The organism is Rathayibacter sp. VKM Ac-2857, assembly GCF_013205025.1.
GTDB lineage: Bacteria > Actinomycetota > Actinomycetes > Actinomycetales > Microbacteriaceae > Rathayibacter.
In genome coordinates this window covers 452,718-508,655 of sequence record NZ_JABMLE010000003.1, presented here as the reverse complement: position 1 = coordinate 508,655, position 55,938 = coordinate 452,718, and the positions used below count along the sequence as shown (strand labels likewise).

Below are 55,938 nucleotides of genomic sequence, written 5' to 3'. Positions count from 1 at the left end.
CGCGCTGGTCGCCGCCCTCGTGATCGTCGCCGCGTGCGCGCCGCTCCTGGCGCCGTTCGGCTACGACCAGCTGTCCGAAGGCGGCCGCAACTTCGGCGCGCAGCAGCCGCCCGGTGGTCAGCACCTGCTGGGCACCACGGTCGGCGGCTACGACGTCCTCTCCCGTACCCTGTGGGGCGCGCGGACGGCGGTCCAGGTGATCGCCCTGTCGCTGCTGACCTCGGTCGCGGCGGGCGTGCTGCTCGGCGCCGTCTCGGGCTACGTCGGCGGCTGGCTCGACAAGATCCTCGTGGTGCTCGCCGACGCCGTCTACGCGTTCCCGAGCCTGCTGCTCGCGATCGTCCTGTCGATCGTGATCTCCGGCGGCCAGTCGAGTCTCTGGGGCGGAGTCGTCGCCGCGGCGATGTCCATCACCGTGGTGTTCGTCCCGCAGTACTTCCGGGTGGTCCGGGCCGAGGTGCTCCGGGTGGTCTCGGAGTCGTTCGTGGAGTCGGCCCGGGTGATGGGCGCGCGCGACCGGCGGATCCTGCTGCGGCACGTGCTCCGCAACTCCACCCGCACGCTGCCCGTCATCATCACGCTCAACGCCTCCGAGGCGATCATGACCCTCGCCGGGCTCGGCTTCCTCGGCTTCGGCATCGAGCCGACCTCGGCCGCCGAGTGGGGCTACGACCTCAACCGCTCGGTGCAGGACGTCACGAGCGGGGTCTGGTGGACCTGCGTCGCTCCCGGCGTCGCGATCATGATCGTCGTGCTCGGGATCACCCTCGTCGGCGAGAGCCTCAACGACCTGTCCGACCCCCGCCTGCGCGTCCGCCGCCGCAGCCAGAGAAAGGCCCGGCGATGACCGCCGTACTGAGCATCCGCGACCTCCGCGTCGTCTTCGACACCGATCACGGCCCCGTCGCGGCGCTCGAGGGCGTCGATCTCGACGTCGCGCCCGGGGAGATCGTCGCGCTCGTGGGCGAGTCGGGCTCGGGCAAGACCGTGACCGGCAAGGCGGTCCTCGGGCTGCTGCCGGAGTCGGCGATCGTCTCGGGCAGCATCCGGCTGCGGGACGGCGACGGCGACGTCGAGATCGTCGGCGCCCCCGAGAGGACGATGCGGCGGCTGCGAGGCGCGGCGGCCGCGATGGTGTTCCAGGAGCCGTCGACCGCCCTGAACCCCGTCTTCACCGTGGGCTGGCAGATCGTCGAGGGGATCCGCGCGCACACCTCGCTCGGCCGGCGGGCGGCGCGGGCCGAGGCGGTCCGCGTGCTCCGGACGGTCGGCATCCCCGACCCCGAGAAGCGGATCGACGACTACCCGCACCAGTTCTCCGGCGGCCAGAAGCAGCGCATCGTGATCGCGATGGCGCTGATCCAGGGCGCGCCGCTGATCGTCGCCGACGAGCCGACGACCGCGCTCGACGTGACCGTGCAGGCCGAGATCCTCCAGCTGCTGCGCACGCTGCGGCACGACCTCGGCGGCTCGATGCTGCTGATCACGCACAACATGGGCGTGGTGGCCGATCTCGCCGACCGGGTGATCGTCATGAACGGCGGCCGGATCGTCGAGAGCGCCGACGTGCAGTCGCTGTTCGCGGACCCGCAGCACGAGTACACCCGCTCGCTCCTGGCCGCGGTGCCGCGCATCGGGGCGGGCGACGCCGGGGAGCCGGCGGCCGTGCCGGAGCCCTCGGCCGAGGCGCCGCTCGTCGCCGCGGAGCAGCTCGAGATCGTCTACCCCGGGCGGATGGGCCGCCCCTCCTTCACCGCGATCGCGGACCTGTCGCTGTCCCTCGCGCCCGGCGAGGTGCTGGGCCTGGTCGGCGAGTCCGGCTCGGGCAAGACGACGCTCGCCCGGGCCATCGCCGGGCTGGTCCCCGCCACCGGAGGATCGCTGTCGGTCCTCGGCGCGGAGCTCGTCGGCCGCCGCGCGGGTCTCGGCGCCGCGGCGCGCGCGGACCTCGGCTTCGTCTTCCAGGACCCGGCGACCAGCTTCAACCCGTTCCTGACCATCGGCGAGTGCATCGCCGAGCCGTTCGTCATCCACAGGCGCGCCGAGTCGACCGCCGCCGTGCGAGCCGAGGTGCACGAGCTGCTCGACGCCGTGCGTCTGCCCCGCGGCTTCGCCGACCGGTTCCCGCACGAGCTCTCGGGCGGGCAGCGGCAGCGGGCCTCGCTCGCCCGGGCGATCGCCCTCCGCCCGCGACTGCTCATCGCCGACGAGCCCACCAGCGCGCTCGACGTCTCGGTGCAGGCGACCGTGCTCGATCTGTTCGCCGAGCTGCAGAGCGCCCTCGGCTTCGGCTGCCTCTTCGTCAGCCACGACCTCGCCGTCGTCGATCGGATCGCCGGCCGGGTCGTCGTGCTGCGGCAGGGCGCGATCGTCGAGCAGGGCCCGACCCGCGAGGTGCTGCGCGCGCCACGCGAGGCGTACACGCGGAAGCTGCTCGCGTCGCTCCCCGTGCCGGACCCGGTGCTGCAGCGGGCCGCCCGCGAGGCGCTGGCGGCCGCGGGCTGAGTCCGCGCGCGGCGGGCCGACTCCGCTGGCCGACTCCGCGCGCTGCGGCGCCGGGCCGCGCCCGCGGGCGGTGCGGCTCGGCGCGGCGCGGCGCGGCTCGGCTCAGGCCGCCGCGAACCGCCGCGGGGCCGCGATGCCCGCCGTCAGATCCGCGAGCACCCGGCCGATCGCCGGGGTGAACTTGAAGCCGTGGCCGGAGAAGCCGGCTCCCACGACGACCGGTCCGCTGCGGTCCAGGACGAAGTCCTCGTTCTCGGTCATCGTGTAGGTGCAGCTGATGACGTCGCAGACCTCGGCGTCCGCGCCGGGGATCCACTCCGCGACGTAGCGGCGCAGGGCGGCGAGCTGCTCGGGCACCGGCCGCCGGGTGCGGCGGTCCGGGTCGACGCTCGCGCCCACGCCGTGCCAGCCGACCTTGAGGCCCTCGCCGGGCGTGAGCATGCCGTAGACGGGGCTGAGGAAGAAGGAGTGGTCGGAGCGGTCCGGGTCCGGCGTGTGGTTGAAGCTCGGCCAGACCGCATCGGGGGTCCGCAGGCGGAAGTGCGCGGGGTGCTCCTCGGAGACCCGGAGCGGGCGCAGCGGCACGGTGCCGGCGAGCAGGGGCCGCGTCCAGGCGCCGGCCGTGACGACGACGCGGCGCGCGTGGTACTCGGTGTCGTCGGTGGTGACGACCACGGAGTCCGGGCCGACGACGTCCAGCCCGCGCACCGGCGAGTCGTAGCGGAACCGCGCACCGCGGCGCTCGGCGCCGGAGCGCAGCGCGGTCAGCGCATCGGCCGCGCGGATGCGCCCGCTGCTGGGGACGTGCAGCACCTCGCTCTCGAAGCGGAGCGCGGGCCAGCGGTCGCGGGCCTCGGCGGCGGAGAGGAAGTCGCTCGCGACGCCGTGGGCCTCGTGCGCACGGCGGACCGCACGGAGCGGCTCGACGGCCCCGTGGTTCACGAGGCCCACCCGGTCCAGCAGCGTCACGCCCTCCTCCGCGCTCAGGCGCTCCCAGAGCTCGGACGCCTCGTCGAGCAGCGCGAGGTAGTCGTCGGAGGCGTAGGCCTGATTGAAGTTGCGGGTGCGACCGTGCGACGCCCCGTGGGAGTGCCCGGGGGCGAACTGCTCGAGCAGGACCACGTCCGTGCCGCGCTGAGCCAGCTGCCAGGCGGTGGCCGAGCCCATCGCGCCTCCTCCGATGACGACCGTGTCGACGTTCTCGCGCACCGTGACCTCTCTCTCCCGGACCGACCCGCGCGGAACGAGGAGACCTCCACTCTGGCGGCCGGCGCCGACCGCGGCCATGGACAGCTGGCGAGCCCGGGGGCCCCGCGACTCAGCAGACGTCGAACCCGGCCGGACGCGAGCGGGCGCCGGGCGCGAGCGCGGTCCGACAGATGTCGCAACTCGGCCCCGCAGTCCCCGACGACTACTCGACGCCGGACGCACGCTCCCTCGCCACCATGGAGCCAGCGCCCCGACGCGCTCCTCCCTCCCCCGCCTCCCCGGCCGACCCGCAAGGAGTTCCCATGAGACCTCGACCACTGGCTCCCCTCGTCGTCGCCGGCGCGGCGGTGGCCCTCGCCCTCTCCGCCTGCTCCCCCGGCACGAGCAGCCCGCAGGCCGCCCCCGGGATCCTGCTCGGCACCACCGACAAGGTGACCGCCCTGGACCCGGCCGCCTCCTGGGACCTCGGCTCGGCGACGCTGCAGAACCAGGTCTTCTCCTGGCTGCTGACCTCCGCCCCCGGCTCCACGGACCCCGTGCCGGACCTCGCGGCCTCCGCCGAGTTCACCGACTCCACCCACTACCGCGTGGTGCTGCGCCCGGACGCGACCTTCGCGAACGGCAACGCGATCACCGCCTCCGACGCCGTCTTCTCCTTCCAGCGCCAGCAGGCGATCGCCGCTCCGAACGGGCCCTCCTCGCTGCTCTCGGACCTGGTCTCGGTCGAGGCGGAGGACGACTCCACCGTCGTGTTCACGCTGGCCACGCCGGATAACGCGCTCTGGCCGCAGATCCTCACCAGCCCGGCCGGAGCGATCGTCGACGAGGACGTCTTCTCCGCCGACGCGGTCACCACCGACGACGACATCGTCGCCGGCGACGCCTTCAGCGGGCCCTACTCGATCACCAGCTACTCGCTGAACTCGCTCGTGCAGCTGACCCGCAACGACTCCTACGACGGCCTCCTCGGCGCCCCCGCCAACGAGTCGGTGATCGTCCGCTACTACGCCGACGAGAGCAACCTCAAGCTCGACATCCAGCGCGGCGAGATCGCGGTCGCCTACCGCACGCTCAACGCGACCGACATCGAGGACCTCCGCGGCGAGGACTCCCTGACGGTGCACTCCGGCCCCGGTGCCGAGATGCGCTTCCTGGTCTTCAACCCCGAGACCATGCCCTACGGCGCCGCGACCCCCGAGGCCGACGCCGACAAGGCGCTCGCCGTCCGCACCGCCGTCGCCGATCTGATCGACCGCGACGAGCTGTCCGAGCAGGTCTACCGCGGCACCTACGCGCCGGTCTACTCGATCGTCCCGAGCGCGCTGACCGGCTCGACCCCCGCCTACGAGCAGGCCTTCGGCGACGGGAGCGGCGGTCCCAGCCCCGACGAGGCGGCGTCCGTGCTGCAGGCGGCCGGCATCACCGGGCCCGTCGACCTCAAGCTGCAGTACAACACCGACCACTACGGCTCCAGCACCTCGGACGAGTACGCGCTGATCAAGAACCAGCTCGAGCGCACCGGGCTGTTCACGGTCGACCTGCAGTCGACGGAGTGGACGCAGTACGTGAAGGAGAAGGCGACGTCGTACCCGCTGTACCAGCAGGGCTGGTTCGCCGACTACCCGGACTCGGACAACTACCTCAACCTGCTCTACGGGACGGACGAGGCGCCCTCGATCCTCGGCGCGGCCGTCCAGGACGACGCGTACAACGAGGTCGTCCTGCGCGAGCGCAGCCTCGCCGCCGGCGACGAGCGCACCGCTGCCATCGAGGAGGCGCAGCGCCTGGCCGCCGAGAAGGCGATCACCGTGCCGCTGCTCGAGGGCACGGAGACGGTCATCGCCTCGAAGGAGATCTCGGGGATCGACGAGACGCTCGACGGCTCCGGGCGCTTCCGCTTCGGACTGCTGAAGAGCGAGTAGGCGCGCCGGTCCGCGGATCCTCGTCGAGCCGGCCGCCCTCGCCCGTGACCACCGTCACCGGGCCAGGGCGGCCAGCTCGGCCCGGTTGCGCGCGCCGGCCTTGCGCAGCAGGTTCGACACGTGGAACTTCGCCGTGTTGCCGCTGATGCCGAGGTCGTCCGCGATCCGCTGATTCGAGGCGCCGAGCGTGATGAGGTTCAGCACCTCGCGCTCGCGAGCGCTCAGCTCGGCGACGTCGAGTCCGTCCGGCTGAGCCGGCGGGTCGAGCGGCAGGCGGATCGACAGGGTCGAGCCCCAGCCCGCGGTCGACGCGATCGACAGCTCGCCGTCGAGACCGCGCACGCGCTCCGCGATCGGGCGCAGCGCCTCGTCGCGGGTGGTCAGCTCGCCGCGGCCGTCGTCGCGGATCTCGACCAGCAGGTTCAGCCCGTCGCAGTCCCACTGGATCCGCACCCGCCGCGTCTGCTCCGACTCCACGAAGGCCAGCACCGCGCTGCGGACGATCGCACGGGCCGCGTGCGCGACCTCGCCGGGCAGCGCGCGACCGGTCGCCGGCGGCTCGACGAACTGCACGTCGAGGTCGCCGAACCGCACGAGCGGGCGCAGATCGCGCCGCAGCCGGGCGAAGGCGCCGACGACGGGCTCGAGCATCGCACTGCGCTGCTCGTCGGAGGCGGTGCGCAGCTCGACCAGCGCGTTCGCGGCGATGTCGATCGCGACGGTGCGGGCCGCCCGATCGTCCAGGCGCTCGGCGCGCAGGGCGGCGAGCACCGACTCCAGCGCCACCGCGTGCCGGTCGGCCTGCTCGGCGACGGTCCGCGCGTGCTGCTGCAGCAGCGAGCGGGAGGCGGGGGTCTCGGCGGCGGTATCAGCGGGCTCCATCCCTCGAACCTACCCGGCCTACCCGCGCACGGCGCCACCCACCCGATCGGGTAGGCGCAACCGTCCCATCGGGTGGTGGGAGCCGCCGTCCTCCGCGCGCAGGCTGGCCACATGCCCGCATCCACCGACGACACCACCGACCCCGCCCAGGCCCTCGCCGCGATCGTCGCCGAGGTCTCGACAGCGACCGCCGCACTCACGACCGACCGCCTCGAGCCCGTCGCCGAGCTGCTCGCGGGCGCCGAGCGCGTCTACGTGCACGGCGCGGGCCGCTCGGGCCTCGCGCTGCGGATGACCGCCATGCGCCTGATGCACCTCGGTCTCGTCGTGCACGTGGTCGGCGACGTCACCACCCCCGCGATCCGCGAGGGTGACGTGCTGCTCACCGCGAGCGGCTCCGGCACCACCGGCGGCATCGTGCGCGCTGCGCAGTCCGCCGTCGACGCCGGCGCGCGGGTCGCCGCAATCACCACCGCCGCCGGATCCCCGCTGGCCGGGCTGGCCTCCGCCGTCGTGATCGTGCCGGCCGCCGACAAGCTCGACCGGTCGGGCGCCGCGTCGGCGCAGTACTCGGGCGGGCTCTTCGAGCAGGTGGTCGTGCTCACCGGCGACGCCCTGTTCCACGCGCTCTGGAAGCGCGGCGGCGCGAGCGCGGACGAGCTCTGGCCGCGCCACGCGAACCTCGAATGACGACCGGCCCCACCCTCCTCACCACCCCCACCTCGACAGGAAGAAGCACCCCGTGAAGCTCCAGTTCGCCATGGACACCCTCAGCACCGACGCCGCCCTCGAGCTCGCCGCCGCGGCCGCCCCGCACGTCGACATCCTCGAGCTCGGCACCCCGCTGATCAAGAGCGCCGGCCTCTCGGCCATCACCGCCATCAAGGAGGCGCACCCCGACAAGACGGTCTTCGCCGACCTCAAGACCATGGACGCCGGCGAGCTCGAGGCCGACATGGCCTTCAAGGCCGGCGCCGACCTGGTGACCGTCCTCGGCGTCGCCGGCGACAGCACCATCGCCGGCGCGATCGCCGCCGGCAAGAAGCACGGCAAGGGCGTGGTCGTCGACCTGATCGGCGTCCCCGACAAGGCCGCCCGCGCCCGCGAGGTCGTCGCCCTCGGCGCCGAGTTCGTCGAGATGCACGCCGGCCTCGACGAGCAGGCCGAAAAGGGCTTCACCTTCGAGACGCTCCTGCGCGACGGCGAGGCCTCGGGCGTCCCGTTCTCGGTCGCGGGCGGCGTGAGCACCGCCACCATCGAGTCCGTGCAGCGCGCCGGCGCCGTGGTCGCCGTCGCGGGCGGCGCGATCTACGGCGCGCCCGACGTGGGTGCGGCCGCCGCCGCGCTGCGCGCCGCGATCGCCTGATCGCCGCCATCGCCTGATCCCCCCGGGGCGGCGCCGCGCGCAGGTGCGGCGCCGTCCTCCGTCGGTGCCACCGCCCTGCTCCGGCGCGGACGCGGGCTCCGTCCGGCTACTGCTCGCCGGAGGAGGCGAGGCCGGGAAGGAACTCCTCCGGGAGGGTCTCGACAGGGACGAGCACGAGGTCCTGGATCTTCCAGTCGAGTCGGCTGCAGGCCAGCCGGGTCTCCTCGAGCCGTTTCGTGCTCAGGTGATCCGGTTCGCGCGGAACGATGAACGCTTCGACGTGGAAGACGTGGCCCTGGTCGCGGAGGCGGGAGCGGGCGTCGCTGATCCAGTCCTGCTGGCGCAGGAAGTGGTCGATGTCGTCGGCCAGCGGGTGGACGGCGGAGTCGTCGTAGGTGCGGGCTCGGGTGTCGATGAGACCGGAGACGGCGGAGCGGAGATTGCGGATGCCGTCCCAGGTGATGCTGGCCGCGATGAGGATCGCGGCGACGGAGTCCGCCCACCACCAGCCGATGCCGATCCCGAGGATGCCGAGGATCGCGGCCGCCGCGGTCTGCCAGTCGGCCTTGTTCATGTCGGCGTCGGCGTACAGCACTTTGTCGTGCAGGATCTCTGCGCGCGTGAGCTTCGCCCGGCCGAAGAGAACCGGGGGGACGACGGTGAGCGCGAGGACCGCGATCATCAGCCAGCCGAGCCAGATCGTGGTTCCGAACAGCTGAACGCCACCGATGGTGGGGTGCTCGGCGGTCACGAGGGTGAGGGCGGAGTCGACGAGCAGGTAGCCGCCGGTGACCAGGAGGGACACGGCGGCGACGAGGTGGGCGATCGCCGTGGCACGGTGCAGCCCGTACGGGTGCTTCTGGGACGGGGGGCGACGGATCACCTGAGTGGCGATGAGGAAGGCGATCGGCGGGAGGAAGGAGAGGAGGTCCTCGATCCAGGCCGTGCGCATCGCCTGCGAGCTGCCCAGGACGAGGAACACGAGCGTGGTGGTGACGGCGAGGAACGCGAGGGTGCCCCACTCCAGCCGGGTCGCGTCCCGGAGGGCTCGACGCTGCTCGTCCGGGAGCTCGGTGCGACCGAAGCGCGGAGGGTGACCGGCACGTCGCTGACTCATCGTGCGTTCTCCTGGTCGGTGAGGAAGCGGTCGAGTGCGAGCAGCAGCGCGTTCTCGCCCAGAGGCACGAGCAGGACATGCCGGTCCGTGCTGCCGATGGGGCTCCGAGTCTCGGCGTAGGGAAGGGTCGTTCCGGCGTGATCGGTCCAGGGGGTGTCCTCGAGGAACCCGCCGACCGCGATGTCGATGGCGTCGCGGTCGAGGAGATCGACCAGTTCCGCCTCGCTGCCCTCGACGAAGACGACGTCGGCGTCGAGCGTGTCCGCGAACGCCCGCACGAGATCCGGCTCGATCCCGGTCGGCTCCTCGCCTGCGCTGAGCGAGACGCGGTCCCGGGCCGCCGTCGCACCGACCGTCAGCACCTGGCCGCGCACACTCTCCAGAGTCCCGTCCGGATCCGAGGGGATCCCGCAGCCGCTCAGCAGCGCCACCGCGAGCACGACACCCGCACCCTTCCTGCTGCGATCCGCGATGGTCATTCGCGCCCCTCCTCCTGCCGGGCGTCCCGTCGAACGCCTCTTCGCGCTGGAGCGGCACACGCGCCCTGCGCCCTCCAACTGTCGGCCGCGTGTGCCGGACGGACTGTCACCCGGACGCACTGCGGCTCCGGAGACATGCGAGCACGATTCCGGCGCGAGCGGCACCCCCTTGGACGAGAGACGGCCTGGCGGTGACCCTGGGTGGCATGACGTCTCAGAGGAACCTCCGCTCGTCCGGCCGCGCCGACTGCGAAGGAGGACGATGATGACCGTCCTCCGCGACGACTCCCTGTCACTGCTGACGCGCGGCTACGGCTTCGGTGCCCGGATCTGGCGTCGCGCCCGCGCCGACGCTCGAGCGGTGCCCCTTCGTCTGCTGGGACGCGATGCGCTCCTGGTCCGCGGCGCTGAGGCCGTCGACCTGTTCTACGACGACGCCCGCATCGCTCGACACGGCGCGATGCCTGCGATCGTGCAGCAGACCCTGTTCGGGAACGGCTCGGTGCACAGCCTCGATGGTGACGAGCACCGGCACCGCAAGGCCGCCTTCGTCGACGTCGCCTACGAGGACGCGCAGGTCCAGCGGCTGATCCCCCTGCTCGAACGGGAGTGGCGGATCGAGCAGGAGGCGTGGCTGGCGGGCGGAACGCGGAGCGCCTACGACGCGGCGGTCGGCGCGTTCGGCCGGGCGAGCATGAGCTGGGCCGGTCTTCCCGGGACTCGGCGCGCGAAGACCCGGTGGGCCGCACGTCTCGCGCAGATCGTCGACGGGTTCGGTGCGCCCTACTCGCCCGAGTACCTCCTTGCCGCCGCGAACCGGCTGTGGTCCGACCGGCACGCGGAGCGGCTCATCGGAGCGGTGAGAGGCGGCGCCCTGTCCGCCCCACCCGGCACCGCGCTGCACGAGTGGGCGTGGCATCGCGATCTGTTGGGGGAGCTGCTGCCGGACCGCCTCGCGGGCATCGAGCTGCAGAACAGCATCCGGCCGATGATCGCCGTCGCCCGGTTCGTCGCCTTCGCCGCGAAGGAGCTCCACGACCGGCCTGAGTGGCGGCAGAGGATCGCCGGCGAGTCGGAGGAGTCCGGCGCGCCGAGGGCGGGCCGGCTCGCGACCGCTTTCGCGCAGGAGATCCGGCGAACGGCGCCCTTCGTGCCGATGCTGCCCGGCTGGGCGATCACGGACGTCGAACTCGACGGCGCCCGACTGCCCGCCGGAGGACGAGTGCTGCTGGACATCCTGGGCACCGACACGGACGAGCAGTCCTGGCCCCGCGCCGACGTCTTCGACCCCGAGCGCTTCGTCGGTATCGACGACTACGAGTCCGTCTCCGTCTTCATTCCGCACGGCGGAGCGGACGTCGCCACCGGTCATCGCTGCCCCGGGGAGAAGCCGGCCATCGCCGGCCTCGCGACGGCGATCGCCGCGCTCAGCGACCCACGGCTTCGGATCCTGGGCAGCGGGCTGAGCGTGAACCGACGTCGACTGCCGACCAAGCCGGCCTCAGGAGGCGACGTACGAGCCGCCGAAGCTCCCGCACGCTGCCCGTTCCACTGACGAGATCTCGCAGCTAGGGTCAGCCAGCAGTGACAGGCGAGCCGAGGGCGACTTTCCTCCATCGGAACCAGGGGCGACACTTCATGCGATGCGGTTGCGCCCAGGAGATCTCGACGGTCAAGGCCCCTTCGAAGCAACCGCCCGGTCGGCTCGCTTGTGCGTGCAGTTCTCGGCACCTTCGCCCCTCCTCACAGCTGAGGAAAATCCGATAATTGATATTATGTCAGTTTTGGTGAAGGTGCTCCTGGTCCGATCTCGTCGAGGGTGGCGGTGCAAGCTCGTCGAGCTGGGCGAGGAAGCGGTTGCGCTCCGCTTGTGCGGGGTAGCCTGCGACGTCGCGGATACAGACCGGGCACCAGTGCCCGGCGATGAGGACGAGACGGGCGCTTCCGGAGAACTCGTGGCCGAAGGCGCACTGCCAGTGCAGCGGAGTGGCCGCGTCCAAGGGCCGCACGGTGTCCGAGAGGAGTACTCCTCCGCGGAACTCCGCCGCACCCGCGAGCACTCTCTTGTCCCATCGGTCGGCCGGGAGGCTCTCGTCGTAGCCGTGGGCGAGCTGCACCGGGACGCGGCTGGGGCGTGGCGGCCAGAAGGTGCTCCAGTCGCCGATCGCGTCGTGGTCCGCCCGCGATCCGAAGTAGGCGGCGATCGCCTGCTCGTCGCCGTCGCGCAGATAGCCCATGGTGCCCCGGTGCTTCAGGGTGAGCGGCTTCATCACCAGGTTCTTCACGATCCAGGGCGGCACTCGACCAGCGGCTCTGAGGCGGGGGTTCGCGGCGACGGCACGTGCCAGCGCCGCGTCGGGAGTGTCCCGGCGGAAGGGGACGAGCTCGTTCAGACGGTCGGAGTCGGTGTACCACTGGCCGTGGAAGTTGCGGGTGGCGAACCAGTCGCGGTCGTACCAGGCCCGCGGATCGGCGACGCCGAGGGCGGCAGCGATGCGGGTCTGCAGCTGCCAGTTCGTCAGCCGCCACTGCTCGCCGCCGCCGATGTCGAAGATCCCGCCCCACAGCTCGTCGGGGACGTCGGCCTCAGAGACTCCCACCATCAGCCGGGCGGCGTCCTCGGCGGTCACCCACTCCATCACTCCCCCGAGGGTCGAGTGGGTCATGATCGGGTCGCGGATCTCGAGCATCCCGGCGTGGAGGATCCCGGTCTGCCGCAGCCATGTCCAGCGCGGCAGGCCCGAGTCGACGAGCTCCTTCTCGGCGATGACCTTGCTCTGCCCGTACTCGTCGTACCGGGAGACGCGCAGCGGGTCGCCGACTCTGCCCCAGTGCTGCGGAGGAGTGCGGTCACCCGTCTCGGCGACGGTGCCGATACCGACCACCGCGATCGCCGACGGATCCGGCTGCGCCTTCACTGCGCGGATGATGTTCCGGATGCTCCCCACGTTCACCCGGTGAGCGAGCTCCGGGTGGTCGTCGGCGAAGGGCGAGACGATCGCTCCGATGTGCAGCACGACGTCGGCGCCTCGCACGCATCGCCCGACCGCGGAGTAGTCGGTGAGGTCGCCGAACACGACCTCGAGGTTCTCCATGTCCTCGAAGCGCCGGATCGCTGCGGTGTCCTTCGGCGTCGGGAGGACCAGGGCGACGACCTCGAACTCGTCCTCCCGCTCGCGGAACGCCTCCAGCACCGCGCGCCCCCAGTTGCCGGCCGCGCCGGTCAGGAACACGCGGCGCCGTCCGATCATGCGGCCGCCTCCTCCGCGCTCAGGGCCATGAGCTGCTCGAGGGTCTCCATCGGGATGGCGCCGCCGATGAACGCGAGGAACTGCTGCATCGGCATCGACTCGACCATGCGCAGCGCGTCGGTGTTCTCCTCCGCATGAGCCGACTGCTCGGCGCTCATGCCGGCGGCGAGGCCTTGCTGCACGGCGGGCCCGACGGTCGGGTGGGCGAACCAGTCGCCGACGGTGGAGTCCAGCGTCAGCACTCGTCGGATGACGTCGCCCGTGAGCGTGATCGACTCCTCGGCGACGATGTCGGAGGAGTTCTCCCCGATCTGGATCGCGTACTCGCCGCCGGGGACGACCCACGTCGAGAGCTCGATGTCCCAGTACGCGAAGGCACGTCGGTCGAGGTCGAGCTCGACGGTGCGCGACTCGCCGGGCTCGAGCGCGACCTTCGAGAACGCACGTAGCTCGCGCACGGGCCGGCGGACCGGTCCGGTCTGCGTGGCCACGTACACCTGGACGACGTGCTTGCCGGCGACCGTTCCGGTGTTCTCGACCGTGACCGACACTCGGACGGAGTCGTCGCTGGTCGGGACCGCACTCAGCTGCGTCGTGCGGAAGGCGGTGTAGCTGAGGCCGTGCCCGAACGGGTAGCGCACCGCGACCTCGGCGGTCTCGAAGTGGCGGTAGCCGACCATGACGCCTTCGCCGTAGCGGACGTGTCCCTGCTCGCCGGGGAAGTTGCTCCAGCTCGACGTGTCCTGCAGTCGCAGCGGGATCGTCTCGGCGAGGTGGCCGGAGGGGTTCACTGCTCCGAAGAGCACGTCGGCGATCGCTGCTCCGCCGGCCTGGCCGAGCAGCCAGCCCTCGAGGATCGCGTCGACGTCGTCGTGCCAGCCCTCGAGCGAGACCACGCCTCCGTTCGAGAGCACGACGACGCTGCGGGCCGAGGTCGCTGCGACCGCCCGGATGACGTCGATCTGCGCCTGGGGCAGGTCGAGATGGCTGCGGTCGAAGCCCTCCGACTCCTCGCTGTCGCCGAGGCCGGCGAAGACGATCGCGACGTCGGCGCGGGAGGCGGTCTCGACCGCTTCGGCACGGCGCGCGTCCGCTTCCGCGTCGTCGCCGAGCACGAAGCCGGCGGCGTGCTCGATGGCGATGCCCCGTTCGACCGCGAGGTCCCGGATCGCTTCGAGCGGCACGTCGACGCGAGTGGGGTTGAGGTGGGAGCTGCCGCCGCCCTGGAAGCGCGGCTCGACGGCGAAGGCGCCGATCACCGCGATCCGACCCGTCGGAGTGATGGGCAGCACGCCGTCGTCGTTCTTGAGCAGCACGACCGAGTCGCCGGCGAGCGTCCGCGCGAGGGCATGGTGCGCGTCGACGTCGAACTCCCCCGTCGCCTCGCGGACCAGGTCGGTCAGCGCGAGGACGCGGCGGACCGCGGTGTCGACGGCGTCCTCGGAGAGCCGGCCGGAGCGGACGGCGTCGACGATCTGCTGGTCGGTGGCACCGCCACTGCCCGGCATCTCGAGGTCCATCCCCGCGGCGACGCCGGCGACGCGGTCGCTCACCGCCCCCCAGTCGGACACGACGGCGCCCTCGAAGCCCCAGTCCTCGCGCAGCACCTCGGTGAGCAGCCACGGGTTGTGGGAGGCGTAGACGCCGTTGACCTTGTTGTAGGAGACCATCACGGTGGCGGGCGCCGATTCCTTCACCACGCGCTCGAAGGCGGGGAGGTAGATCTCTCGCAGGGTGCGCTCGTCGACGTCGGCGCTGATGCGCATCCGCTCGTGCTCCTGGTTGTTCGCGGCGAAGTGCTTCACCGATGCGCCCGGGCCGACCTCCTGCATCGCGGTGACGTGGGCGGCGCCGAGTACTCCCGAGAGGAGCGGGTCCTCGGAGTAGTACTCGAAGTTCCGGCCGCACAGCGGTGAGCGCTTGATGTTCACGCCCGGGCCGAGCACGACCGAGACGCCGAGCGCGAGGGCCTCGCGGCCGACCGCGGCGCCGAGCTGCGCAGCGACCTCCGGGTCCCAGCTCGAGCCGACGGCGACGGCGGGCGGGAAGCAGGTCGAGGGCAGCGCGTCGTTGATGCCGAGGTGGTCGGCGGCGCCGTCCTGCTTGCGCACGCCGTGCGGTCCGTCGGTGAGCGTGACCGCGGGGATGCCCGCCTCGTCGATCGCCTTCGTCGTCCAGAAGTCGTGGCCTGACAGCAGCGAGGCCTTCTGCTCGAGGGTGAGGGTGCTGATGTCGTGCGTCATGCGGAGGCTCCGGTCGAAGTGAGAGAGGTGGTCAGGTCGGCGCGGAACTCGTCGGAGACGCCGGGGAGGTAGTCGAGCAGGGTGCGGACAGGCATGCCCGCCGCCTCCGGAGCGCGCCCGTCGAGCGGGACGCCCGGGAAGGAGCGCGTGAAGACCTCGGTGAACCGACGCCAGGCCTCGGCGTCTCCGGCGATCTGGCCGAGGGTCGAGTCGAGATCGAACGAGCCGCGGACCTCCGCCGGATCGACGTCGTAGCTCCAGTGGTGCTCCCCTGCCGGGACGTCGATGCTCTGGCGATCAGTGCTCAGCGGGAGCAGCACTTCGGCGGTGGTGCCGTCGGGGACGGTCACGTCGAAGGTGACGGTTCCGCCCTCGAGGCGCCAGGCGACGCGGACCTCTCCCTGCGCGGTCGTGTGCAGCAGGGTGGCCGAGGTGAGTCCTCCCCCGGGCAGCGGAGCGATGCGCATCCGGCGGTACCCGGGCTCGATGGCGGTCACGCCGCCGATGGTGCGGTGCATCCAGTCGACGACGGCGCCGAGCGCGTAGTGGTTGAGCGAGGTCATGCCCGAGGGATTGATCGTGCCGTCGGGGCGGACGGAGTCCCAGCGCTCCCAGATCGTGGTCGCGCCCATCGTCACCGGGTAGAGGAAGGAGGGGCAGCCGGTCTCGAGCAGCAGCAGGTACGCCTCGTCGAGATGGCCGGTGGCGGAGAGTGCGTCCGTGACGAGCGGCGTCCCGGCGAAGCCGGTCGAGATCCGGTAGCCGGCGCGGGCGACGATGTCGGCGAGCCGATCGCCGGCGTGCGCCTTCTGGGCGTCGTCGAGGAGGTCGAAGGTGATCGCGAGGGCGTACGCGGTCGCGGTCTCGTTCACCACGCGCCCGGTCTTCGACACGAACTCGTCGAGGAAGGCCGCGTGCACCCGCTGCGCGAGAGCGCGGAACTCCTCGGCTTCGGCGGTGCGGCCGAGCACGGAGGCGGTGTCCGTCATCTCGCGGGTCGTGCGGCAGAGGTAGGCGGCCGCGACGAGGTAGCGGTCGGTCTTGCCACCGGCGGGATTGTCGTTCGGCGCGTCCGGGTCGAGCCAGTCCCCGTACTGGAAGCCCCTGCTCCACAGCCCGTTCTCGTCGAGGAGACCGGCGACCTGCCGGATGAACGCCGTCATCGAGTCGTAGGCGTCGACCAGGATCCGCTCGTCGCCGTACTCGCGGTACAGCGCCCAGGGCAGGCTCACCGCGACATCGCTCCAGAGCGCCGTCGGCGAGGACGGCATGGAGAGGACGTCCGGGACGACCCACGGCACGAAGCCCTTCTCCTCCTGCTCGACGGCGAGGTCGCGCAGCCACGAGCCGAGCACTCCGCGCACGTCGTAGAGGAACGCGGCCGTCGGCGCGAAGGCGTTGATGTCGCCCGTCCAGCCCAGGCGCTCGTCCCGCTGCGGGCAGTCGGTGGGGACTCCGACGAAGTTGTCGCGCATCGACCAGACGGCGTTGGAGTGCAGCTGGTTCAGCAGCGGCTCCGACGTCTCGAGCCAGCCCGTGCGGGTCATGTCGGAGTGGACCACGACGGCGCGCAGGGCGGACGCGTCGAGCTCCCCCAGCCAGCCGTCGATCTCGACGTAGCGGAAGCCGTGGAACGTGAAGCGCGGCTCCCATGTCTCGGTACCCTCGCCGCGCAGCGTGAACCGGTCGGTCGCGGCGGCGGTGCGGATGGTCTCGAAGTCGGCCTCGCCGCCGATCAGCACCTCGGAGTGGCGGAGGGTGATCGTCGTGCCCTCGGGTCCGCTGACGGACAGGCGGACCCAGCCGGAGATGTTCTGGCCGAAGTCGACGACGGTGCGGCCGGCGGGGGTGGTCAGGATCTCGACCGGGGCCAGTTCCTCGATCCGGCGGATCGGAGGTGCGATCGGCTCGACAAGCGCGTCGAGGGGCCAGTCGACGCGCTCGACGTCGCCCCACGCGGAGTCGTCGAAGCCGGCGCTGTCCCAGCCGATCGGTTCGAGACGGGCGTCGTACTCCTCGCCGTCGTAGATGCTGTTCGCCCGCACGCCGCCGGTCGCCGCGCGGAAGTCCGTCCCGCTGCCGATGATCTCGGTGCGGCCGTCGGAGTACTCGAGCTCGAGCTGCAGCCAGGCGGCCGGCTTGTCCGAGTAATGGCGCCGCTTCTCCTCCCAGCCCAGGCGGCCCACCGCCCAGCCCTCGCCGAGGACGGCGCCGACGGCGTTCCCGCCGATCACGACGAGGGAGGTGACGTCGTGACTGCTGACCACGAGGCGGTGCCGGTACGAGGTCCACCCCGGTGCGAGGACCTCGTCGCCGACGATGTCGCCGTTCAGATGCGGCTCGATCAGCCCGACTGCGGTGCTGCGCAGCGTCGCTCGAACGGGCAGCTCGGCGACGTCGAACTCCTGTCGCAGATACGACGCGGGTTCGTCGGCGTCGCCGGTGGTCGAGAGGGGTGCGATGAAGACGGCGGACGAGGGAACGAGCATCAGAGGAGGACTCCATTGTCGGCAGCAGACGGCGCTAGCGCGGGCTAGTTGTCGAGAGGCTACTTCGGTTCGCTAGCACGCGCAACCGGGGCCGCTCCCCGACAGCTGCCGACGCCGGAGCAGCTCGGGTGGACAGGCCGTAGGCTGCTCATCGACTGGGGACGGAACGGCATGACGAACACGACGGCGACGGAGAAGCGGGTGACCGCGGCCGACATCGCGCGTGCTGTCGGCGTCTCGCGGGCGACCGTCGGCTTCGTCCTGAACGACACCCCCGGTCAGACGATCTCCGAGGCGACCAAGACCCGGGTCCTCGATGCCGCCCGTCGCCTGGGCTACCGCCCGCACCTCGCCGCGCAAGCGCTGGCTCGCGGCCGGAGCCGCATCATCCTCCTGGTGCTGCCCGACTGGCCGATGGAGTACAGCATGCGCCGGCACGTCGACGAGGCGTCGATCGCGCTCGACGAGGCCGGCTACTCCCTGGTCACGATGACACCGCATGCCGGCGGCAAGGCGCGGCCGCTCTGGGAGACGCTGCAGCCGGACGTCGTGATGGGGATGATGCCGTTCACGTCCGAGCGGGTCGAGGAGATCCGCGCAGCCGGGGTGCCCGTCGTGATCCCCGCACCGGAGGACCGCACCGAGCGAGGCGAGCTCTCCTTCACGGGAGGGCCTCGGCTGCAGGTCGAGCACCTTCTTGCGAGGGGGCATCGCCGGATCGTCTTCGCGGCCTCTTCCGACCCGCGCCTCGGCGAGCTCGTCGCGTCGCGGTTCGCGGTCGCGGCGGCGGCGGCGCTTGCGAGCGGGATCCTCGGCCTCGAGCGGGTCGACGTCGACGGTGATCACGTGAAGGAGCTGGTTGCCCAGTGGCACCGTGCCGGGATCACCGGCGTCGTGGCCTACAACGACGACATCGCCGCGCTGGTGGTCGGCGCCGCCGTTCGACTCGGGCTCGCCGTCCCGGCAGACCTCGCCGTCGTCGGTCACGACGACTCGCCGCTGGCGCGCGTGTTCCTGCCGGCGCTCACCTCTGTGCACGTCGATGACGCCGGCTTGGGACGCTACTTCGCACAGCTCGCCCTCGCCGCCGCGAAGGGCGAGTCCGCACCCGCGACGGTCCCCGACCAGCAGGTGTCCCTGATCGAGCGCGAATCCTCCTGACCGGCCGCACCCCGATGGCCGCCGCCTCGCGTCGTTGAGCGAGGCGGAGCGGTCCTGATCGACGCCTGAGAGCTCGCGGGTGTCGGCGACCGAGGTTTCCGCGGCAGATCAGTTGCGCGCGCTAGTCCTCCGCGATACTGTCCTCAGGTAGCGCGCGCTAGCGCTGTCGAATCGACGATGGAGTCTCATGACCAACAGCTTCGAGGGACCCGAGTCCCAGACGCCCCCCGTGCCGTACCCGATCCCGCAGGCGGCGGTCGCGGACGACTTCTCCCTGAAGACAGCGCCGCTGCTCTCTCAGAAGCCCGTCGGCACGAAGTACATCTGGTTCGTCGTGCTCGCTCAGTTCGGCATCTTCGTCGCCTTCATCACGCCGATCGCTATCTCGCTCGCGATCAAGGTGTCCCAGATCGCGCCGGGGCAGGAGGAGGTGCTCGGCTACATCACGGGTCTGGGAGCGCTGGCCGCGGTGATCACCACGCCTCTCTTCGGCATGCTGAGCGACCGGACCCGCTCCCGCTTCGGACGCCGACGGCCGTTCATCCTCGGCGGTGTCGTGGTCGGAACGATCGCCCTGTTCATCATGGCGACGGCGACGTCCATCCCGGTTCTGGCGCTGGGCTGGATCCTGTCCCAGATCGGGTGGGGTGCAGGCGCCCTCTCCGGTGTCACGACGAGCACCGCCGACAGGCTCTCCCCGGCACAGCGGGGCAAGGTCGCGGGCCTGGGTGGATTCGCGACCCAGGTCGCGCCGGCACTGGGTGTGGGCATCGCGGGAGCTCTCGCATACGACAACCTCCTTTTGTTCCTGGTCCCCGGCGCCATCGGCATCGTCCTGACGCTCGCGTTCGTCGGTTTCATCAAGGAGGCCGACAGTCGGGAGATGCCCCTCAACGGACGCCTCAGCCTCCCCGTGATCCTGACCAAGTTCGTCTTCAACCCCCGCAAGCACAAGGACTACGCCTGGAACTGGCTCGGACGCTTCCTCTTCTACTTCGGTCTCGCACTGAGCACGACCTACACGGCGTACTTCTTCGCTCAGCGACTCGGCGTGACCTTGCAGGAGGTCGCCGGCGTGCTCGTGCCCCTGTCCCTCATCGGCCTCGTGGCGACGACCCTCGGCGCGATCGGTGGCGGATTCCTCTCCGACAAGCTCAAGCGCCGACGAGTCTTCGTCCTCGTCTCGGCTCTGATCTACGCGGGAGGCGCGATCGTGACCGGACTCGCCCCCGGCATCGAGATGCTCTACATCGGAGGCGCTCTCACCGCGCTCGGCATCGGCACCTTCTCCGCCGTCGACCAGGCGCTCCTGCTGGACGTGCTCCCCGAGCGCGAGACGGACGCTGGCCGGTACATGGGCATCATCGGATTCGCTGCGACCATCCCCCAGTCCGTCGCCCCCCTCATCGCCCCGATCTTCGTCGGGATCGGAGTCGCCGCCAATGGCGACAAGAACTACTCGATCCTGTTCTTCCTCGCCGCCGCAGTGGTCATCGCGGGTGGCCTCGTCATCCTCCGGATCCGCTCGGTGCGCTGACCGAGCCGACCGCTCGGTCGATACTCCACGGTCGACATCGCTCCCGCTCTCATCGACGGTGAGAATCTCATCGAGATCAACGTCCAGCCGGTGAAAACCAACCGGCGTGCCGGATCGGCCGGGCTGTACATCAGCGATCCGACGGCGTACACGCAGTACCAGGCGTACGTCATTCACGAGGACGGCAAGGTCCTGCAGCCTGCAGGCCTCGTCGGACCCGTCACCCTCAGGAGCGTCACCCAGAGCAGTGCTGACCGTGCCCGCTTCGACACCCGCTGGCAACAGCGCCGCCGCCGCCGTGCGCGCCGACGGCGCTGAGGTCGCTGTCGCCCTCACAGTCACGCCGGCTCCCCCTGCGACGCGAAGCCCGACTCCGAACCCTGGAGCAGCGCCCCAGCCTTCGAGCAGCGCCAGCGCGCCGACGACCGGCGCGCACGGCTCGAATGGCGGGGGTCTCGCGTCGACCGGCTCCGATGGAGGCTGGCTATGGGCAGCCGCAGCGCTCCTCCTCGGCCTGGGTGGGCTGCTGACGCTGGCGCGCCGTGACTCGAGGACGGAGCGCCGTCCTTCGGACCCGCTAGCGGTGCCTGGAGACAGATCAATGTGTACGATCGTACACTTATCGTCATGATGGACATCGACTGGGCCTCCGGCTCCTGGACCACCGCACCCGCCCGCTCCGACATCGCGGAGGACGGGCTGCGGGTCACGGCGAAGCAGGAGAGCGACGCCTGGCGCATCACCTCCTACGGGTTCGTTCACGACACCGAGCACGCCCTCCTCGCGCCGCTCGAGCAGGACACGGCCGTCGAGGTGTCCTTCCGCCTCGACTTCTCCGCCCAGTTCGACCAGGCCGGGATCTTCGTGAAGGTCGACGACGCGACCTGGATCAAGACCGGTGTCGAGCGGAGCGACGGCCAGGACAGCCTCGGTGCGGTCGTCACCCGCGGCGTCTCGGACTGGTCGCTCTCGCCCGTCCCGGACTGGCACGGACGGCTCGTCACGGTGCGCGCCAGCCGGTCCGGCGACGCCCTGACCGTCCGGGCCCGCGCGGACGACGAGCCGTGGCGACTGGTACGAGTCGCGCCCCTCGACCCCGAGGCGGCGGTGTCCGCGGGGCCGTTCTGCTGCGCGCCGTCCAGCGACGACCTCACGGTCCATTTCGCCGCCTGGCGGACCGGGCCTGCCGACACGAGCCTCCACCCTGAGGGCTGACTCGTCGTCGACGGGGGCGGTGAGCCCGATGGGTTGAAGCACGTGGGCATGCCGGTCGTCGTGGAGGGGGCTCGCGGAACAGCCCAGGGGCGAGGTGAGTGACGTCGCCCGCGGACCGGCGCTCGATCGGCCCGTCAGTGCGCAGTCACCCGATCGACCCACGTCGCGCTGACCTTGGCGCTGTCCGTGGGCGGCATGCTCGCCCGGTCGACCTCGACGATGATCCATCCGCCGAATTCCCCGGGCAGGGCGGCCAGCACTCCGTCGAGATCGATGCCGCCGAGGCCGGGCTCGAGGAAGATCCCGCTGTCGGTGGCGCGGTCGTAGGCGGTCGGCGTCGCCCGGCTGGCCTCCGCGATGCCGAGATCGAGGTCCTTGATGTGCAGATCCACGAGCCGGTCGGAGTAGCGCCGCAGGATCGCGATCGGGTCGATCCCCGCCCAGACCAGGTGGCCGACGTCGAACGAGGCGCCGAGCAGGTCGGCGTCGATCGCGCCGAGCACGCGGTCGATCTCGTGCTCCGTCTCGACCCAGGTCCCGACGTGGTTGTGCAGTCCGGCGCGGACGCCCTCAGCGCGCAGCACCTCCGCCGCATCGCCCAGGAGCTCGATCACGCGGTCGAGCCGCGCCTCGTCGAACAGGGCACCGACCGCCACGGCCTCGCGCGTGCGGACCACTCCCGGCTCGAAGCTCACCTCCGGTGCGAGGAACACCGTGTCGAGACCGACGTAGTTCGATTCCTCCGCTTTGCGGCGCACGCCGTCGAACCAGTGGATCCACTCGGCCGAGCCGCGCTGGAAGCTGCGGCCGTGGTCCTCGGGGAGGGCGATCGAGGCGTAGCCGGGGGCGAGCGCGAGGCCGGAGTCCTCGATCATCCGGGCGTAGTCCTGCAGGGTCTGCGTCGCGAGGACTTCCAGCATCGTGGCGCCGAAGCCGGACTCGCGGATCTCGCGGAGCACGTCCGGGTAGTCGTCCCGGAAGTCCGGGTCGGCGAAGCGCCAGAGCGATTCGCTCGTCGGGTCGGCGGGGTCGGCCTTCACGTTGATCCACTGGATGGCGTTGAGGGCGAACTGGGAGCGGCGGAGCATGGCGGGCCTTTCGAGTCGAGTGGAGCGGAGACGGGAGCGGCGACGGCTCAGTCGGCGGCGCGGGCGTTGTAGACGAGCACCTCGCCCGCGTCCACGTGCGCGCGGTAGGCGCGGAAGACCTCCAGCGCCTCGTCGCGGAGCACGCCGTCGACGACCTCGATGCCGCGCGCCTCGAACTGCGCGGCCCAGTCCTCGCGCATCGGACCCTCGTCGAACGTGGAGATCTCCTCCAGCTCCGGACCCGACCCCGCGACCACCAGGCGCCGCACACCCGACCACAGCGTCGCTCCGTAGCACTGCACGCACGGCCGCCAGTTCACGACCAGCTCGTGCGCCGGCAGCCCCTCGCCGCCCAGGTCCCACGAGCCGAGGGCGGTCTGCGCGAGACCCAGCGCGGTGACCTCCGCGTGCCCGGAGGAGACCCCGCTGCCCAGCACCACGTTCACGCCCACCGAGACCACGCGGCCGGAGTCGCGCTCCACGACGATCGCGGCGAACGGACCGCCGTTGCCCTCGCGGAAGTTGCGGTCGGCGAGCGCGTGCACGAGGGCCATGCGGTCCTCGCGCTCGGGCAGGACCTCCGGGACGTCGCGCACGGCGTCCTCGATCCAGGCGGGCAGGGCGATCTCGTAGCGGGTGGCGAGGCGGTCGATGTTCACGGGGTCCTCCTGGGGAGCAGCGGATGGAAGAGGGTCAGACTCGCGCGGCCGCGAGTTCGGCTAGCACGGCTCGGGTCGCCCGGACGGCGGTGATCGTGCCGGTCAGCGTCGCGTTGCAGACGATCGGCGTCGGGATCACGCCGTTGCCGGCGAGATAGAGGCCCTCGACGCCCCAGACCCGGCCGGTCGGGTCGCAGACGCTCGCACCGTCATCGGTGTCTCCGGACCGGACGGTCCCGGTCAGGTGCAGGGAGGATCCCGGCGCGAGGACGGCGCATTCGGTCGACGGGTCGAAGGCGCCGAAGCGTTCGGCGATCTCGCGGACGCGCTCCTGGGCCGCCGCGATCAGCTCGCGGTCGCGATCGCTGTACTCGAAGTCGACCCGGAGCCGGGGCAGGCCGGTGACGTCCACCTCGTCCTCGGAGAACACAAGCCGGTTCTCCGGCCGCGACTCGACGGGGGTGTAGAAGGAGAGACCGACGGAGTAGGCGAACGGCTCGTGCTGCTCGTCGATGAAGACGGTGTTCATGATCTGACCGTGGAAGGGCTGAGCGCCGCCGTTCTGAGGCAGCCAGAGCGAGTCGGTCGCGAACTCGCCCTCGCGCAGACGCGGCAGCGACCCCCCGGCGAGGGCGAAGCGCTCGAGGTCCATCACCACGCGAGCGGTGACGAAGGCGTGCTCGTTCAGGTACTGGCCGAGCGCGGCCGGGCGGATGCCCGAGGCGAAGAGGAGCTGCGGCGTCCGGACCGCATCGGCGCAGACCACGGTCGTGCGCGCGTCGATGTCGTACTCGCGACCGGTGGCGATCTCGCGCGCCCGGACCCCGACGGCGCGGTCGCCGTCGCGGCGGATCGCGACCGCGAGGGTCCCCGGCCGCAGCTCGAACGCGTCGTCGCCGCCGTGCGCGATCGGCGGGAAGATCCGGCTCGGCCCGGTGCGCAGGAGCGGCCCAGTGGGGTTGCCCGCGACGGCCATCGGCATCGGCTGCGGGCCCCGTCCCGGCGCGCTCACCTCGCCGAAGGCGTCCTCGAGGACGTCGAGGACGACCTGTCCCGGGGCGGTGGGTCCGAGCGGGGACGGGTGGACGTCGAGCAGCCGGCGCGCCCGATCGAGGTCCTGCTCCCACTGCGCGGCGTCGCCGCCGTCGAAGACCTCGTCGCCCGCCGGCCAGGGGGTCGCTGCGGTCCAGTGCACGCCCATCCCGCCGACGTTCCAAGAAACCGCGCCTGCGGGCATCGCCGCGGCGTCCTCGCCCAGTGCCGAGAGGTTGTACATCCCGGGCGCGACCGAGCGCAGCTCGTCGGTGATGTCGGGGGTCACATCCGCCCCGGTGTACATGCCCTGCACGCCGGTGGCCACCCGCTGGTTGTAGCGGCTCCAGATCGCGGGCTCCTCGCTGTCGTGCAGATGGAGGCCGGCGACCGAGCCGACGGCGGGGCCTCCGTCGATCATCAGGATCCGGAGTGCGGGGTCGGCGTCGCGGAGTCCGCGGGCGAGCGCGGCCCCCATGATCCCGCTCCCGATGAGCAGGACGTCGACGGGCGTGGTGGTCTCAGGCATGGTGCTCCTGTCGAACCGCGCGAGGAACGCGCGGGGTGGGGAAGAGGACGAGGTCAGACCGCGCGCTCGGCGGCGGCGGTGAGGGTGGGGCCGTAGAAGGCGCCGTCCATGCGGTCGAGGGCGAACTTCACCGCGCCCAGTAGGGGTGCGTCGGTGCCGAGCGCTGTGGAGCGGATGGGAACGTCGAGCGTGCGCAGCGTTGCAAGCGCGTCGACGAGCCGCGGGAGGAGGATGTCGGCCGCGTCCTCGAGCCCGCCGCCGAGGACGAACAGGTCGGGCGAGACCGTCCACGCCAGAGCCGAGAGCAGGCCGGCGAGGTGCTCGACGAAGGCGTCGAGCTCGCGCAGTGCCTCCGGGTCGCCCGCGCGCGCGGCCTCGACGGCCAGGAGGGCACTCGCACGATGCTCGCGGCGCGGGGAGCTCAGCCGGCCGAACGGGGTGTTCTCCATCCGGCTCGCACCGAGCGCACCGGCCTCGACGACCTCGCCGGCCGCTCCGCGGAAGCCGCGGTGCACGGACCCGTCGATGACGAGGCCGATACCGGTTCGGTCGCCGAAGATGCACCAGGCGGAGGTCCTGGAGTGCGCGCCCACGCCGCGCCACCGCTCGGCGAGGGCGGCCAGGTTGGCGTCGTTGTCGGCGAAGACCGGCACTCCGAGCCGAGCGGAGACGACCTCCGCGACCGCGAAGCCGCTCCAGCGCGGGGAGTTGACGAGCCGCGTGACGACGCCGTCCTCGTCGATCGCGCCACCGGCCGCGATGGCACCGGCGCGGATCAGATCGCTCGACCGGCCGGAGTCGGCGACCGCCGCCTCGATCGCGAGGACCGCGTCCTCGACCGTGGCCTCGGGCGCGTGGTAGTCCCGCAGGGGGCGCAGGTCGCGGCCGAGGATCCGCCCGCGGATGTCGCAGACGACCGCCGACGCATAGTCGGTGTCGATGCGGACGGCCGCGACGAGGGCACGGTCAGCACGGAAGCGGAACGTGCGCGGCGGCCGGCCGACGTCGGAACGGGCTGGATCGGGTGCGGTCTCCTCGACCCAGCCCTCCTCGCTGAGGCGCACCAGGATGAGCTCGACCGTGCGGCGGGAGAGCTGCACCTCATTGACCAGGACGGCCATGGTCACCGGGTCCTCGTGCTCGGCGAGGGCGCGCAGCACGACTCCCGAGTTGAGTCGACGGAGGGTGCTCGGCGCCACTCCTGCGCTCATGCGCTCCTCCCCCACGTCCGCGGTGCCGGGCCCCGGCACGCCCTGTCCGTCGGTGAGCAGATCCTGCGTGACACGGGCACCACCCCCGATCGATCCGCTCATTTCAGGCCCGTCGCGACGATACCCTGCACGAAGTAGCGCTGCAGGAGCAGGAAGAGCACCAGCACCGGCAGCATCACGACCACCGCGCCGGCCAGCACGAGCCCGTAGTCGGTGACGTTCTGCGCCGCCTGCCGCGTGGCCGCCAGGCCCACCGGGAGCGTGTAGGTCGAGGCGTCCTGCGCGACCAGCAGCGGCCAGATGAAGTTGTTCCACGCGGCGAGGAACGACATGATCGTCACCGTCGCGAGCGCGGGCCCCGCGAGCGGCAGGAACACCTGGGCGAAGATCCGCAGCTCGCTCGCTCCGTCGATCCGCGCGGCCTCGAGGAGCTCCTCCGGGACGCTCTCCGCGAACTGGCGGACGATGAAGATCGAGATCGGCAGCACGAGCGAGGGCAGCGCGATGCCGGCCAGCGTGTTCACCAGTCCCAGGCGCACCGTGACCACGAACTGCGGCACGAAGACCGCCGAGAACGGCATCATCAGCGAGATCAGCACCGCGGCCATGGCGAACCGCTTGCCCGCGAAGTCGAGCTTGGCGAGCGCGTAGCCGGCGGCGGCCGCGGCGACCGCGTTCCCGGCCACGACGACTCCGGCGACGATCAGGCTGTTGGCGAGGTAGCCGGTGAAGCCCGCCTGCGAGAAGAGCCGGGCGAAGTTGTCGAGCGTCACCGCCGACGGGAGCCACGCACCGGGGTCGGCGCTGATGTCGGCCGTCGTGCGCAGCGACCCGGAGATCACCCAGACGAAGGGCAGCAGGGTGATCGCCGCGAGCAGCGCGAGCAGCGGGTAGAGCACGAGGTGGCGCCGGCGCTCGGCCGAGGCGCGCGTGCCGGTCTCCCGGGCGGGCGGACGCGGCGGCGCGGGAGCCGTCGCGGTGGGCCGGGGGGCGGTGGTGACGGTCATGAGCGGGACCTCAGCAGACGGAACTGCAGCGCGCTGACGAGCACGACGATGAGCAGGAGGAGGAAGGAGGCGGCCGAGGACAGGCCGATGTTGCCGAAGCCGAACTGGCGATAGGTGTACAGCGCCATCGACTCGGTCGAGCCGACCGGACCGCCGCCCGTGAGCAGGTACGGCTCATCGAAGACCTGGAGGAAGAAGACCGACAGCAGCACCGAGATCAGCAGCGTGGTGGGCATCAGCAGCGGCACGGTGATCGAGACCAGGCGACGCCACGGACTCGCCCCGTCGAGCGAGGCGGCCTCGTGCACGTCCTCCGGCACCGACTGCAGTCCGGCGAGGAACAGGAGCATCGCCGTGCCGAAGTTGCGCCAGATGCCGAGGAGGATCACCACGGGCATGGCGAGCTGCTCGTCGCCGAGCCAGTTGGGTCCGGCGAAGCCGATCGCGCCGAGCACCTCGTTGACGGTTCCGTTCTGGTTGAACGCGTACTGCCAGATCAGTGCCACGGAGACGATGTTGGTCACCACGGGGGCGTAGAAGAGGGCGCGGAAGACACCGCGCAGGCGCCGGATGCCCGAGTCGAGCGCGAGCGCGAGCACGAAGCCCACGAGCATCGTGACGGGCACGCCGATGACGACGAAGTACAGGGTGTTGAGCAGCGCGCGGAGGAACGCGGCGTCGCTCAGGAGGGTCGCGTAGTTCGCGAGCCCGGTGAACTCGACGCCGAACGGCTGCTGCAGATCGGCACCGCGGATGTCGGTGACGCTCATGCCGATCGAGGCGAGCACGGGGATGGCCGTGAACACCACGAAGATCACGGCGAAGGGGGCGAGGAAGAGCCAGGCGATGCCGGAGTGGCGCCCGTGGCGGGAGCGGCGCTCGCGCACCGCTCCCGCCGCGGACCGGCCGGCGAGGGCGGTCAGAGCCACGTCGTCACTCCGTGCCGATCGAGTCGGCCTGCTTCTGCACGGCGGCGAGGGCGTCGGCGGCCGACTCCTTGCCCCGGGCGACCTTCTCCATCTCCTGGCCGAGCAGCGTCGACACCTGCGTCCACGTGCTGACGGCGGGCAGCGGCTCGACGTTCTGGAGCTGCTCGAAGAACGCGTCGAGCAGGGGCTGGTCGGCGATCACCGGGTCCTGCCACGCGTCGACCACGGCGGGCATGCTGCCGGCCGCCTCGTACTGCGCGATCTGGGTGTCCTGCTCCGCCGTGGCACGGACGACCTTCCACGCCGACGCGGCGTTGTCGGAGCCGGCGGTCACTCCCCAGCTGCCTCCGGCGAGCTGCCCGGAGCCGCTGTCGGGGCCGGCGGGGAGGACGGCGGTCGCGATGTGCGAGTCGGTCCAGCCCTCCTCCCCGGCGGTCGTGTCGAGAGTCGCGACGACCCAGGGGCCGCTGATCATCGAGCCCGTCCGCCCGGACACGAGGTACGGCTGGGCGTCGAGGAACTGCGGGGTGTCGGGCGAGGAGACGCCGTCGGTGAAGACGGACGCGTTGTACTCGGCCGCCGCGAGCATCTCGGGGGTGTCCAGGGTCCACTCCGAGCCGTCCTCGCTCAGCAGATCGGCACCCGCCTGGTGCGCGTAGGTCACGAGGGCCTGGCCGTTGTAGGTGTCCCAGCCGACCTCCGCGCCGTAACCGCTCTCGGCCCCGCCCGCTTCAAGTCCCTCGAAGAACGGGATGGTCTCGTCCCACGTCGTCGGGGCGCTCACCCCGCCCGCGTCCGCGAAGTCGGAGCGGTAGATCAGCACCCGCGTGTAGGCGTACCAGGGCACGGAGTAGGTCGCGCCGTCGCGCTCGCCGGCCTCCCAGGAGCCCTCGAAGAAGCTGCTCGAATCGACCAGACCGTCGGGCACCGGCGCGAAGGCGTCGGAGGCGAGGAACTGCGCCTGCGCCTCCGTGTAGAGGAAGGCGATGTCGGGCGCGGTGCCCGCGGCGACGGCGGTCTGCAGCTTGGTGTTGTACTCATCGGAGGGGACCAGAGTGATCTCGAGATCGAGGTCCGGATTCTCGGCCCGGTAGTCGGCGAGGACCGCGTCGAGCTGCGTGGCGTCCCCGTCCGGCGCCCAGAGGGTGACGGTGCCGGTAGCCGCGGAGTCGTCGACCGTGGTGACGGCGGCGGCGGTGCCGACGTCGGCCGAGCGGCCGCAACCGGTGAGGACGAGGGCCGTCACGGCGACGGCACCGCCGACTAGGGCGAGGCGGGAGGTGCGCTTCATGGGGGCTCCTGGGGTCCGGGCTAATTTCGCTACTTTGTAGCAGAAATGGGCGCGAGGCGAGGGGATGGAGGGGGTGCGTAAGTCGCGGGCTCCGGGTTGACCGAATCATGCGACGTTGTAGCGGAAGTGCGGCGGGAAAGTCCCGGTCGAAGCCGGGTCGTGAACGAACCTAGGCCCCGGGTGTTTCAAGCGCATTACCTCCTCAGCACGCTCTCATTACAGTCCGGCCCGAGGTCCGCGCTCGGGGGTCTCGACGGCTCCGGCCGACCACGATGCGCTGGACGCTCGCGGGTACCGTCGTAGGGGCGCCGAGGCTGTCAGGCAGGGGGATCTTCAGGAGGAGGGCGGTGTGAGCGCGGTGAACGCCGACCGCGACGGAACGCCGACGGGTTAGCGGAGCTCGCCCCCGGTGCCGAGCAGCATTCGGAGCCCGTGTGCGAAGAGAACGTGGGAGGAGAAGTAGTCGTGGCCGAGCGGGCCGGTGAGGAGCGTGACGTCGAAGCCGAGCTGTCGGAGGAGGCCGGTGAACTCGTGGGCGGCCGTGTAGAGCGACGGGATATCGAGGACACGGTCGACCTCCAGCTCGCCGACGGTGAGCACGAAGCGCGTGCCGGGGGCCGGCGGCGCGGCGCGGAAACGGGCGTACGAGCTGCAGCGGATGAAGGAGGGCGCTCCGCATCAGGTGTTCGAGCCCGACGATCTCAGGTTGATCGCCCACAACTACGCGGGCCGACGAGCCGTTCTCAGCGACCCCTATGCGTTCCCGGCGAATGGTGACCTAAGTGGCCAGCCTCCGATCCTGATCGTCACTTCCGAGTACGACAGCATCAGACCGTCAGGCGAGGCATATGCAAGGGCCGTCGAGGAGGCCGGGGGCGATGTGTCGCTCATCATCGTGCAAGCCGCCCCGCACGCCGCCCTCGTCGACCTCGACAGTGCGCCTGGTGCCCAGACACTCTCCACGATCATCGGCTGGTTGCTCGACACGGCACGATCTGGAGGCTGAGCTCACGGTTGGCCGTCCTCCTCGCGGTGTCGAGGGCCTTCCGGGTGCTTGTCGGGACGGTCGTTCTCGAAGGGTCGCCACGAGACCCGCTTCCCGGGAAACGAGGCTGCGCATCCAAAAATCGAGATTTTGTCAGTTTGTAAGCGGAGCGGCGTTTGGAAGCTGCGACCGAGCCAACCCTCGGAGGGACGCCACTGCGGCGCCTCCGAGGGTTGGTGTTACGGAGTGGTCGGAAGGGTCAGCGACTGTCCGGCGCCGGCCGACACGGTCACTGGAGTGGGAAGCACGCCGCCGCGGTAGTTGAGGGATCCGCCCGAGACGACGAGTCGGATCTGGTGTCCCGGGGCGAACCGGTGCACGATTCCGGGCAGGCTGACCTCGACCGGCTTGGACACGTCGGCGATGCGGACCGGGCTGACCAGGCCGTTGATCACGGTCGCTGTCCCGTCGGGTGCGACGTCGAGGAGCTTCACGAAGACGACCAGCTGTCCGGAGGGGCCCATTCCCTGCGTCAGCTGCGCCGTCGGAGCGTCGACCTCGAGTGTCGCTTTGGGGATACCGACGACGTCGACGGGCTGGCTCAGCGTGGCCGACGACCAGGCGACTGCGGTTCCCGGGAGATCGAGCTCGGGCAGTGGCGTGAAGGGCACGAGCGAGCTGACCGCGTGGGCGGGCTCGATCGAGGTCGGCGCGCCCGCTCCGACCGTCACGAACGCCTGGCTGCCCGGCAGGATCGACGAGGTCGAGTCCACCAGGCCTCCGGCTCCCGAGAGGTACATCTTCTTGGCGGTGTTCGTCGAGGGATACGACGGTGCCTTGACGTACGCGGGCTGGGCCGGACCGGAGTAGTTGACCCAGTCGCGGAAGTACTCGAATCCGGCGCCGGTATCGACCTTCTTGCCCTTGAGGTAGAAGTCGAACCAGTTGAGGTAGCGCTGGGGCAGGTATTCGGTGGTGAAGTCGGGGTTCTCGTAGGTGAGCTCGCCGGCGACGGGTCCGGAGTCGTGGCCCCATTCGTGCCAGATCATCTTCACGGGAGTGCTCTGTTGCTTGAGTGCCTTGTAGGTCGCGACAGCCTGGTTGACCGGGAAGACGGTGTCCCTCAGACCGTGGCTGAGCAGCACGGGAACCTTGATGATGGTGATGTAGCTCGCGACGGAGTCCTCGCGGAGCTCGCTGATCTGGTCGAGAGTGAGCGAACCGGTAGTCAGTCCGGACAGGACCGCTTGGCAGAAGTAGTCCTCAAGGCCAGGGCAGCCCTGAATGGTCTGGGGGTCGGTCGGCTGGGTGAGCCAGCTCTTGGCCTGCAGAGCGAGGAGTGCGCTGAGCCAGACGGTCTTGGCGACGCCGGGTGTGTCTCCGGGGACGGAGGTCTGGACGCCGTCGTTCGGGGCGAGGGCCTGGCTGAAGTCGTTCCAGGTGATCATGGGGATGATGGTGTCGATGCGGTGGTCGACACTGGCGGCCGAGAACTGTGCGCCGCCGCCGTAGGACATGCCGAACATGCCGACTCGTGGGTCGTTCGGGCGGGCGACGCCGTCGTGGTCCTTCTGGTCTTTCTGGATCACGTTCAGTGGAGTGATCGCGTTCGTGTGCGCGGCGTCCGTGTAGGCGATACCGGCGGCTCCACCGAGGAAGCTCACCAACTGGCTGGCGGCTTTGCCGTCGTAGTCGCGGTCGTCGATCGTGACGTTGCACGATGATCCGCCGAATCCGAGGCCGGAGTAGCTGAGAACGGCGTAGCCGCGCTCAGCGAAGCCGCGAGCCAGGCCGGCTGATTCGTCCTTCGAGGCGCCCCACCCGTTCGTGGTCAGCAGCGCGGGGACGCGGTTGGTCGAGGTGGTGTCAGCGGGGAGGTACAGATCGCCGATGATGTCGCATTTCGTCGAGTCGTCGGGTCCGACCGCGACGGCGAAGTGGAGCGCCTGGGTCGTGTACCCGGAGGCGGCGTTCGCCGGCGTGGCAGTGAGGCTCACTCCCCCGCCGATCAGTGCCACTGTGGCCGCGAGTGCGACCCCTCTGCGGGTCGTTGAGGGGTGTCGTCGCCGGGGCTGTCCCTTGATTGGCACTGACGAACTTCTCTGCACGGTATCTCCTTTGATCCTGCGGGTTGCCTAGCGTGGTGAGACCGGAAGGCCCCGCTCGAGGGGGCGAGACGGGGCCTTGCGGTACTAGTGGGTGTCGCATGCTTTCGGCGCGGAGGGCCGCGAAGCTGGCGAGGGTGCTCGTGCGTCAGTGGTCGTGCAACGTGAGCGGCGTCAGTTCACGAGCGGGACGGTGCTCACCTTCTCCTCGACGGGGCTCTCGACGGCCTCGAACTCAGCGGAGCGGCGATTCCGGAAGGTGAACCAGAGGGCGATGGTGGATCCGAGGGTGACGATGCTCAGCACGCCGTAGAACAGCTGGCCGTTCGCGAGCAGGAGACCGGGGGTGACGGCCTGCACGAAGACGGGGACGAAGCGGCCCACGGCCATGATCGTGCCCTGCGCGGTGCCGCGCAGCAGGGTCGGGAACGCCTCCTGCATCCAGACCTTGAGGATCGTCTCGAAGGCGAAGCACATGCCGAGATTGCTGAGGGCGATGCCCGCGATCAGAGTGGGGAGGCTGAAGCCGAAGAGAGCGATGATCGCGTAGCCCGAGACCATCATCACGGAGCCGATCGCGAAGTAGGTCATCCGCCACTTGGTGTCGACGATGCGGGCGAACCAGAGCGTTGCGCCGATGGCGAGGACGGAGATCACGAGGACGATGAGCGAGAAGGTCTGCACGTCGACGTCGGCGAGGTTGACGGCGATGAACGCTCCGAAGCCGGCGATGGTGCCCGCTCCGATGGCCAGCAGCGAGTAGGTCACTGCGAGGACGAGGAGGGGGACGAGGTAGGGCGCGCGGGCGAGGTCGCGGACTCGGGTGCCGCCGGAGGTGGCGGCGACGGTGCTGATGCCGCGGGTCTGCAGCCAGAGCTGCGACTCGGGGATCGTCAGACGCAGGGCGAGGACGATGAGCGCGATGACGCCGACCTGGCCGAAGAGAATCTGTCCGGCGATCAGTCCCAGGTTCCCGATGGCGGCCGAGACGGCGAGGGTCACGAGGATGCCGGCGGTCCAGAGGACGTGGGAGAAGACGATGGCGCTGCCGCGGTTCGCGTTGGTGGCCGCCTCGGAGATCGTGGCGAGCGAGACCGGCAGGTCGGCTCCGATTCCGGCGCCCATGAGGATGATGCCCGCGACGATGATCGGGAAGGAGCCGCCGATGGTGAGCAGTGTCGCCCCTACGGCGATGAAGACCATCGTGATCGTGAAGATGCGGCGCCGGCCGAACCGGTCGCCGAGTCGGCCGCCGACGACGGAGCCGAGACCGACGAACAGGGTCAGGAGGGCGGTCAGGATGCCGAGCTGATCCGCGGTGATGCCGATGGCCTGCTGGTAGATGACCAGCGCGAGACCGGTCGAGACGAGCGCGGCGGCGTCGAGGTAGGACGCGAGTCCGCACACGACGGTGACGAACCGGAAGCCGGGTTCTCTGCGGGTCTTCGGTGCGGACACGGGATCTCCTTTGATCGGGATAGCAATACTGATTCGAATCAGTGGATCGAGTCAGTACGGTACTGCGCGCCCGCGGCGAACGCAAGGACCGAGAAGAATCCGCTCGACGAACGACTTCAGGCCTGCTGATCGGACCCCGCCTACCGAACGCCTCGACGCGGTGCTAGGTTGCTGAATCGAATCAGTGGTGATGCTCGCATCGACGCGGTTCAGCGTTCGATCTCATCCCCCGCGTCGCCTCTGCCTCACTTTCGAAGGAACCGTCCGATGACCCATCCCCTCGTCTCGCGTCTGACCCTGGCCGAGAAAGCTGCTCTCGTCTCCGGTGCCACGTTCTGGACCACCACGGCGATCGAGCGCCTCGGCATCGAGGCCCTGACTCTGTCGGACGGTCCCCACGGAGTCCGGTTCCAGCCCGCCGGCACCGACCACCTCGGGCTGAACGCGAGCGTGCCGGCGACCGCATTCCCCACGGCGTCCTCGCTCGGATCCTCCTGGGACAGGGAGCTCGCGACGCGGGTCGGCGAGGCGCTGGGCCGGGAGGCCCGCGCGCTCGGAGTCGACATCCTTCTCGGGCCGGGCGTCAACATCAAGCGCTCCCCCCTGTGCGGCCGGAACTTCGAGTACCTCTCCGAGGACCCCTTCCTCTCGGGCGCCCTCGGCGCGGCGTGGACGGACGGTGTCCAGTCGCGCGGTGTCGGCGTCTCGGTGAAGCACTTCGCCGCCAACAACCAGGAGTCCGACCGGATGCGCATCAGCGCGGACGTGGACGAGCGCACCCTCCGCGAGATCTACCTTCCGGCCTTCGAGACCGTCGTCACCCGCTCCCGGCCGGCCACGGTGATGAGCTCCTACAACCGCATCAACGGCGTGCACGCGTCGCAGAACACCCGGCTGCTCACCGACCTGCTCCGCGAGGAGTGGGGCTTCGAGGGCTTCGTCGTGTCCGACTGGGGTGGAGTCGTCGACCCCGTCGCTGCAGTCGCTGCCGGGAACGACCTCGAAATGCCCTCCACAGGGGACCGCGGCCCGACCGCGATCGCGGCCGCCGTCGACGGCGGAGAGCTCGACGAGGCCCTCCTCGATGCCGCCGTGTCGCGCATCCTCACCGTCAACGACGCACTGCGCGCCCGCCGCGAGACGCAAACCGCCCTCGACCTGGACGCGCACCACCAGCTCGCGCGCCGCGCCGCGGCCGCAGGGGCCGTGCTGCTCGCGAACGACACCGGCCTCCTCCCCCTGGACGCAGCCGGTACCGGGAGCATCGCGGTCATCGGTGAGTTCGCGCGCACGCCCCGGTACCAGGGCGCCGGCAGCTCCCACATCAACCCCACCCGGCTCGACGACGCGCTGACCGCGATCCGGGCCCGCACCCAGCGGGAGGTCGCCTTCGAGGCCGGCTTCACGCTTGAGAAGACCACTTCCGAGCAGACGGAGGAGCTCGCATCGGCCGCCGTTGCGGCGGCGGAGAAGGCGGACGTCGTCGTCCTGTTCCTCGGTCTGCCCGACTCCGCCGAGTCCGAAGGGTTCGACCGCACCCACCTCCGCCTTCCTGCGGATCAGCTCGCGCTGCTCGAGCGGATCCGCGGCGTGAACGCGTCGACCGTCGTCGTTCTCAGCAACGGTTCCGTCGTGTCGCTCGAGGGCATCGCCGGCAGCGTCCCGGCGGTCCTCGAGATGTGGCTGGGCGGTCAGGCCTCCGGATCCGCTGCCTGCGACGTCCTCTTCGGAGACTCCGAGCCGGGAGGCCGGCTCGCCGAGACAATCCCCCACCGCCTCACCGACACCCCCGCGATCGGCAATTGGCCGGGCGCGAACGGCCACGTGCTCTACGGCGAGCGGATCTACGTGGGGTACCGCTGGTACGACCTCACCGACCGCGACGTCGCCTTCCCCTTCGGACACGGACTCGGCTACACCTCCTACAGCTACACCGACCTCGCCGTGCACATCGCCGATGCGAGCGTCGCCGCAGCCGAGGTGGAGATCACGGTGACCAATACCGGTGCGAGGACAGGCTCCGAGGTCGTGCAGCTCTACGTCGGTGATCCCGACGCGAGCGTCGACCGCCCCGGCCGCGAGTTGCGCGCGTTCGAGAAGATACAGCTCGCACCCGGGGAGTCCCAGCGCGTGCGCTTCGCGCTCGGCGAGCGCGCATTCGCCTTCTGGAGCGAGGAGGGCTGGCTGGTGGAGCCGGGCGCCTTCACGATCGAGGTCGGAGCGTCCTCCCGCGACCTCCGCGCACGCGAGCAGATCGTCCTCGAGGTGCCGGTCCCCGTGCGGGAGCTCACCCTGTCCTCCTCGTTGAAGGAGTGGATGACGCACCCCACCGGTTCCGCCGCCTTCGCCGAGCTGCTCGGGACACTGGGCCCGGGCGCCGCGCTGCTGGATGACCCGGAGACACTCCGGATCGCGGAGTCGATGCCGCTCCCGACCGTCGTCTCGATCGCCGGCACCGCGGACGGCGCCGACATCGTCCAGCAGCTGCTCACGTCCCTCGAGACCACCCCGACCCGCTGACGAGCGAACACGATCCTCCGGTCGGTGGCGCCTGTCGCCGACCGGGGATCAGGCCGACTCGCGGACGACGAGGCTGATCGCCTCCGACCCGAGAGGCCTGGTCGGTCTGCCGGCGATGCCCTCGACGATCCCGTGCGCGAGATGCGCGGCGATCATGACCTCGTCCTGCTTGACGGTGCTCAGGGGCGGGCAGGCGAACCGCGCGAGAGGCTCGTCGTCGACGCCGATCACCGCAAGATCCGTCGGCGCGCTCAGGTCGAGGGCGCGCATCGCCGCTAGCACCGCGGCCGCCAGCTCATCGTTGTAGGCCGCGATGCCGGTCACCGGCTTCGCGGAGCCCCGCCACATCCGGACGGCGTCGATCGCCGGATCGAGCTCCGCGTCTAGATCGATCACCACCGGCTCCTCCAAGCCCAGCTCCGCGCATGCGCGCCGGACTCCCCGAAGACGCAGATCCCGGAACGTTCTTACCCGAGGATCCCGCACGGAGGCGTAGCCGATGATGTCGTGGCCGTTCGCGGCCAGGTGCCGCACCTGCAGCACTCCGATCGTTTCCTGCGGTAGGTCGACGGCCTCGTCGGTGGACTCCTCTTCCGCGAGGATCGCCGTAGCCGCGTAGACGCCGGCGTCGCTCAAAGCCTGACGATCCTCCTCCGCGATCACATGGAAAGCGACGACTGCGGCGGGAGCGGTCTCCTGCCAGAGCGCGGCGAGAGGCTCCCCTTCCCGCTCCCGGCGGGTCATCAACGAGAGCCCGCTCTTATCGAGCTCCGCCGTCATCGCATCGATGATGCGGGACACGACACGACCGAGAGGCCAATCAGGCAGCACCAGCAGCACGACATCGCTGCGCCCCTTCCTCAGCGCCCGCGCCAACGAGGACGGCGTGTAGTTCAAAGTGCGCACCGCGGCCAGAACGCGATCGCGCGTCTCGGCCGGAATCGTCTGATGAGGAGTGTCGTTCAGGACATAACTGACCGTTGTCTTCGAGACCCCCGCTTCACGAGCGACGTCCAACGCCGTTACTCGCCGCCGCCGCTGAGTCATGGTCGCTCTCTTCCCGCCGCCAGCGCGACATCCCTTGCCACCTTAACCAGGCCCCGCCACGCCACTTCCTCGGCAGCACGCGATCCAGTGACGCAGCCGCGCAGCGATCAGGAGCTCCCGGGCCCTTCGAAGCTGCGGCTCTCTTGACTCAATTCTGACCGACTGATTCACTGAACCGATCCACTGAATCGAATCAGTTGGAGGTGTGCCGACATCGTCGCGGAGCGACCTCACTGCGATGCACCTCGACCATCAGCAAGGACAGGGAACGACCATGACCCGCTCATCCGCCCAGCTCATCAGCGCGGGAGCGCCCTCTGCGAAGGGTGACGCCGCACCGTACTTCCGACGAGAGTTCGCTGTCGCACGCGGAATCGTCCGGGCCGAACTGACGGTGACCGCCCTCGGCGTGGTCACTCCGTATCTCAACGGCGAACGGCTCAGCGACGAAGCTCTCGCGCCGGGCTGGACGTCCTACCGGCACCGCTTGCTCACGAGCACTGTCGACGTCACCGCGCAGATCAGCGAAGGCGACAACGTCCTCGCCGGCGTTGTCGGCGAGGGATGGGCTGTCGGCGAGCTGAGCTGGGACAACCTCCGCCACGTCTACAGCGACCGGCCCGCCTTCTACGCCCTGCTGACCCTCGAGTACTCCGATCACGTCGAGACCGTCGGAACGGACTGTCAGTTCCGGGTCTCGACCGGTGGGCTGCGAGGCAACGGGATCTACTACGGCGAGGACTTCGACGCCCGCCTCGAGCCGCACGGCTGGCTGCTTCCCGGCTTCGATGACAGCGCGTGGATGACGGCTCTTCCGCTCGAATGGGACCTCAGCTCGCTCGCTCCCCGCACCGCGCCGCCGATTCGCCCCATCGAGGAGCTCTCGCCTCGGGAGATCCACGCGGATGACGAGGACCGATTCGTCATCGACTTCGGCCAGAACATCTCCGGGTGGGTGCGCCTGCGGGTGACCGGGCCCACCGGACGAAAGATCACTCTGCGATTCGCCGAGCTCCAGCGTCCCGACGGAGGAATCGAAGTCGAGAGCAACCGCACCGCCCGCGCGACCGACACCTACACGCTCCGGGGTGATGGCGAGGAGACCTGGGAGCCTCGCACCACCTTCCACGGCTTCCGTTACGTCGAAATCAGTGGTTGGCCCGGCCGGCTCGACATCGACGCCATCCGCGCCGTGGTCGTGCACAGCGACATGACGCGCACCGGATGGTTCCAATCCTCCGACCCGCGCGTCACGAAGCTGCACGAGAACGTGGTCTGGTCGATGCGCGACAACTTCGTCGGACTGCCCACGGACTGTCCCCAACGCGACGAGCGACTCGGCTGGACCGGCGACATCAACGCCTTCGCCCCCACCGCCACGTTCCTCTACAACGCGCAGCCGGTCCTCGAATCCTGGCTCGAGGACGTCTGGGCTGAGCAGCGAGCCTTCGGCGACGTCCCCTGGTACGTCCCCATGGTCGGCAGCACGCCGATGACCCCCACCGCTCTCTGGAGCGATGTCGTCGTGAGCCTGCCCTGGCAGCTCTACCTCGAATCCGGCAACGTCGACATCCTCCGCCGCGCCTACCCCGGCATGACCACTCTGATGCGAAGGATCGAAGCGGACCTCGACCCGCGCGGCCTCTGGAACCGCGGATTCCAGTTCGGCGACTGGCTGGACCCGGATGCCCCCGCCTCCAGCCCCTCGGCTGGCAAGACCGACGCGCACCTCGTCGCCTGCGCATTCCTCTGCAAGACCACGCGGGAGCTCGCCGAGACCGCTGCGCTGCTCGGAGAGAACGCCGACGCCCAGCACTTCTTCGAGCTCGCTACCCGCGTGCGCGAAGCGTTCCGCCACGAGTACGTCACCGGCTCCGGCCGCGTCGTCAACGAGAGCGCCACGGCCTATGCGCTCGTGATCGTGTTCGACCTGCTCGACGGCGACCAGCGAACCACTGCCGGCCGTCGCCTGTCCGACATCGTCACCGGCGTCGGGCATCGCATCTCCACCGGCTTCGCGGGCACTCCCCTCGTCACCGACGCCCTCTCCTCGACGGGCTACCTCGACGACGCCTACGAGATGCTGCTGCAAGAGCAGGCGCCCTCCTACCTCTACCCCGTTCTCAAGGGCGCGACGACCATCTGGGAGCGGTGGGACTCCGTCCTTCCCGACGGGACACTGAACTCCACGGGAATGACGTCGCTGAACCACTATGCGCTCGGCGCGGTCGCCGACTGGCTGCACCGTGTCGTCGCCGGACTCGCCCGTACCGAGCCGGGCTGGGCCGCGCTCGCCATCGCACCGCGACCCGGCGGAGGCCTCACGTCCGCCTCCGCTGTGCACGACAGTCCTCGAGGCAAGGCCGCGGTCTCCTGGTATCTCCACGACGGCACCATCACCGTCGACGCCGTCATTCCGGAGGGAACGCGCGCGAGCGTCGAGCTGCCTTTCGCCACCGCCCCTGAGCCTTTCAGCGTGGGCGCCGGCACCCACTCCTGGACGTACGACCTGCCGACCGGATACGGCCAGCGAGCGCACCTGCACCTTGGCTCGTCGCTGCGGGAGATTCAGTCGGACCCGAGAGGCCGCAAGACCGTGAGCACCCTTGTGCAGGCGCAGTTCCCCGGCATCGAACTGGACCAGGTCGCCACTTCGCCCGAACAGACGCTCGAGGAGATCCTCAAGAGCATCCCCGGCGACACGACCGACATCGCCGAGAAGCTGCGCGCAGCGCTCTCTCGCTGACCGCCTCCTCACCGCAAAGGACATCGCCATGACATCCGACGACATCACCTCTTCCGCCACCCTCACGGAGGACCTTCTCATCCCAGGACCACACGGAGACATCCCGGTCCGCATCTACCACCCGGCCCACCAGCGGACGTCCAACCCTCGTGGTCTCGTCTGGTGCCATGGCGGCGCTTACGCCTACGGAACCCTCGACGAGCCCGAAAGCGACTGGGTCGCACGCAGCCTCGCCGAAGTCGGGATCGCTGTCGTTGCCGTCGACTACCGTCTCACCCCCGTCCCCGCTTGGGCTCTGGAAATCGGTGCGCCCGAGGGGCGTGGAACCTCCTTCTACCCCGTCGCTCGCACGGAAGCGGAGACCGTTCTCGCCTGGGCCGACACGGAGCTGCGCGCTCTCAGCCCCGTCGGCTGGGCGCTCGGCGGAGCCAGCGCGGGCGGCACCATCGCCGCGTCGGCGACGAAAAGGCTCCTCGACTCCGGGCGAGCACTCCCTCCTCGACTCGTTCTCGTCTACCCGCTGCTGCACCCCGAACTTCCTCCGTACACCCCCGAACTGGCGGCGAAGCTCGACGCCCAGACAGAGCAGACCGGCATCCCGCTGACTCGCGAGACCGTTCGGTTGATCACTCTGAACTACGTCGACGGCGACCAGGACGCCCTCGACGATCCCTACGCCTTCCCAGCTGGTCACGATGTGACCGGGTTCCCGCCCACGCTCGTCATCCACTCCGACACCGACACGCTCCGCGCCTCCAGCGCCGCCTTCGCCGGCGAGCTGGCCGCCGCTGGTGTCGACGTCGTATCGCTGCTGGAGCGGGGCACAGTTCACGGGCACCTGAGCACCCCGGAGACGATCGGCGCTCAGCGCAGCATCCGTCGGATGGCCTCCTGGCTGGGCTCCGAGTGGATCACGCCCGCTCCCGACGTCGTCGAGCCGATGGGCTGGAATCCGGACCTGCCTGAATGAGCGGCCCCCACGTCGCGGCCGGCCGCTCTCAGCGCAACAGCCCGCACCGAGGGGCCGCCGGCCTGGCGCTGACGGCGCTGGCGCTCGGCACCTTCGGACTCGGGACCACCGAATTCGCCGTCGTCGGCCTGCTGCCGAACATTGCAGAGGCGTTCGGATCCTCCGACCAGGCAGTCGGCGTAGCCATCGGCGGGTACGCCTTCGGCGCGCTGCTCGGAGCACCGCTCCTCACCCTGTTCCTGCGTCGGCTCTCCCTCAAGCGCGTACTGATCGTGGAGGCCGCGCTACTCGCCGTGGCGACGCTGCTCACCGCGTCCAGCCCGACCCTCGAGGTGTTCGTCCTCGCCCGATTCCTCTCCGGACTCCCCCACGGCGCGTTCTTCGGCGCCGCTGCAGCGACCGCGATGACGCTGCTGGCTCCGGAGCACAGAGGACGCGCCGCCTCCGCCGTCGTGCTCGGGCAGACGATCGCGAACATTGCCGGCGTCCCGCTCGCGACTGCCATCGGCGAAACCGCGGGCTGGAGTGCGGTGTTCCTCGCCATCACCGTCGTCTTCACCGCCGCCGCCCTTGCCATCGTCGTTCTGATCCCGCGAACGTCCTCGCGTGTCGTCGGGCCCGTGTCGGAGGACCTGCGCGCGCTCAGGCTGCCCCAGATCTAGCTCGGGATCATGATCGGTGCGATCGGATTCGCGTCCATCAACTCGGTCTACGGTTACATCTCCGTCATCGCGTCGGACGCAAGGCTCGCCTCGAGTGCCACTCCGTGGATTCTCATGCTCTTCGGAATCGGGATGACGATCGGAGCGGTCGCCGGCGGTCGTATCGCGGACCGCTCCGTGAAGGGCGCGCTCGTCATCGCTTTCTCGGTGACCGGCGTCGTGATGGTCCTCTTCGCGCTGACCATGAGCAGCCCCGCTTCCGTCTTCATCGCAGCGTTCGGCATCGGCGTCTCAGCGCAGCTGATCATCTTGCCGTTGCAGATCCGGCTCATGGACGCAGCTCCCTTCGCGCCGGCCTTCGCGGCCGCCCTCACTCAGAGCGCGATCGGACTCGCGAACCTTCTCGGGTCCAGCATCGGAGGCGTGCTTCTGAGCTCCGGTCCTCCGTACACGCTGAATGCCTGGCTCGGCGCCGGCTTCGCTGCCTCCGCGCTCGTCGTCATCCTCATCGCTCAGCCCATCCGAGCCGACGATCGCGCCTACCGTGTCTCCGTCGTGACGGGATCGATCGCCATCATCCCCCGCCGAGACAAGTAGAGCCGCTCGGATTGCCAGATCTCCGTCGCCAAAGACCCAACGACGTTTCCGCTATAGGTCACGAGGGGGGGGGGTGGTGCGACTGTCACCTCGTCACCCACGAAGTCATGCCCGGTCACGAACGAGGGTGGGGCTCCTCGTCACTTCTGCTGCGAGCTGGACGACATTGAGGGCCCGGCGCTGCGCAGGTGACGCAGCAGGTGCTGACCGATGAGATCGAGGCTGGCCTGGACGACCCCGATCGGCGTCTTCGTGTTGGCGATCCAGTCATGATCGCACTTCGCGAAGTCCTGGTGAAGAATGGGGGCGCCGCCGTCCAGGAGTTTCGTGACGAGGGCCCGTCCCTGCACGCCGACGGTGTCGTACTGTCCCGTGAGAATGACCGTGGGAGGCATCGCGGCCGCGAGGTCAGGGTCAAGTCCTGGCGAGCAGAGCGGGTCGGGGCGTCGTGCGACGTCAGCGAAGTACGCGCCGAGAATCAGCCTCATCGCGAAGGGTGAGATGACGGGCTTCTCGAGGGGAGACGTATAGCTCTCCGGCGGCAGCGTCGCGTCGACGAAGGGGACGATCAGAGCCGCGGCCTTGATCGTCGGGCCGCCGTTGCGGCGCACGAGCTGGAGAGTGTTGAGCGTGAGTTTGGCGCCGGCGCTTCCTCCACCGACGCTGATGCGGCGGCTGTCCCACCCGTGATCGGCGGCTCCGCGGTCGGCAGCCCACTAAGGACGTCGAAGCACTGCTCCTCGGCGACGGGGAACAGCACGTTGGGGGCGGTGCTGTAGTCGATGCTCACCACGAACGCCCCGACCTCAGCGGCGATATACCGGGCGATGTGGTCGTCCTGGAGGGCGTTGGTGAAGATGAACCCTCCGCCGTGAATATTGATGTGGACCGGCGGGGTGAGCTTGATCGTCGCGAGCGGCGCATCCGGGTGCGGAGAGTAGATGAAGCAACGCACCTCTCCATGACGGGTCGGCACCATCACTTCGACGGGTTCCGCGATACTTCGCGGGCTGAAGCGGTGCTTCAGGGGTTTGAGCGTCGGCGACAGAACGACTTTCGCCGTGTACGTGAGCAGCCAGCGTCCGAACGGGATGCGAGTCCGGCTGTCGAGCGAGGTCACCGGAACAGCCCGCTGAAACGGTGGGGTGGCATCGGCATGAAAGTCCGTTCGTAGAGGAGAGGCGCCTGCTCAGGAGGAGCTGCGGACGACGAGGGAGAGGAGATCCTGGCTGGGTCCCGCATCTCCCTGTCGGCCAGCGATCCCGGCCAGGATCAGAGCGGACAGGTGACGAGCGACGACATTTGAGTGCTGGTCGATGGTGGTCAACGGCGGAGAAGTGAATTCCGAGAGGTGGTCGTTGTCGACCCCGATCACCGAGAGGTCGCCCGGCACGTCGATCCGGAGATCACGAGCGGCGGCGAGCAGCGCAGCTGCGAAGTGATCGTTGTACGCAGCAATCCCTGTCACCTTCGTCGCAGAAGCGGTCCACCTGCGCAGGAGCGCAGTGGCCTCATCGCGGCTCGGATCGATGTGCTCCACGAGCAGATCCTCAACGCCGAGCTCCGCCGCCGTCTCTCGTGCGCCGTCCACTCGAAGACCCGAGAAGGTCGCAACCCGTGCGTCCCGTGGAGCGACATAGCCGAGTCGCCGGCGCCCCCGGGAAACCAGGTGCTGCACCTGGAGACCGCCGATTCGTTCCTGCGGGAACGTAGCCGACTGCCCCGAGCCTTGCGGGGCGGCGAGAAGGGCGTGAGCGACGAGGATGCCGTCCCCGCGCAGACGCCGCTCCTGATCCGGATCGAGCTCGTGCAGGGCGACAACAGCTTGCGGAGCGATGTGCACCCAGTCGTTCCGGAACGGCGAGGACGAGGTCTCCCGGCGGGTCTTCAGTGCAAGACCATGCTTTTCGAGTTCATCCAGGAGCCCTTCGATCACGGCGGACACCGCTCCGGAGAGCGGCCAGTCCGGCAACACCAGCAGCACGCTGTTGTCTCGCCCGGTCCGCAGTGCCCGCGCGGTGGATGACGGCACATACCCCAGGTCACGAACGGCTTGGAGGACCCTCGAGCGAGTGGTCATCGGGATGGTCTGCCCCGGGGAATCGTTGAGGACATAACTGACCGTGGTCTTCGACACACCCGCCGCGACCGCGACGTCGTAAGCCGTCACTCGCCGTGACCTTGTTACCAACGCGTGTCCTCCGCACTCGAGTCGACTAGTGGATCGGATCACTGAATCGTATCAGTCGAGTCGCTTCGAGTGAGGGGTCTGCCCGATCAGCGCGCCGAGCCCCTTCTGCGCATGGCGCGATCAGGCGCTGCTTCCGGGCTCCGTGCAGTGCGGGAGTGGGTGGAGTACGCCGGCCTGATTGGCGACCGAGGGGTGCGGGCCTACTCTGGGCGGATGCCGTCGAACGTGTCCGATACTCCTGCGGCCGTAGACGAAGCCGCAGTGCTGATGGCGCTCGGCAACTCGGTGCGCGCCGCTCGCGTGGCTCGTCAATTGCCCATGCGAACGGTCGCCCTGGAAGCTGGAATAAGCCAGCCGTTCCTCAGCCAGATCGAGAACGGCCGCACCCTTCCCTCGCTCCTGACCCTCTATCGGCTTGCTCGAGCGCTCGATGTGCCGGTCTCCGAGCTGGTGCCGAGCGCTGTCGCCCAACCGCGCATCCATGTCGTGCGGAGAGACGAGGGTCCGCAGGTGCCGGTCTCCGAGGCGGCGAACGCAGCGGTCGGCCGCATGCTGTCCTCGGGTGATGGCAGATCGACGACGGTCACGGAGTACCGCGTGCATTCCCACGAGGATCTCGGTGAGCACTTCCAGTCGGACGGCGAACTCCTCGTCTACGTCGCCGAGGGCTCGATCCAGGTCGTCATCGAGGACCACGGTGAGTGGACCGTCGGCGCCGGCGAATCGATCAGCTACCCCGGCGGGCTACTGAACAGCTGGCGAGTCGTTGACGAGAACGCCACGATCCTGCTGGTGCACAGCAGCGAGACGCCCGCGAAACACGATCGTCATCCGATAGACACAGATTAACTTTTATTGCTGCTTATTATCGTCGTGGCCCCCGTCCCCGACCCAGGAGCAGCCATGACCGAGCCTTTCACCGTGCCCACCGTCGATATCTCGTCGTACGTTTCCGGCGGGACTCCTGCCGACAGGGCGTCCGTCGCGGCCGCTCTCGACCACGCTTGCAGAACCGTCGGCTTCATTCAGATCGTCGGGCACGGAGTTCCCGACGACGTGCTCACCGGACTGACGCAGGCGATGGACGGCTTTTTCGCTCTGTCTCTGGCGGAGAAGAAGCAGTACGTCCGCCCCTCGCACGAGAACCGCGGCTACAGCCCACCCAAGAGCGAGTCCCTGAGCTACAGCCTCGGCATCGATCCAGTGACGCGCATGAACGACTTCTTCGAAGCGTTCAACGTCGGCACCTCCGCCGCCGAGTACCCGCACGCCGCAGTCGACGAAAGGCTCTATGCGGCGTCGGTCTGGCCGGAGGTGCCGGCCGGATTCCGCGCCAGGATCGACGCGTACTTCTCGGAGTCCCGACGCGTGGCGCATGCCTTGACCGCGGTGTTCGCCGACGCGCTCGGGATCGACCGCGCCTTCTTCGACGCGTTCACCGACCACTCGATCGACGTGCTTCGAATGAACAACTACGCGCTGCCGCCTGGCGACATCGAGCTCGGTGCCGAGCTGACTGGAATGGGTGAGCACACCGACTTCGGGCTCGTGACCGTCCTCTGGGCCGATCAAGTCGCCGGCCTTCAAGTGCTCGGGACTGACGGGGGCTGGCACGACGTTCAGCCCGCCGACGGAGCCTTACTGATCAACCTCGGTGACATCGCCGCCCGGCTGACCAACGACGAGTGGATGTCGACGCTCCACCGTGTGAAGCCGCCGATCGTGAACGGCACGATCGAACGCCGCCGTTCTGCCGCGTTCTTCCACGATGGCAACGCAGATTCCGTGATCCCGACTCTTCCTTCGTTCCTCGCGAACGGACGCACGCCTCTCTACGAGCCGGTCACCGTCGAAGAGCACATCAAGGCGAAGCTCAACGGCTCTCGCGCTGGCAAGAAGAACACCCGCGCTGAGCGCGAAGCATCCCGGGTCACCAGCGCGGCACGCTGAAACAACTGCTGATCGCCGGAAGTCGGTGAGCGCCTCCTCACGCCAGTGTGACGAGGCGCTCACCGTGGAGTGGCGACGATGTGCGGGTGGGTCTAGGCGAGTCGTTCGGCGAGGTAGGACTCGGCGATGCTGAGGTGCCCCTGGCTACCGAGGGAGTTCTTCGCGAACTGCGGGTAAGCATGATTCGCCAGTGGGATCGGGACGGTCTCGACCTCGACTCCAAGATCACGCGCGGCGTCGGCCCACGCGAACTGGTCGGCCGGAGCGATCAGGTCATCACGCATCGGAGTCATCACGAGCGTCTGCGGAATCGCAGCGTTGAGGTAGGTGGCAGCGTTCACTGCCGCGTAGCGTTCGGGGAACTCCTCCGGCGATCCGCCGGTGTAGCTGGTCGCGAAGTTCCGGGTGCTGATGCCGGCGGTATCGAAGGTGTTCTCGTAGACGCTCGTCACGTCGACGGCTGGGAAGTCGGCGACGACTGCCGTCGGGATGGGAACCGTGCCTCCACAGGACGACACGGCCGTGCCCTCGGCGGCAGCGCTAGCGGTGTTGATGACGAGATTTCCGCCGGCGCTCTCACCCCAGAACGCGAGACGATTGAGATCCGCCCCGAGGTCAGCGGCGTTCGCCTGGATCCAGGTGGCGGCACAGGCGACCTGAGCGGGGGCGCTCTGCCATGTCGCGATCTCCGCAGTGGCGAGCTCGTACTCGACCGAGACCACGAGATAGCCGTTGTCGGCGAGAGTACGCAGCTCGGAGCTGAGGGTGTCCGGCTCTCCCGAAATCCAGCCGCCGCCGTGGACGAACATGATCGTCGCCGCCGTACCCGTTGACGCCGCCGGTTCGTAGATGGACACGGACAGGTCTTCCCCTGTGCTCGAGGCGCCGTACACCTCTTCCCGATCGGGAGCAGAGGATCCCATCGCTGAGAGGCCGAAGGTGGCGGTGAAGAGGTTCACTGAACCGCCGGCCGAGACCACCGCGCCGACGATGACCGCGACGACGAAGATGTTCGTGACAGCAGCGATCCCGCCGAGAATCGACGTGACACCGCCGCTGCGCCGAAGACCTCGGCGGACAGCGATGAGGCCGATAGCGAGAGTGACCAGCCCCAGCACTGCGACCAGCGGCGCGACGGTCGGAGCTAGCAGTGCCCCCGCCATGCTCAGAAGACCCAGCCCCGGAATCAGCGACACGATTCCGATCAGCGTGGCGACAGCACCGAGCGCCAGCGCGACAGTGAGCCCGATCAGCCAGAGAACCTTTGCAGCGGTACTGCGGGCGGAGTCATCCCCCGCTGTCGTCTTCTCGGTCGCCTCGACCATTCGCTGTCGCCCTCTCCATGCCAGCCGCACGCCAACCTCTCGAGTCGAGAGCTGACCGTTTCGGTCAATGCTAGACCAGAGCGGTCATTTCTGTAAACTGCTGCCATGGCCCGCATCCGAATGTCGAAGGAAGAGATCGATCGCGAGATCCTCGACGTCGCGGCCGGGCTCCTCGCCAGCCATGGAATCAAGGGCACGTCGATGCAGACCCTCGCGGCCACGACCGGCTACTCCAAAGCTGCGATGTTCGCGCGCTTCGAGACGAAGGAACTCCTCGTCACTCGCGTCATTGACCAGTGCATCGACCTCGGGCGGCAGGCCCTGGCAGACGTTGAAGGGATCGCTGAGGGGCCTGCGCGCGATCATCGCGCGATCGAGGAGCTCACTCGCGTTGGACTCGAGCGTCCCGGATTCATAGCGCTTGTGATCGCTTCCGTCACCACTATCAATGACGACACCCTCAACACGATGCTGCTTCCGATCGGCGACTCTCTGTTCCGGATGTTCGGACTCCCGACTCCACCGGCGCCGATGGACGTCGATCGAGGACTCACGGTCACTGCCGCCCTCGGCGCCCTCTCAGTGCTCGTGCTCAACTTTCGAGCCTTCACTGATGAATCAACAGCTCGTACCCGGATCGCACGCATCGCCAGCGCGTCCTTCAGTGCGCTTGCGCCGTCCCGAGAACCCGACTGAGCCGGAGGGCAGGCCGGTGCGCAGCGACGCCACGTGCGCGTTGGCGACGTTTCATGCCTGCTTGTCGGGCGGAAACATCCCGTTGGGCGGTGCGGTGTAGGGCAGCAGGTCGCCTGGCCGGTTCTCGTCAGTCGATGTCGCGAACGGGCCGCTGGGTGAGAGCAGGACTCGCATGTGGGGGTCGAGGTGGTTGATCCAGTACGCGCTGAGTGACCCGGCGCTGGTACGGATCTCTTCCCACATCCGCCAGAGGGCTTCGATGCGGGTCAGCGCCTCGACGCTGCTCCACCACTCAGCCGCCCACCGATCGCCCGCCGCCTGGCCCTTCGCCGTCACCCGGCGCCGATAGGAGGGCCGGAGGAACTTGCGCACCCACTCGTCGGCGGACCCGAAGTACGTCGCCGGAACCTCCTCCTCATCCACGTCATCCACCTCGACGGGGTGCAGGCTGACGGGTCGAACCGGAGCCGAGAACGCATCAGTGTCGACGTCGAACAGGTCCTCGTCGCTCATCGCTCACCCCAGAGAGTCGCGTTCTGGTCCGCGTCGACGTCCGCCGCAGGCTGAGCCTCGAGCGGAGGCATGACCGTCACGACGGGTGAGACGTTTGCGGTGTTCGCTGGTCCGCTGCTGGCGTCGTGGGCGGCGATGGAGGCGTTGATCGCGGCGACCTGCTCCTTCGGCCCGTTGTACCAGGGAACCGTGTCGACCAGGGCGGCGCGGGCGCCGGAGGAGAGCATGATCGCCGGTCCGCGGCCCATGCTGGTGAGGTCCGCGACTTCGAGGATCTTCTCTCGGCGCAGCGCCGAGGTGGTCCACCGGACGCCCTTGTTGTAGCTGGCGGAGGTCGTCTTCTTGTTCCAGGAGCCCGGCTCTTCCCGTCGAAGGAGGCGTCGGTCTTCGCGTTCATCGCCCGGGTGCCGGAGGCGAAGTGCGCCATCCCTCCGACTTGACCCCTCCCGCTCCCGCCCTCCATACTCGTCAAAACGAACTTTGAGTTCACCTAGTGAACTTCGCATCCCTCAACGACGAGCGGAAGGAACACCCCATGGGGTTGGCTGTCTGGGCCCTCATCGCGTACATCGCGGTCATCGTGATCTGGAGCGTCGCGCTCAAGCGCGGCATCGGCGAGGCCATGGTGGTCGGCTTCCTGGTCGTCTGCGCCTTCGGCGGCGGCGACTTCCTCCGCCTGGTGCTGGTCGGCATGCAGGCCGCCTTCGATCAGGAGATCGTGTTCGCCGCGCTGGCCTTCACCTTCATCGGCTTCCTGCTCGCCTCCACCGGCGTGATCGACCGGCAGGTCGACCTGCTGAACTCGCTGCTCGGCCGCCTCCGCGGCGGCGCGGGCTACGTCGCCACCGTCGGCTCGGCGCTGTTCGGCGCGGTCGCGCACTCCGGATCCGCGAACGCGGCGACCATGGGCTCGGTCGCGATCCCGTGGATGAAGCGCTCGAACTGGCCGCCGCACGTGGCCGCGACGCTGATCGCCGGCAATGCGGGCAACGGCACCGTGATCCCGCCGAGCGCCTCGTTCTTCATCCTGATCGGCACCGCCACCGTCGCGCCGTACATCTCGATCGACCAGCTGCTGCTCGCGATGTTCGCCGCCGCCGGCTGGTGCATCCTCTGGCGCCTGATCGTCGTCTTCTACTTCGTGCGGAAGTACAAGATCGGCCGGGTCGCCGCCGCCGACATCCTGCCGTTCGCGAAGTCGTTCCGCCGCGGCTGGACCTCGCTGCTCGTCTTCCTCGGCATCATCATCCCCGTCGTCGTCACCCTCGGCCCCACCGGCGAGGCGCTGACCGGCGTGCTCGGCGCGGACGTGATGGACGCGATCAGCATCATCGTCTGGATCCCCGTGCTGCTCGGCCTCTTCGCCGGCGCGCTGGGCTGGCGCGGCCTGCCGAAGTCGGGCCGGGAGTGGTACGGCTTCGTCGCGAAGACGGCGCCCCGCTACCGCGACATCGGCGCGACCCTGGTCTTCGCCTTCGCCGGCGGCGCGGTGCTCACCGAGCTCGGGCTCGCGGAGCAGCTCTCCAGCGTGCTCAACGGCCTGAACGCCTCGCCCGTCGTGATGTCGGTGATCGTCGCCGTGATGGTCGTCCTGGTCGCCGGTCCGCTGAGCTCGACCGCGACCATCGCGACGATCGGCGGCATCGGCTTCAGCGTCCTCGTCGCCTCAGGCGTCGACCCCGTGCTCGCGGCGTGCGTCGTCCTCGTCGCCGCCTCCACCGAGGGCGCCTCGCCACCCGGCGCCGCCGCGATCTACATCGCGACCGGCATCGCACAGGTGAACCCGGTGAAGACGTTCGTCCCGCTGATCGTGCTCTACGTCCTCCCGATCCTGCTCATCGCCGCCCTCATCGGGCCGGGCTGGCTGCCGGTGCCGCACTGATGCGCACCCGCCCCCGCGTCCGCCCCGCCGCCGTTTTCCCGCCCTCGTCCTGGAGACACTGATGTCCGAAGAAACCGCCCCCCGCGACACCCCGCACGGCCCCGGCCGTCAGCGCGTCATCTCGCTGATGACCACGGTCTTCGTGGTCCTCCTCGTCACGATGCTCGTGCTCGGCACGATCCTCGTCCTGCTGCAGATCGCCGGCCTGATCGTCGTGAACGGCACCCTCATCGCCGACGCCTCCGCCGCGCTCAGCCCGTGGACGTTCGGCGTCGCCGGCGTGCTCGGCATCTGGACGCTCCTCCTCTCCTACGCCCACGGCTGGAAGCCCGCCGACTAGGCGGCGCCCCCTCGACACGGAACGAGAACGACATGACCGAGAACGAGAGAACACCGAGATCCCTCCTCGAGCGCTTCGCCGCTCTCCCCGTCGCCAACGTCGGCGACTCGATGGACCGCCTCGGCGTCGTCGACGCCGCGATCCGCCCCGTCTGGCGCGGCGCCCGCCTGGCCGGCCCCGCCTTCACGGTGGAGGTCGCCGGCGGCGACAACGCCGGCATCCACGAGGCGATCGGCCGGCTCAGCCCCGGTGACGTCCTCGTCGTCAACGGCCACGGCGTGCAGGACCGCGCCCTCGTCGGCGAGCTGATCGGCGAGCGGCTGCGCAAGGTCGGCTGCGTCGGCATCGTGATCGACGGCGCCCTGCGCGACGTCGACGACCTGGAGGAGATGGGCTTCCCCGCCTTCGCCCGCGCGGTCAGCCCGGCCGGCCCCTACAAGAACGGGCCGTTCCGGCTGGGCGTGCCCGTCGCGATCGGCTCGGTCGTGGTCTCCCCCGGCGACCTCGTGCTCGGCGACTCCGACGGCCTCGCGGTCGTCCCGCGCGGCGAGGCGGAGGCCGTACTGGAGCGGGCGGAGGCCAAGCACGCCACGGAGACCGCGACCCGGAAGAGCATCCTGGCGGGGCCGTGACGAGCACTCACGCCGGTGCCGCTCATGACGGCACGGCCCGGGACAATGGGCTCCATGGCCCAGACTCCCGCGGACGCGTCCGCCTCGACCGTGCGCAGCGTCGACCGCGCGCTCGACCTGCTCGAGCTCCTCGAGCGCAGCGACTCCCCGCTGCGGCTGGTCGAGCTGAGCCGCGGCTCCGGACTGCAGAACGCGACCGTGCTGCGGATCCTCGGCTCGCTGCAGCACCGCGGACTCGTCGCCACCGAGAACGGGCTCTACCGCCTGGGCCCGGCGGCGCTGGGGATGGGGCACAGCTACCTGGCCGCGGATCCGCTGGGCACCCGGGCCCGCCCGGTGCTGCAGCAGCTGGCCGGGAGCACGGGGCTGACCGCCTCGCTCTACGTGCGGATCGGCGACTCCCGGATCCTCACGGTCCGCGTCGACGGGCAGGACCCGCTGCGCTACCAGCTCCCGCTCGGCCGCCGGCTCCCGCTGCACGTCGGCGCCGGGAAGAACATCCTGGCCGCCCTGCCCGAGGACGAGCGCGACCGGATCCTCGACGGGCTCGGCGACACCGACACCGCGGCCGGCGAGCGGATCACGACCCGGGAGCTGCGCGAGCAGCTCGAGCAGGTCCGCCGAGACGGCTTCCACATCTCCATCAACGAACGCGAGACCGGCGTCGCCGCCGTGAGCGTCCCTCTGCAGGACGCTGCCGGTGACGTGATCGCCGCGATCTCGGCCTCGGGTCCCCTCGAGACCACCCCCCGCGCCCACCTCGAGGCGCAGGTGCCAGAACTGCGCCGAGCGGCGAACGCCCTCCAGCGCTGATCAGCCGGAGCGCGAGCGTCCGGCGAAGGAAGGACGCGCGATGCGCATCGGATTCATCGGACTCGGAGAGGCCGGAGCCCTCTACGCGGCGGCCGCTGCCGCCCACGGCGACACGGTATCGGGCTACGACCCGGCCGCCGCGACCACGCCCGAGGGGGTGGAGCGGACGGCTGACCTGGCGGGCGCCGTCTCCTCCGCCGACCTCGTCGTCGTGCTGACGGCGGCGTCGCTGAGCGAGCGGATCGCGGACGACGCCGCCCCGCACCTGCGCGCGGGCGCCGTCTACGCCGACTTCACCACCGCCTCCCCCGCCACGATGGAGGCGGTCGAGCGGGTGATCGACGCCGCGGGCGCCCGCTTCGCCGACGTCGCGATCCTCGGCCCGGTGCCCGCGAAGGGCGCGCGGACCGAGACCATCGTCAGCGGCGCCGCAGCGGCGGACGTGGAGGCGTGGCTGTCGGCGCTCGGCGCCGAGGTCGAGCGGATCGACGGCCCGGCCGGCGTCGCGACCTCGCGCAAGCTGCTCCGGAGCGTGCTGATGAAGAGCCTCGCCGCGGTCGTCGTCGAGGCTGTCACCGCCGGCCGCGCCGCCGGCTGCGAGCCGTGGATCCGCGAGCAGATCGCCGCCCAGCTCTCCGGCGACGTCGAGGCGAAGATCGACCGCTACGAGACCGGCAGCCGCAAGCACGCCGTCCGCCGCAGCCACGAGATGACCTCCGTCGTCGAGTACCTCACCGCCCTCGACGTCCCGTCCGAGATGTCGTCGGCGTCGGAGCGCGTGCTGCAGCGCCTCGCGGAGGAGGCGGCGGGCGGCGGCTCGCGGGCGTGAGGTAGGCGCCGGTGGATCTCGATACGCCCGCTCCGCGGGCTACTCGATCAGCATGGATTCCCCAGGACGGAAAGGGCGCAGCCGCTGCCCCTCCATGCTGGTCGAGTAGCCCCGCAGGGGCGTATCGAGACCAACCCCGTTCAGGAGGGCAGGCCGGCGGACCCGCCGTCAGGCGTCGCGATGAGCCGTCAAACGGCAGAGGACTCGCACGTGGGCAGGCGCTTCCGGGCTGACCTTCTCGGCGATCGCCTCGAAGCGCCATCCGGCGTCCGCCAGCTCGGCGACCTCTCCGCAGAGCCAGTCCGGTACCCAGCCGATCTGCACGCCTCGCAGCGACACGACGCGATGCGCATCCGCGTTGACGACGTTGTCGCCCTCCTGCTCGAGGAGCACGTGATCGCCGGTTCTGAGCGCTTCATCGAGGCCCGTAGGAGCCGGCAGGTGGCCGATGCCGGAGACGAAGAAGCGGCTGACGAAGCTCCGCGCTCCCCGAGTCGGCTTCTCGACGACGTGGAAGGTATCGGTCGCTCGCGAGGCACCTGTCCGAACGAGGATCTCGACGGGGAGATCGGGCGACTCGGCCTCGAGGGCCAGCCACCGGAGGTAGTCGTCGTAGGAGGTCCTCGCCGAGGACATCACTCGGTTGGCGAAGAACGGCGGCATGGACGACGACCGGTATTCGCCGTCCAGCTGCGGGAATTCGCCCAGCGGGAAGAACTCCGGATCCGCTCTCGCCTCCTCCGCATAGCGGAAGCGATACCCCTCGGCCGCGATCGACAAGAGCCCTGCCTTCACGAAGCGGCGCGTTCCCGGGTTCTGCCAGATGAGGAGCAGTTCGCGACCTGAGCGCTCGACGTCGGCCGACGGTCGATCAGTGAGCAAGGTCATCGAGCAGCCTCCTCCGATTCGCCGCGAGCAACTCTGACGGGAAGTCAGCACGTGCCGCTGACCTCACCTCTGCGGGCACCGCCGCTCCTGACAGAAGCGCCGTCGTCACTCGAGCAACGTCTCCAGCGATCGCAGCACGAAGACCGACGCGATGAAGATGTAGCCGAGGGCCACGAAGACCAGCGTGCGGGGCTGCGACGATCGGGACACCGGTGCGGCGAGTGAGCCCCACATCCGCGTGATGCTCTTCGCATTCCACCGGGCGACGGCGTCGCGCTTCACGATCATCACGATCGAGGCGATGATGACGGCGATTCCGCCGAGCAGCCCGATCCAGGGGAACGTCATCGAACGACCGGCTTCGAGAGCGGTCGATCACTGCGGGAGAGGGTGCTCGACACCGCGGCAGCGGCCGAGAACGGCGACCCGACACCTCGACTCATTTAGCACCCTCTCCTCTTGGGCGTCGCCTCGGCAGGGCGAGGGGGCGCCTTCGACAGACCGGCCCCTGACCACGGTCCTCAAGCCCTTAAACAGCGAGGCCCCCTGATCCACGTGTGCGGAGGGGCCTGCGGAGTAGACGATAGATCGCCTCGAAGCAGTTGTCGAGACGTCCGCCTGCCTGGCGCGTCATCCGCCCGGGCGCAGTACGCCTCGTTCCCGTACGAGGGACTTCGGGAGTCGTCGTCATGTCATCCGTTCCGATGGACGGCGCCGCAGTCAACGCCCTGATGCCGGCGGGGTGGGGCGGCCTACCGTCGTCGGATCCGGGTGAGCGCCCGGGTGCGGACGAGCAGGAGGCGGCATGAGCGCGTACACGGGCGGGCGGCGGCGCGGGGGCCCGAGCCTCCACCGGCACGAGGTCGAGGGGGTGCACCGGATCGAGCACGCGTTCACCAACGTGTTCCTGCTGGAGGAGGGCGGGCGGCTGACCGTCGTCGACGCGGGACTGCCCGGGACCTGGCCGCACCTCCTCCGGACGCTGAACGTCCTCGGCCGCGGGCTCAGCGACATCGACGCGCTGGTGCTCACGCACGCGCACTTCGACCACCTCGGCTTCGCGCGGCGGCTGCGCGAGCGCGGCGTGCCGGTGTGGCTGCACGACGCGGACGCCCGGCTCGCCGCGCACCCCTACTCCTACCGCCGGCAGCGCACGCCGCTGCTGTACCCGCTGCGCCACCCGTCGGCCGTTCCGGTGCTCGGCGCGATGGCGCGGGCGGGGGCGCTGCGGGTCCCTCCGCTCACCGGCACGACGCCGCTGGAGCCGGGTGCCGTGCTCGACGTGCCCGGCTCGCCCGTCGTGCTGGCGACTCCCGGGCACACCGACGGGCACGTCTCGCTGCACCTGCCTGAGCGCGGGGCGGTGATCGGCGGCGACGCCCTGGTGACGCTCGATCCGTACTCGGCTCGGACCGGTCCGCACCTCGTGGCCCGGGCGGCGACCGCGGACACGGCGGTCTCGCTCGCGTCGCTCGAGGTGCTGGCGGCGACCGGGGCGGACGTGCTGCTGCCCGGGCACGGGGTGCCGTGGCGGTCCGGAGTCGCGCAGGCCGCGGACGTCGCCGCGCGCCGGCCGATCGCCTGAGCGCGAAGACCCGCGCGATCGGCCGTGATGCTCGGATCCTAGCGAGGTCGACCGACGATCGCCGACGGGAGACGACGTGGCC

The 55,938-nt window shown here is 70.1% G+C and carries 50 protein-coding genes and 1 pseudogene (2 of these 51 running past the window's edge); 25 read left to right on the top strand and 26 right to left on the bottom strand.

Going from position 1 to position 55,938, the window contains the following annotated elements:
* Together HQQ86_RS15880 and HQQ86_RS15875 are read left to right on the top strand one after the other, a co-directional pair.
* A protein-coding gene (locus HQQ86_RS15880; protein WP_173289213.1) for an ABC transporter permease crosses the window boundary here: on the top strand, positions 1-847 show its 3' portion. 107 nt of this gene lie to the left of the window's left edge; the window shows 847 of its 954 coding nt (coding positions 108-954); its start codon lies off the left edge, out of view; its stop codon occupies positions 845-847.
* On the top strand, positions 844-2,505 hold the full coding sequence (locus HQQ86_RS15875; RefSeq protein WP_173289212.1) for an ABC transporter ATP-binding protein: 1,662 nt from the start codon (positions 844-846) through the stop codon (positions 2,503-2,505). The genes HQQ86_RS15880 and HQQ86_RS15875 overlap by 4 nt, the downstream gene beginning before the upstream one ends.
* A gap of 102 nt (positions 2,506-2,607) precedes the next feature.
* On the opposite strand, the gene HQQ86_RS15870 is transcribed toward HQQ86_RS15875, so the two are convergent.
* Positions 2,608-3,714: an FAD-dependent oxidoreductase gene (locus tag HQQ86_RS15870; protein WP_367948446.1), complete on the bottom strand. Its 1,107-nt coding sequence runs from the start codon at positions 3,712-3,714 to the stop codon at positions 2,608-2,610.
* Between the two features lie 302 nt (positions 3,715-4,016).
* On the opposite strand from HQQ86_RS15870, the gene HQQ86_RS15865 reads away from it, so the two are divergent.
* Positions 4,017-5,636: an ABC transporter substrate-binding protein gene (locus HQQ86_RS15865; RefSeq protein ID WP_173289211.1), complete on the top strand. Its 1,620-nt coding sequence runs from the start codon at positions 4,017-4,019 to the stop codon at positions 5,634-5,636.
* A 54-nt stretch (positions 5,637-5,690) separates the two neighbouring features.
* Here HQQ86_RS15865 and HQQ86_RS15860 read toward each other — a convergent pair whose 3' ends face one another.
* Positions 5,691-6,518, bottom strand: coding sequence for a LuxR C-terminal-related transcriptional regulator (locus HQQ86_RS15860; protein WP_173289210.1), 828 nt, complete (start codon positions 6,516-6,518; stop codon positions 5,691-5,693).
* Positions 6,519-6,629: 111 nt separating this feature from the next.
* Here HQQ86_RS15860 and hxlB point away from each other — a divergent pair, with 111 nt between their 5' ends.
* Positions 6,630-7,208: a 6-phospho-3-hexuloisomerase gene (gene hxlB, locus HQQ86_RS15855; RefSeq protein WP_173289209.1), complete on the top strand. Its 579-nt coding sequence runs from the start codon at positions 6,630-6,632 to the stop codon at positions 7,206-7,208.
* Positions 7,209-7,260: 52 nt separating this feature from the next.
* Positions 7,261-7,884, top strand: coding sequence for a 3-hexulose-6-phosphate synthase (hxlA, locus tag HQQ86_RS15850; RefSeq protein ID WP_173289208.1), 624 nt, complete (start codon positions 7,261-7,263; stop codon positions 7,882-7,884).
* 106 nt (positions 7,885-7,990) lie between these two features.
* On the opposite strand, the gene HQQ86_RS15845 is transcribed toward hxlA, so the two are convergent.
* Positions 7,991-9,001: a cation transporter gene (locus HQQ86_RS15845; protein ID WP_173289207.1), complete on the bottom strand. Its 1,011-nt coding sequence runs from the start codon at positions 8,999-9,001 to the stop codon at positions 7,991-7,993.
* Complete coding sequence (locus HQQ86_RS15840; protein ID WP_173289206.1) at positions 8,998-9,480, bottom strand: transporter substrate-binding domain-containing protein; 483 nt, start codon at positions 9,478-9,480, stop codon at positions 8,998-9,000. The genes HQQ86_RS15845 and HQQ86_RS15840 overlap by 4 nt, the downstream gene beginning before the upstream one ends.
* 265 nt (positions 9,481-9,745) lie before the next feature.
* On the opposite strand from HQQ86_RS15840, the gene HQQ86_RS15835 reads away from it, so the two are divergent.
* Positions 9,746-11,035: a cytochrome P450 gene (locus HQQ86_RS15835; protein ID WP_367948684.1), complete on the top strand. Its 1,290-nt coding sequence runs from the start codon at positions 9,746-9,748 to the stop codon at positions 11,033-11,035.
* Positions 11,036-11,258: 223 nt separating this feature from the next.
* On the opposite strand, the gene HQQ86_RS15830 is transcribed toward HQQ86_RS15835, so the two are convergent.
* Genes HQQ86_RS15830 through HQQ86_RS15820 form a run of 3 tightly spaced genes read right to left on the bottom strand, consistent with a single transcriptional unit; the run spans position 11,259 to position 17,463 of the window.
* Positions 11,259-12,731 carry an NAD(P)-dependent oxidoreductase gene (locus tag HQQ86_RS15830; protein WP_173289204.1) on the bottom strand — a complete coding sequence of 491 codons (1,473 nt, stop codon included), beginning with the start codon at positions 12,729-12,731 and terminating at the stop codon, positions 11,259-11,261.
* The gene (locus tag HQQ86_RS15825) at positions 12,728-14,974 is read right to left on the bottom strand and encodes a glycoside hydrolase family 3 C-terminal domain-containing protein (RefSeq protein WP_173289203.1); all 2,247 of its coding nucleotides are present in this window, start codon (positions 14,972-14,974) and stop codon (positions 12,728-12,730) included. The genes HQQ86_RS15830 and HQQ86_RS15825 overlap by 4 nt, the downstream gene beginning before the upstream one ends.
* The gene (locus HQQ86_RS15820) at positions 14,971-17,463 is read right to left on the bottom strand and encodes an alpha-L-rhamnosidase (protein WP_173289202.1); all 2,493 of its coding nucleotides are present in this window, start codon (positions 17,461-17,463) and stop codon (positions 14,971-14,973) included. The genes HQQ86_RS15825 and HQQ86_RS15820 overlap by 4 nt, the downstream gene beginning before the upstream one ends.
* Before the next feature lie 171 nt (positions 17,464-17,634).
* On the opposite strand from HQQ86_RS15820, the gene HQQ86_RS15815 reads away from it, so the two are divergent.
* The 4 genes from HQQ86_RS15815 (at position 17,635) to HQQ86_RS15800 (ending at position 21,376) form a co-directional block, all read left to right on the top strand.
* Positions 17,635-18,624 carry a LacI family DNA-binding transcriptional regulator gene (locus HQQ86_RS15815; RefSeq protein WP_173289201.1) on the top strand — a complete coding sequence of 330 codons (990 nt, stop codon included), beginning with the start codon at positions 17,635-17,637 and terminating at the stop codon, positions 18,622-18,624.
* Positions 18,625-18,811: 187 nt separating this feature from the next.
* Positions 18,812-20,161 (top strand): MFS transporter, encoded by a 1,350-nt coding sequence (locus tag HQQ86_RS15810; RefSeq protein WP_173289200.1) that lies wholly within the window; start codon positions 18,812-18,814, stop codon positions 20,159-20,161.
* 90 nt (positions 20,162-20,251) lie between these two features.
* The gene (locus tag HQQ86_RS15805; RefSeq protein ID WP_173289199.1) at positions 20,252-20,479 is read left to right on the top strand and encodes a hypothetical protein; all 228 of its coding nucleotides are present in this window, start codon (positions 20,252-20,254) and stop codon (positions 20,477-20,479) included.
* Between the two features lie 309 nt (positions 20,480-20,788).
* Complete coding sequence (locus HQQ86_RS15800) at positions 20,789-21,376, top strand: DUF1349 domain-containing protein (RefSeq protein WP_173289198.1); 588 nt, start codon at positions 20,789-20,791, stop codon at positions 21,374-21,376.
* A gap of 134 nt (positions 21,377-21,510) precedes the next feature.
* Here the strand turns inward: HQQ86_RS15800 and HQQ86_RS15795 are convergent, their stop codons facing one another.
* The 8 genes from HQQ86_RS15795 to HQQ86_RS15760 all read right to left on the bottom strand — a co-directional run bounded on the left by HQQ86_RS15795 (position 21,511) and on the right by HQQ86_RS15760 (position 29,722).
* Positions 21,511-22,464: a sugar phosphate isomerase/epimerase gene (locus tag HQQ86_RS15795; protein ID WP_173289197.1), complete on the bottom strand. Its 954-nt coding sequence runs from the start codon at positions 22,462-22,464 to the stop codon at positions 21,511-21,513.
* Positions 22,465-22,511: 47 nt separating this feature from the next.
* A complete protein-coding gene (locus HQQ86_RS15790) occupies positions 22,512-23,123 on the bottom strand; it encodes a nucleoside deaminase (RefSeq protein ID WP_173289196.1) in 612 nt (203 codons plus the stop codon).
* A gap of 34 nt (positions 23,124-23,157) precedes the next feature.
* Entirely contained in the window at positions 23,158-24,684 is a 1,527-nt protein-coding gene (locus HQQ86_RS15785) for a GMC oxidoreductase (RefSeq protein ID WP_173289195.1), read from the bottom strand.
* 53 nt (positions 24,685-24,737) lie between these two features.
* Positions 24,738-25,895: an ROK family protein gene (locus HQQ86_RS15780; RefSeq protein WP_173289194.1), complete on the bottom strand. Its 1,158-nt coding sequence runs from the start codon at positions 25,893-25,895 to the stop codon at positions 24,738-24,740.
* Positions 25,896-25,993: 98 nt separating this feature from the next.
* The gene (locus tag HQQ86_RS15775; RefSeq protein WP_173289193.1) at positions 25,994-26,902 is read right to left on the bottom strand and encodes a carbohydrate ABC transporter permease; all 909 of its coding nucleotides are present in this window, start codon (positions 26,900-26,902) and stop codon (positions 25,994-25,996) included.
* A complete protein-coding gene (locus tag HQQ86_RS15770; RefSeq protein WP_173289192.1) occupies positions 26,899-27,831 on the bottom strand; it encodes a carbohydrate ABC transporter permease in 933 nt (310 codons plus the stop codon). The genes HQQ86_RS15775 and HQQ86_RS15770 overlap by 4 nt, the downstream gene beginning before the upstream one ends.
* A 4-nt stretch (positions 27,832-27,835) precedes the next feature.
* On the bottom strand, positions 27,836-29,122 hold the full coding sequence (locus HQQ86_RS15765; protein WP_173289191.1) for an extracellular solute-binding protein: 1,287 nt from the start codon (positions 29,120-29,122) through the stop codon (positions 27,836-27,838).
* Positions 29,123-29,512: 390 nt separating this feature from the next.
* Entirely contained in the window at positions 29,513-29,722 is a 210-nt protein-coding gene (locus HQQ86_RS15760) for a hypothetical protein (protein WP_173289190.1), read from the bottom strand.
* Between HQQ86_RS15760 and HQQ86_RS15755 the strand changes: the two genes are divergently transcribed.
* Positions 29,715-30,128, top strand: a complete 414-nt coding sequence (locus tag HQQ86_RS15755) for an alpha/beta hydrolase fold domain-containing protein (protein WP_216845564.1) — start codon at positions 29,715-29,717, stop codon at positions 30,126-30,128. The two genes, HQQ86_RS15760 and HQQ86_RS15755, sit on opposite strands and share 8 nt — an antisense overlap.
* A 218-nt stretch (positions 30,129-30,346) precedes the next feature.
* Here HQQ86_RS15755 and HQQ86_RS15750 read toward each other — a convergent pair whose 3' ends face one another.
* Both HQQ86_RS15750 and HQQ86_RS15745 read right to left on the bottom strand, forming a co-directional pair.
* On the bottom strand, positions 30,347-32,104 hold the full coding sequence (locus HQQ86_RS15750; RefSeq protein ID WP_173289189.1) for a CocE/NonD family hydrolase: 1,758 nt from the start codon (positions 32,102-32,104) through the stop codon (positions 30,347-30,349).
* Positions 32,105-32,386: 282 nt separating this feature from the next.
* Positions 32,387-33,670 carry an MFS transporter gene (locus tag HQQ86_RS15745; RefSeq protein ID WP_173289188.1) on the bottom strand — a complete coding sequence of 428 codons (1,284 nt, stop codon included), beginning with the start codon at positions 33,668-33,670 and terminating at the stop codon, positions 32,387-32,389.
* A 267-nt stretch (positions 33,671-33,937) separates the two neighbouring features.
* Here HQQ86_RS15745 and HQQ86_RS15740 point away from each other — a divergent pair, with 267 nt between their 5' ends.
* On the top strand, positions 33,938-36,190 hold the full coding sequence (locus HQQ86_RS15740) for a glycoside hydrolase family 3 C-terminal domain-containing protein (RefSeq protein WP_173289187.1): 2,253 nt from the start codon (positions 33,938-33,940) through the stop codon (positions 36,188-36,190).
* A 48-nt stretch (positions 36,191-36,238) separates the two neighbouring features.
* On the opposite strand, the gene HQQ86_RS15735 is transcribed toward HQQ86_RS15740, so the two are convergent.
* Positions 36,239-37,237, bottom strand: a complete 999-nt coding sequence (locus HQQ86_RS15735) for a LacI family DNA-binding transcriptional regulator (RefSeq protein WP_173289186.1) — start codon at positions 37,235-37,237, stop codon at positions 36,239-36,241.
* A gap of 238 nt (positions 37,238-37,475) precedes the next feature.
* Between HQQ86_RS15735 and HQQ86_RS15730 the strand changes: the two genes are divergently transcribed.
* Genes HQQ86_RS15730 through HQQ86_RS15715 form a run of 4 tightly spaced genes read left to right on the top strand, consistent with a single transcriptional unit; the run spans position 37,476 to position 42,212 of the window.
* Positions 37,476-39,983 carry a family 78 glycoside hydrolase catalytic domain gene (locus HQQ86_RS15730; protein WP_367948683.1) on the top strand — a complete coding sequence of 836 codons (2,508 nt, stop codon included), beginning with the start codon at positions 37,476-37,478 and terminating at the stop codon, positions 39,981-39,983.
* Positions 39,984-40,011: 28 nt separating this feature from the next.
* Positions 40,012-40,953 (top strand): alpha/beta hydrolase, encoded by a 942-nt coding sequence (locus tag HQQ86_RS15725; protein WP_173289184.1) that lies wholly within the window; start codon positions 40,012-40,014, stop codon positions 40,951-40,953.
* Positions 40,950-41,615: an MFS transporter gene (locus tag HQQ86_RS15720; protein ID WP_173289183.1), complete on the top strand. Its 666-nt coding sequence runs from the start codon at positions 40,950-40,952 to the stop codon at positions 41,613-41,615. Before HQQ86_RS15725 ends, HQQ86_RS15720 begins: the two co-directional genes overlap by 4 nt.
* 9 nt (positions 41,616-41,624) lie before the next feature.
* Complete coding sequence (locus HQQ86_RS15715; RefSeq protein ID WP_173289182.1) at positions 41,625-42,212, top strand: MFS transporter; 588 nt, start codon at positions 41,625-41,627, stop codon at positions 42,210-42,212.
* Between the two features lie 140 nt (positions 42,213-42,352).
* Here the strand turns inward: HQQ86_RS15715 and HQQ86_RS21835 are convergent.
* Both HQQ86_RS21835 and HQQ86_RS15700 read right to left on the bottom strand, forming a co-directional pair.
* A pseudogene (locus HQQ86_RS21835) lies at positions 42,353-43,191 on the bottom strand (alpha/beta hydrolase fold domain-containing protein).
* Positions 43,192-43,401: 210 nt separating this feature from the next.
* A complete protein-coding gene (locus HQQ86_RS15700) occupies positions 43,402-44,382 on the bottom strand; it encodes a LacI family DNA-binding transcriptional regulator (protein ID WP_173289180.1) in 981 nt (326 codons plus the stop codon).
* A gap of 234 nt (positions 44,383-44,616) precedes the next feature.
* Between HQQ86_RS15700 and HQQ86_RS15695 the strand changes: the two genes are divergently transcribed.
* Complete coding sequence (locus HQQ86_RS15695; protein WP_173289179.1) at positions 44,617-45,252, top strand: helix-turn-helix domain-containing protein; 636 nt, start codon at positions 44,617-44,619, stop codon at positions 45,250-45,252.
* Between the two features lie 54 nt (positions 45,253-45,306).
* The gene (locus tag HQQ86_RS15690; protein ID WP_173289178.1) at positions 45,307-46,353 is read left to right on the top strand and encodes an isopenicillin N synthase family oxygenase; all 1,047 of its coding nucleotides are present in this window, start codon (positions 45,307-45,309) and stop codon (positions 46,351-46,353) included.
* A gap of 92 nt (positions 46,354-46,445) precedes the next feature.
* On the opposite strand, the gene HQQ86_RS15685 is transcribed toward HQQ86_RS15690, so the two are convergent.
* Complete coding sequence (locus HQQ86_RS15685) at positions 46,446-47,678, bottom strand: alpha/beta hydrolase (protein WP_173289177.1); 1,233 nt, start codon at positions 47,676-47,678, stop codon at positions 46,446-46,448.
* Positions 47,679-47,783: 105 nt separating this feature from the next.
* On the opposite strand from HQQ86_RS15685, the gene HQQ86_RS15680 reads away from it, so the two are divergent.
* Positions 47,784-48,374, top strand: coding sequence for a TetR/AcrR family transcriptional regulator (locus HQQ86_RS15680; protein ID WP_173289176.1), 591 nt, complete (start codon positions 47,784-47,786; stop codon positions 48,372-48,374).
* A 51-nt stretch (positions 48,375-48,425) separates the two neighbouring features.
* On the opposite strand, the gene HQQ86_RS15675 is transcribed toward HQQ86_RS15680, so the two are convergent.
* Positions 48,426-48,887 carry a DUF4913 domain-containing protein gene (locus tag HQQ86_RS15675; protein WP_173289175.1) on the bottom strand — a complete coding sequence of 154 codons (462 nt, stop codon included), beginning with the start codon at positions 48,885-48,887 and terminating at the stop codon, positions 48,426-48,428.
* On the bottom strand, positions 48,884-49,135 hold the full coding sequence (locus tag HQQ86_RS15670) for a hypothetical protein (protein ID WP_173289174.1): 252 nt from the start codon (positions 49,133-49,135) through the stop codon (positions 48,884-48,886). The genes HQQ86_RS15675 and HQQ86_RS15670 overlap by 4 nt, the downstream gene beginning before the upstream one ends.
* Before the next feature lie 287 nt (positions 49,136-49,422).
* Between HQQ86_RS15670 and HQQ86_RS15665 the strand changes: the two genes are divergently transcribed.
* The 5 genes from HQQ86_RS15665 to HQQ86_RS15645 all read left to right on the top strand — a co-directional run bounded on the left by HQQ86_RS15665 (position 49,423) and on the right by HQQ86_RS15645 (position 53,383).
* Entirely contained in the window at positions 49,423-50,769 is a 1,347-nt protein-coding gene (locus tag HQQ86_RS15665) for a TRAP transporter large permease subunit (protein ID WP_173289173.1), read from the top strand.
* Between the two features lie 61 nt (positions 50,770-50,830).
* On the top strand, positions 50,831-51,109 hold the full coding sequence (locus HQQ86_RS15660; protein WP_173289172.1) for a hypothetical protein: 279 nt from the start codon (positions 50,831-50,833) through the stop codon (positions 51,107-51,109).
* Positions 51,110-51,141: 32 nt separating this feature from the next.
* Complete coding sequence (locus tag HQQ86_RS15655) at positions 51,142-51,741, top strand: methyltransferase (protein ID WP_173289171.1); 600 nt, start codon at positions 51,142-51,144, stop codon at positions 51,739-51,741.
* Positions 51,742-51,795: 54 nt separating this feature from the next.
* A complete protein-coding gene (locus HQQ86_RS15650) occupies positions 51,796-52,554 on the top strand; it encodes an IclR family transcriptional regulator (protein ID WP_173289170.1) in 759 nt (252 codons plus the stop codon).
* Between the two features lie 40 nt (positions 52,555-52,594).
* Positions 52,595-53,383, top strand: a complete 789-nt coding sequence (locus tag HQQ86_RS15645) for an NAD(P)-dependent oxidoreductase (protein ID WP_173289169.1) — start codon at positions 52,595-52,597, stop codon at positions 53,381-53,383.
* A gap of 168 nt (positions 53,384-53,551) precedes the next feature.
* Here the strand turns inward: HQQ86_RS15645 and HQQ86_RS15640 are convergent, their stop codons facing one another.
* Entirely contained in the window at positions 53,552-54,271 is a 720-nt protein-coding gene (locus HQQ86_RS15640) for an HIRAN domain-containing protein (protein ID WP_173289168.1), read from the bottom strand.
* Between the two features lie 105 nt (positions 54,272-54,376).
* The gene (locus tag HQQ86_RS15635; protein WP_173289167.1) at positions 54,377-54,619 is read right to left on the bottom strand and encodes a hypothetical protein; all 243 of its coding nucleotides are present in this window, start codon (positions 54,617-54,619) and stop codon (positions 54,377-54,379) included.
* A gap of 457 nt (positions 54,620-55,076) precedes the next feature.
* On the opposite strand from HQQ86_RS15635, the gene HQQ86_RS15630 reads away from it, so the two are divergent.
* Positions 55,077-55,856: an MBL fold metallo-hydrolase gene (locus HQQ86_RS15630; protein ID WP_173289166.1), complete on the top strand. Its 780-nt coding sequence runs from the start codon at positions 55,077-55,079 to the stop codon at positions 55,854-55,856.
* A gap of 38 nt (positions 55,857-55,894) precedes the next feature.
* On the opposite strand, the gene HQQ86_RS15625 is transcribed toward HQQ86_RS15630, so the two are convergent.
* On the bottom strand, positions 55,895-55,938 hold the final stretch of the coding sequence (locus HQQ86_RS15625) for a TetR/AcrR family transcriptional regulator (RefSeq protein WP_173289165.1). It continues 529 nt past the right edge of the window; only the last 44 of its 573 coding nucleotides appear in the window; its start codon lies beyond the right edge, outside the window — the gene reads right to left on this strand; it ends in the stop codon at positions 55,895-55,897.

What these genes read in the sequence shown, in the direction of transcription:
- HQQ86_RS15875 (WP_173289212.1), top strand. Translation starts at nt 844, where the DNA reads ATGACCGCCGTACTGAGCATCCGCGACCTCCGCGTCGTCTTCGACACC.
- HQQ86_RS15865 (WP_173289211.1), top strand. Translation starts at nt 4,017, where the DNA reads ATGAGACCTCGACCACTGGCTCCCCTCGTCGTCGCCGGCGCGGCGGTG.
- HQQ86_RS15860 (WP_173289210.1), bottom strand. Translation starts at nt 6,518, where the DNA reads ATGGAGCCCGCTGATACCGCCGCCGAGACCCCCGCCTCCCGCTCGCTG.
- hxlB (WP_173289209.1), top strand. Translation starts at nt 6,630, where the DNA reads ATGCCCGCATCCACCGACGACACCACCGACCCCGCCCAGGCCCTCGCC.
- HQQ86_RS15845 (WP_173289207.1), bottom strand. Translation starts at nt 9,001, where the DNA reads ATGAGTCAGCGACGTGCCGGTCACCCTCCGCGCTTCGGTCGCACCGAG.
- HQQ86_RS15840 (WP_173289206.1), bottom strand. Translation starts at nt 9,480, where the DNA reads ATGACCATCGCGGATCGCAGCAGGAAGGGTGCGGGTGTCGTGCTCGCG.
- HQQ86_RS15835 (WP_367948684.1), top strand. Translation starts at nt 9,746, where the DNA reads ATGACCGTCCTCCGCGACGACTCCCTGTCACTGCTGACGCGCGGCTAC.
- HQQ86_RS15830 (WP_173289204.1), bottom strand. Translation starts at nt 12,731, where the DNA reads ATGATCGGACGGCGCCGCGTGTTCCTGACCGGCGCGGCCGGCAACTGG.
- HQQ86_RS15825 (WP_173289203.1), bottom strand. Translation starts at nt 14,974, where the DNA reads ATGACGCACGACATCAGCACCCTCACCCTCGAGCAGAAGGCCTCGCTG.
- HQQ86_RS15820 (WP_173289202.1), bottom strand. Translation starts at nt 17,463, where the DNA reads ATGCTCGTTCCCTCGTCCGCCGTCTTCATCGCACCCCTCTCGACCACC.
- HQQ86_RS15815 (WP_173289201.1), top strand. Translation starts at nt 17,635, where the DNA reads ATGACGAACACGACGGCGACGGAGAAGCGGGTGACCGCGGCCGACATC.
- HQQ86_RS15810 (WP_173289200.1), top strand. Translation starts at nt 18,812, where the DNA reads ATGACCAACAGCTTCGAGGGACCCGAGTCCCAGACGCCCCCCGTGCCG.
- HQQ86_RS15800 (WP_173289198.1), top strand. Translation starts at nt 20,789, where the DNA reads ATGATGGACATCGACTGGGCCTCCGGCTCCTGGACCACCGCACCCGCC.
- HQQ86_RS15795 (WP_173289197.1), bottom strand. Translation starts at nt 22,464, where the DNA reads ATGCTCCGCCGCTCCCAGTTCGCCCTCAACGCCATCCAGTGGATCAAC.
- HQQ86_RS15785 (WP_173289195.1), bottom strand. Translation starts at nt 24,684, where the DNA reads ATGCCTGAGACCACCACGCCCGTCGACGTCCTGCTCATCGGGAGCGGG.
- HQQ86_RS15780 (WP_173289194.1), bottom strand. Translation starts at nt 25,895, where the DNA reads ATGAGCGCAGGAGTGGCGCCGAGCACCCTCCGTCGACTCAACTCGGGA.
- HQQ86_RS15775 (WP_173289193.1), bottom strand. Translation starts at nt 26,902, where the DNA reads ATGACCGTCACCACCGCCCCCCGGCCCACCGCGACGGCTCCCGCGCCG.
- HQQ86_RS15765 (WP_173289191.1), bottom strand. Translation starts at nt 29,122, where the DNA reads ATGAAGCGCACCTCCCGCCTCGCCCTAGTCGGCGGTGCCGTCGCCGTG.
- HQQ86_RS15740 (WP_173289187.1), top strand. Translation starts at nt 33,938, where the DNA reads ATGACCCATCCCCTCGTCTCGCGTCTGACCCTGGCCGAGAAAGCTGCT.
- HQQ86_RS15735 (WP_173289186.1), bottom strand. Translation starts at nt 37,237, where the DNA reads ATGACTCAGCGGCGGCGGCGAGTAACGGCGTTGGACGTCGCTCGTGAA.
- HQQ86_RS15730 (WP_367948683.1), top strand. Translation starts at nt 37,476, where the DNA reads ATGCACCTCGACCATCAGCAAGGACAGGGAACGACCATGACCCGCTCA.
- HQQ86_RS15725 (WP_173289184.1), top strand. Translation starts at nt 40,012, where the DNA reads ATGACATCCGACGACATCACCTCTTCCGCCACCCTCACGGAGGACCTT.
- HQQ86_RS15720 (WP_173289183.1), top strand. Translation starts at nt 40,950, where the DNA reads ATGAGCGGCCCCCACGTCGCGGCCGGCCGCTCTCAGCGCAACAGCCCG.
- HQQ86_RS15715 (WP_173289182.1), top strand. Translation starts at nt 41,625, where the DNA reads ATGATCGGTGCGATCGGATTCGCGTCCATCAACTCGGTCTACGGTTAC.
- HQQ86_RS15695 (WP_173289179.1), top strand. Translation starts at nt 44,617, where the DNA reads ATGCCGTCGAACGTGTCCGATACTCCTGCGGCCGTAGACGAAGCCGCA.
- HQQ86_RS15690 (WP_173289178.1), top strand. Translation starts at nt 45,307, where the DNA reads ATGACCGAGCCTTTCACCGTGCCCACCGTCGATATCTCGTCGTACGTT.
- HQQ86_RS15685 (WP_173289177.1), bottom strand. Translation starts at nt 47,678, where the DNA reads ATGGTCGAGGCGACCGAGAAGACGACAGCGGGGGATGACTCCGCCCGC.
- HQQ86_RS15680 (WP_173289176.1), top strand. Translation starts at nt 47,784, where the DNA reads ATGGCCCGCATCCGAATGTCGAAGGAAGAGATCGATCGCGAGATCCTC.
- HQQ86_RS15675 (WP_173289175.1), bottom strand. Translation starts at nt 48,887, where the DNA reads ATGAGCGACGAGGACCTGTTCGACGTCGACACTGATGCGTTCTCGGCT.
- HQQ86_RS15670 (WP_173289174.1), bottom strand. Translation starts at nt 49,135, where the DNA reads ATGGGCCGCGGACCGGCGATCATGCTCTCCTCCGGCGCCCGCGCCGCC.
- HQQ86_RS15665 (WP_173289173.1), top strand. Translation starts at nt 49,423, where the DNA reads ATGGGGTTGGCTGTCTGGGCCCTCATCGCGTACATCGCGGTCATCGTG.
- HQQ86_RS15660 (WP_173289172.1), top strand. Translation starts at nt 50,831, where the DNA reads ATGTCCGAAGAAACCGCCCCCCGCGACACCCCGCACGGCCCCGGCCGT.
- HQQ86_RS15655 (WP_173289171.1), top strand. Translation starts at nt 51,142, where the DNA reads ATGACCGAGAACGAGAGAACACCGAGATCCCTCCTCGAGCGCTTCGCC.
- HQQ86_RS15650 (WP_173289170.1), top strand. Translation starts at nt 51,796, where the DNA reads ATGGCCCAGACTCCCGCGGACGCGTCCGCCTCGACCGTGCGCAGCGTC.
- HQQ86_RS15645 (WP_173289169.1), top strand. Translation starts at nt 52,595, where the DNA reads ATGCGCATCGGATTCATCGGACTCGGAGAGGCCGGAGCCCTCTACGCG.
- HQQ86_RS15640 (WP_173289168.1), bottom strand. Translation starts at nt 54,271, where the DNA reads ATGACCTTGCTCACTGATCGACCGTCGGCCGACGTCGAGCGCTCAGGT.
- HQQ86_RS15635 (WP_173289167.1), bottom strand. Translation starts at nt 54,619, where the DNA reads ATGACGTTCCCCTGGATCGGGCTGCTCGGCGGAATCGCCGTCATCATC.
- HQQ86_RS15630 (WP_173289166.1), top strand. Translation starts at nt 55,077, where the DNA reads ATGAGCGCGTACACGGGCGGGCGGCGGCGCGGGGGCCCGAGCCTCCAC.